General features: G+C 69.5%; 52 protein-coding genes (2 of these 52 running past the window's edge). 25 read left to right on the top strand and 27 right to left on the bottom strand.

The features are described 5' to 3' along the window. From ABS642_RS14355 to ABS642_RS14345, 3 genes are all read left to right on the top strand, one after another. Positions 1–890, top strand: the 3' portion of a protein-coding gene (locus ABS642_RS14355) for an aldo/keto reductase (protein ID WP_350350627.1). Its footprint begins 100 nt before the window's first position; the window shows 890 of its 990 coding nt (coding positions 101–990); its start codon lies off the left edge, out of view; the stop codon is at positions 888–890. Between the two features lie 93 nt (positions 891–983). Next, positions 984–2000, top strand: coding sequence for a sugar-transfer associated ATP-grasp domain-containing protein (locus ABS642_RS14350; protein ID WP_282215274.1), 1017 nt, complete (start codon positions 984–986; stop codon positions 1998–2000). 39 nt (positions 2001–2039) lie between these two features. After that, on the top strand, positions 2040–4115 hold the full coding sequence (locus ABS642_RS14345; protein ID WP_350350626.1) for a DUF2156 domain-containing protein: 2076 nt from the start codon (positions 2040–2042) through the stop codon (positions 4113–4115). 21 nt (positions 4116–4136) lie between these two features. Here ABS642_RS14345 and ABS642_RS14340 read toward each other — a convergent pair whose 3' ends face one another. The 8 genes from ABS642_RS14340 to ABS642_RS14305 all read right to left on the bottom strand — a co-directional run bounded on the left by ABS642_RS14340 (position 4137) and on the right by ABS642_RS14305 (position 13435). Next, complete coding sequence (locus ABS642_RS14340; protein WP_350350625.1) at positions 4137–5258, bottom strand: amidohydrolase family protein; 1122 nt, start codon at positions 5256–5258, stop codon at positions 4137–4139. An 86-nt stretch (positions 5259–5344) separates the two neighbouring features. Next, complete coding sequence (locus ABS642_RS14335; protein ID WP_350350624.1) at positions 5345–6580, bottom strand: cation:proton antiporter; 1236 nt, start codon at positions 6578–6580, stop codon at positions 5345–5347. 49 nt (positions 6581–6629) lie between these two features. Further along, complete coding sequence (locus ABS642_RS14330) at positions 6630–7583, bottom strand: sugar kinase (RefSeq protein WP_350350623.1); 954 nt, start codon at positions 7581–7583, stop codon at positions 6630–6632. Further along, positions 7580–8224 carry a bifunctional 4-hydroxy-2-oxoglutarate aldolase/2-dehydro-3-deoxy-phosphogluconate aldolase gene (locus ABS642_RS14325; RefSeq protein WP_350350622.1) on the bottom strand — a complete coding sequence of 215 codons (645 nt, stop codon included), beginning with the start codon at positions 8222–8224 and terminating at the stop codon, positions 7580–7582. The genes ABS642_RS14330 and ABS642_RS14325 overlap by 4 nt, the downstream gene beginning before the upstream one ends. Next, complete coding sequence (gene manD / locus ABS642_RS14320; protein WP_282215261.1) at positions 8214–9440, bottom strand: D-mannonate dehydratase ManD; 1227 nt, start codon at positions 9438–9440, stop codon at positions 8214–8216. The genes ABS642_RS14325 and manD overlap by 11 nt, the downstream gene beginning before the upstream one ends. A 59-nt stretch (positions 9441–9499) precedes the next feature. Beyond that, complete coding sequence (locus ABS642_RS14315; RefSeq protein ID WP_282215260.1) at positions 9500–10894, bottom strand: MFS transporter; 1395 nt, start codon at positions 10892–10894, stop codon at positions 9500–9502. 43 nt (positions 10895–10937) lie between these two features. Further along, the gene (locus ABS642_RS14310; RefSeq protein ID WP_350350621.1) at positions 10938–11942 is read right to left on the bottom strand and encodes an L-idonate 5-dehydrogenase; all 1005 of its coding nucleotides are present in this window, start codon (positions 11940–11942) and stop codon (positions 10938–10940) included. Then, on the bottom strand, positions 11939–13435 hold the full coding sequence (locus ABS642_RS14305) for a mannitol dehydrogenase family protein (protein ID WP_350350620.1): 1497 nt from the start codon (positions 13433–13435) through the stop codon (positions 11939–11941). Before ABS642_RS14305 ends, ABS642_RS14310 begins: the two co-directional genes overlap by 4 nt. Before the next feature lie 92 nt (positions 13436–13527). Here ABS642_RS14305 and ABS642_RS14300 point away from each other — a divergent pair, with 92 nt between their 5' ends. From ABS642_RS14300 to ABS642_RS14290, 3 genes are all read left to right on the top strand, one after another. Beyond that, entirely contained in the window at positions 13528–14490 is a 963-nt protein-coding gene (locus tag ABS642_RS14300) for a LacI family DNA-binding transcriptional regulator (RefSeq protein ID WP_350350619.1), read from the top strand. Positions 14491–14706: 216 nt separating this feature from the next. Beyond that, positions 14707–14913, top strand: coding sequence for a hypothetical protein (locus tag ABS642_RS14295; RefSeq protein WP_282215256.1), 207 nt, complete (start codon positions 14707–14709; stop codon positions 14911–14913). Further along, on the top strand, positions 14910–15182 hold the full coding sequence (locus ABS642_RS14290; RefSeq protein WP_350350618.1) for a hypothetical protein: 273 nt from the start codon (positions 14910–14912) through the stop codon (positions 15180–15182). The genes ABS642_RS14295 and ABS642_RS14290 overlap by 4 nt, the downstream gene beginning before the upstream one ends. Positions 15183–15260: 78 nt before the next feature. Here the strand turns inward: ABS642_RS14290 and ABS642_RS14285 are convergent, their stop codons facing one another. Next, positions 15261–16445, bottom strand: a complete 1185-nt coding sequence (locus tag ABS642_RS14285; RefSeq protein ID WP_350353442.1) for a zinc-dependent alcohol dehydrogenase — start codon at positions 16443–16445, stop codon at positions 15261–15263. A 168-nt stretch (positions 16446–16613) separates the two neighbouring features. Here ABS642_RS14285 and ABS642_RS14280 point away from each other — a divergent pair, with 168 nt between their 5' ends. Next, positions 16614–17051, top strand: a complete 438-nt coding sequence (locus ABS642_RS14280; protein ID WP_350350617.1) for an SRPBCC family protein — start codon at positions 16614–16616, stop codon at positions 17049–17051. Between the two features lie 6 nt (positions 17052–17057). On the opposite strand, the gene ABS642_RS14275 is transcribed toward ABS642_RS14280, so the two are convergent. The 3 genes from ABS642_RS14275 to ABS642_RS14265 form a co-directional block, all read right to left on the bottom strand. Continuing rightward, complete coding sequence (locus tag ABS642_RS14275; RefSeq protein ID WP_350350616.1) at positions 17058–18062, bottom strand: hypothetical protein; 1005 nt, start codon at positions 18060–18062, stop codon at positions 17058–17060. Positions 18063–18069: 7 nt separating this feature from the next. Then, positions 18070–19911, bottom strand: coding sequence for a substrate-binding and VWA domain-containing protein (locus tag ABS642_RS14270; protein WP_350350615.1), 1842 nt, complete (start codon positions 19909–19911; stop codon positions 18070–18072). A 62-nt stretch (positions 19912–19973) separates the two neighbouring features. After that, complete coding sequence (locus ABS642_RS14265; protein ID WP_350353441.1) at positions 19974–20774, bottom strand: shikimate 5-dehydrogenase; 801 nt, start codon at positions 20772–20774, stop codon at positions 19974–19976. Positions 20775–21323: 549 nt separating this feature from the next. Here ABS642_RS14265 and ABS642_RS14260 point away from each other — a divergent pair. Then, entirely contained in the window at positions 21324–21530 is a 207-nt protein-coding gene (locus tag ABS642_RS14260; protein WP_046014597.1) for a cold-shock protein, read from the top strand. Between the two features lie 93 nt (positions 21531–21623). Here the strand turns inward: ABS642_RS14260 and ABS642_RS14255 are convergent, their stop codons facing one another. Beyond that, positions 21624–22289, bottom strand: coding sequence for an HAD hydrolase-like protein (locus ABS642_RS14255; protein ID WP_350350614.1), 666 nt, complete (start codon positions 22287–22289; stop codon positions 21624–21626). Between the two features lie 144 nt (positions 22290–22433). On the opposite strand from ABS642_RS14255, the gene ABS642_RS14250 reads away from it, so the two are divergent. Next, a complete protein-coding gene (locus tag ABS642_RS14250; protein ID WP_350350613.1) occupies positions 22434–22712 on the top strand; it encodes a response regulator in 279 nt (92 codons plus the stop codon). Positions 22713–22716: 4 nt separating this feature from the next. Here ABS642_RS14250 and nucS read toward each other — a convergent pair whose 3' ends face one another. After that, positions 22717–23412, bottom strand: coding sequence for an endonuclease NucS (gene nucS, locus ABS642_RS14245; RefSeq protein ID WP_282215247.1), 696 nt, complete (start codon positions 23410–23412; stop codon positions 22717–22719). Between the two features lie 61 nt (positions 23413–23473). Continuing rightward, positions 23474–24301 carry a GAP family protein gene (locus ABS642_RS14240; RefSeq protein WP_350350612.1) on the bottom strand — a complete coding sequence of 276 codons (828 nt, stop codon included), beginning with the start codon at positions 24299–24301 and terminating at the stop codon, positions 23474–23476. A 108-nt stretch (positions 24302–24409) separates the two neighbouring features. Here ABS642_RS14240 and ABS642_RS14235 point away from each other — a divergent pair, with 108 nt between their 5' ends. Both ABS642_RS14235 and ABS642_RS14230 read left to right on the top strand, forming a co-directional pair. Further along, a complete protein-coding gene (locus ABS642_RS14235) occupies positions 24410–25615 on the top strand; it encodes a histidine kinase (protein ID WP_350350611.1) in 1206 nt (401 codons plus the stop codon). Continuing rightward, positions 25612–26262 (top strand): response regulator transcription factor, encoded by a 651-nt coding sequence (locus ABS642_RS14230; protein WP_350350610.1) that lies wholly within the window; start codon positions 25612–25614, stop codon positions 26260–26262. The genes ABS642_RS14235 and ABS642_RS14230 overlap by 4 nt, the downstream gene beginning before the upstream one ends. 3 nt (positions 26263–26265) lie before the next feature. Here ABS642_RS14230 and ABS642_RS14225 read toward each other — a convergent pair whose 3' ends face one another. Then, positions 26266–27501: an MFS transporter gene (locus tag ABS642_RS14225; protein WP_350350609.1), complete on the bottom strand. Its 1236-nt coding sequence runs from the start codon at positions 27499–27501 to the stop codon at positions 26266–26268. Between the two features lie 60 nt (positions 27502–27561). Between ABS642_RS14225 and ABS642_RS14220 the strand changes: the two genes are divergently transcribed. After that, positions 27562–28626, top strand: a complete 1065-nt coding sequence (locus ABS642_RS14220; protein ID WP_350350608.1) for a LacI family DNA-binding transcriptional regulator — start codon at positions 27562–27564, stop codon at positions 28624–28626. A gap of 203 nt (positions 28627–28829) precedes the next feature. Here ABS642_RS14220 and ABS642_RS14215 read toward each other — a convergent pair whose 3' ends face one another. Then, positions 28830–30329 carry a hypothetical protein gene (locus tag ABS642_RS14215; protein ID WP_350350607.1) on the bottom strand — a complete coding sequence of 500 codons (1500 nt, stop codon included), beginning with the start codon at positions 30327–30329 and terminating at the stop codon, positions 28830–28832. A gap of 127 nt (positions 30330–30456) precedes the next feature. On the opposite strand from ABS642_RS14215, the gene ABS642_RS14210 reads away from it, so the two are divergent. The 8 genes from ABS642_RS14210 to ABS642_RS14175 all read left to right on the top strand — a co-directional run bounded on the left by ABS642_RS14210 (position 30457) and on the right by ABS642_RS14175 (position 38191). Beyond that, the gene (locus ABS642_RS14210) at positions 30457–33414 is read left to right on the top strand and encodes a Na+/H+ antiporter subunit A (protein ID WP_282215240.1); all 2958 of its coding nucleotides are present in this window, start codon (positions 30457–30459) and stop codon (positions 33412–33414) included. Further along, positions 33414–33956 carry a Na(+)/H(+) antiporter subunit C gene (locus tag ABS642_RS14205; RefSeq protein WP_350350606.1) on the top strand — a complete coding sequence of 181 codons (543 nt, stop codon included), beginning with the start codon at positions 33414–33416 and terminating at the stop codon, positions 33954–33956. Before ABS642_RS14210 ends, ABS642_RS14205 begins: the two co-directional genes overlap by 1 nt. Beyond that, complete coding sequence (locus tag ABS642_RS14200) at positions 33953–35503, top strand: Na+/H+ antiporter subunit D (RefSeq protein WP_350350605.1); 1551 nt, start codon at positions 33953–33955, stop codon at positions 35501–35503. Before ABS642_RS14205 ends, ABS642_RS14200 begins: the two co-directional genes overlap by 4 nt. Beyond that, entirely contained in the window at positions 35503–36099 is a 597-nt protein-coding gene (locus tag ABS642_RS14195; protein ID WP_282215237.1) for a Na+/H+ antiporter subunit E, read from the top strand. The genes ABS642_RS14200 and ABS642_RS14195 overlap by 1 nt, the downstream gene beginning before the upstream one ends. Beyond that, a complete protein-coding gene (locus ABS642_RS14190; protein WP_282215236.1) occupies positions 36096–36365 on the top strand; it encodes a monovalent cation/H+ antiporter complex subunit F in 270 nt (89 codons plus the stop codon). The genes ABS642_RS14195 and ABS642_RS14190 overlap by 4 nt, the downstream gene beginning before the upstream one ends. Then, positions 36362–36751, top strand: a complete 390-nt coding sequence (gene mnhG / locus ABS642_RS14185; protein ID WP_282215235.1) for a monovalent cation/H(+) antiporter subunit G — start codon at positions 36362–36364, stop codon at positions 36749–36751. Before ABS642_RS14190 ends, mnhG begins: the two co-directional genes overlap by 4 nt. Positions 36752–36991: 240 nt before the next feature. Beyond that, the gene (locus ABS642_RS14180) at positions 36992–37897 is read left to right on the top strand and encodes a hypothetical protein (RefSeq protein WP_350350604.1); all 906 of its coding nucleotides are present in this window, start codon (positions 36992–36994) and stop codon (positions 37895–37897) included. Positions 37898–38014: 117 nt separating this feature from the next. Continuing rightward, positions 38015–38191 carry a hypothetical protein gene (locus tag ABS642_RS14175; protein WP_350350603.1) on the top strand — a complete coding sequence of 59 codons (177 nt, stop codon included), beginning with the start codon at positions 38015–38017 and terminating at the stop codon, positions 38189–38191. Position 38192: 1 nt separating this feature from the next. Here ABS642_RS14175 and ABS642_RS14170 read toward each other — a convergent pair whose 3' ends face one another. The 7 genes from ABS642_RS14170 to ABS642_RS14140 form a co-directional block, all read right to left on the bottom strand. Continuing rightward, a complete protein-coding gene (locus ABS642_RS14170; RefSeq protein ID WP_350350602.1) occupies positions 38193–38954 on the bottom strand; it encodes an alpha/beta hydrolase in 762 nt (253 codons plus the stop codon). Between the two features lie 35 nt (positions 38955–38989). Beyond that, positions 38990–41683: a penicillin acylase family protein gene (locus tag ABS642_RS14165; protein WP_350350601.1), complete on the bottom strand. Its 2694-nt coding sequence runs from the start codon at positions 41681–41683 to the stop codon at positions 38990–38992. Between the two features lie 129 nt (positions 41684–41812). Beyond that, positions 41813–43639, bottom strand: coding sequence for a YhgE/Pip family protein (locus tag ABS642_RS14160; RefSeq protein WP_350350600.1), 1827 nt, complete (start codon positions 43637–43639; stop codon positions 41813–41815). Continuing rightward, positions 43636–44385, bottom strand: coding sequence for a hypothetical protein (locus tag ABS642_RS14155; RefSeq protein WP_350350599.1), 750 nt, complete (start codon positions 44383–44385; stop codon positions 43636–43638). The genes ABS642_RS14160 and ABS642_RS14155 overlap by 4 nt, the downstream gene beginning before the upstream one ends. Next, the gene (locus ABS642_RS14150) at positions 44382–45014 is read right to left on the bottom strand and encodes a helix-turn-helix domain-containing protein (protein WP_350350598.1); all 633 of its coding nucleotides are present in this window, start codon (positions 45012–45014) and stop codon (positions 44382–44384) included. Before ABS642_RS14150 ends, ABS642_RS14155 begins: the two co-directional genes overlap by 4 nt. A gap of 229 nt (positions 45015–45243) precedes the next feature. After that, positions 45244–46677 carry an argininosuccinate synthase gene (gene argG, locus ABS642_RS14145; protein WP_350350597.1) on the bottom strand — a complete coding sequence of 478 codons (1434 nt, stop codon included), beginning with the start codon at positions 46675–46677 and terminating at the stop codon, positions 45244–45246. A 72-nt stretch (positions 46678–46749) separates the two neighbouring features. Continuing rightward, a complete protein-coding gene (locus tag ABS642_RS14140; RefSeq protein ID WP_282215226.1) occupies positions 46750–47160 on the bottom strand; it encodes a helix-turn-helix domain-containing protein in 411 nt (136 codons plus the stop codon). A 97-nt stretch (positions 47161–47257) separates the two neighbouring features. Between ABS642_RS14140 and ABS642_RS14135 the strand changes: the two genes are divergently transcribed. Together ABS642_RS14135 and ABS642_RS14130 are read left to right on the top strand one after the other, a co-directional pair. Then, positions 47258–48613 (top strand): MFS transporter, encoded by a 1356-nt coding sequence (locus tag ABS642_RS14135; protein ID WP_350350596.1) that lies wholly within the window; start codon positions 47258–47260, stop codon positions 48611–48613. Continuing rightward, positions 48610–49410 (top strand): NAD(P)H-dependent oxidoreductase, encoded by an 801-nt coding sequence (locus ABS642_RS14130; RefSeq protein ID WP_350350595.1) that lies wholly within the window; start codon positions 48610–48612, stop codon positions 49408–49410. The genes ABS642_RS14135 and ABS642_RS14130 overlap by 4 nt, the downstream gene beginning before the upstream one ends. Before the next feature lie 13 nt (positions 49411–49423). On the opposite strand, the gene ABS642_RS14125 is transcribed toward ABS642_RS14130, so the two are convergent. Beyond that, positions 49424–50686 carry an MFS transporter gene (locus ABS642_RS14125; RefSeq protein ID WP_350350594.1) on the bottom strand — a complete coding sequence of 421 codons (1263 nt, stop codon included), beginning with the start codon at positions 50684–50686 and terminating at the stop codon, positions 49424–49426. A 154-nt stretch (positions 50687–50840) separates the two neighbouring features. Between ABS642_RS14125 and ABS642_RS14120 the strand changes: the two genes are divergently transcribed. From ABS642_RS14120 to ABS642_RS14110, 3 genes are all read left to right on the top strand, one after another. Further along, positions 50841–51548 (top strand): hypothetical protein, encoded by a 708-nt coding sequence (locus tag ABS642_RS14120; protein WP_350350593.1) that lies wholly within the window; start codon positions 50841–50843, stop codon positions 51546–51548. Positions 51549–51733: 185 nt separating this feature from the next. After that, entirely contained in the window at positions 51734–52702 is a 969-nt protein-coding gene (locus tag ABS642_RS14115) for an alpha/beta hydrolase (RefSeq protein ID WP_350350592.1), read from the top strand. 65 nt (positions 52703–52767) lie between these two features. After that, on the top strand, positions 52768–53763 hold the full coding sequence (locus ABS642_RS14110; protein ID WP_350350591.1) for a LysR family transcriptional regulator: 996 nt from the start codon (positions 52768–52770) through the stop codon (positions 53761–53763). Positions 53764–53897: 134 nt separating this feature from the next. On the opposite strand, the gene ABS642_RS14105 is transcribed toward ABS642_RS14110, so the two are convergent. Both ABS642_RS14105 and ABS642_RS14100 read right to left on the bottom strand, forming a co-directional pair. After that, positions 53898–55013 carry a hypothetical protein gene (locus ABS642_RS14105; protein ID WP_350350590.1) on the bottom strand — a complete coding sequence of 372 codons (1116 nt, stop codon included), beginning with the start codon at positions 55011–55013 and terminating at the stop codon, positions 53898–53900. After that, positions 55007–55507: the 3' portion of a hypothetical protein gene (locus tag ABS642_RS14100; protein ID WP_350350589.1), read on the bottom strand. The gene runs 249 nt beyond the window's last position; only the last 501 of its 750 coding nucleotides appear in the window; its start codon lies beyond the right edge, outside the window; its stop codon occupies positions 55007–55009. The genes ABS642_RS14105 and ABS642_RS14100 overlap by 7 nt, the downstream gene beginning before the upstream one ends.

The raw sequence follows: 55507 nt of genomic DNA, 5'->3' as shown, positions 1-55507 counted from the left end.
CCCACCGCTGGTCGCTCGACGAGGAGACCAGTCGTCCGCTCATCCGTCAGGCGCTCGAAGCAGGGATCACCACGTTCGACACGGCCGACGTGTACTCCGACGGCACGAGCGAGGAGTTCGTCGGCCGCGCGCTCGCCGACTTCGCGCAGCGCGACCAGGTCGTGATCGCCACGAAGGTCCACGGCCGCATGGGGCCTGGCGCGAACCAGGCCGGGCTCAGCCGCGCGCACATCCTGTCGGGCATCGACGCGAGCCTCCGCCGCCTCGGCACCGACTTCGTCGATCTCTACCAGATCCATCGCTGGGACCCGGAGACGCCGATCGAGGAGACCATGGAGGCACTCCACGACGTCGTGCGCTCAGGGAAGGCGCGCTACATCGGCGCCTCGTCGATGTGGACCTGGCAGTTCGCGAAGGCGCAGCACGTCGCCCGCCTGAACGGGTGGACGCCCTTCGCCTCGATGCAGGACCAGTACAACCTGCTCCAGCGCGAGGAGGAGCGCGAGATGCACCCGTACTGCCTCGACTCCGGCGTCGGCGTGCTGCCGTGGTCGCCGCTCGCGCGCGGACGCGTCACCCGCGACTGGGACGAGACGACCGCCCGCACGGCGACCGACGAGTTCGGCGCGACCCTGTACCGCAGGGAAGAGGAGTCGAACCGGGCCATCGTGGATGCCGTCGGGCGCGTCGCCTCGGAGCGCGGTGTCTCGCGCGCGCAGATCGCCCTCGCCTGGGTCGCGCAGCAGTCGGCCGTCACCGCGCCGATCGTCGGCGCCACCCGCGCGGAGCACATCGAGGATGCCGTCGCCTCGGCCGGCATCCGCCTGGAATCCGCCGAGCTGGTCCAGCTCGAGAGCGCCTACACGCCGCGGGAGCCGGAAGGCTTCTGAGCCGCAGCCGCCCCGACCCCAGCGCCCGTGGGGTCCCAGGGTCGCTCATCGTGCCCCCCGTAGACTGGTCGGGACCCCTACCCTCGGAGCCTCATGTCACGTCTTTCCCTCGGGACCCGCATCCACTATCTGCTGGGACGCGCGCGTCGCATCGACATCGGATCGGTGATGGAGCGGGCCAAAGAGGCCTCGAAGCAGCACCACAAGGCGGTTCCGGGCATCGTCGTCGACATGCTGTGGTCGGCCGCCCGGCACAACGTCGGGTTCCAGGACTACATCGACTACGACTTCGCCATGCTGACCAAGGCGGAGCGCGAGACGTTCATGACCCACCCGGTCTCCAACCTGCTGTCGCACCGGTACGACCACCCGGACTTCCGCTGGATCTTCCAGGACAAGGTCGAGTTCGACCGGCATTTCGCGCAGCACCTGCACCGTGAATGGCTGGTCGTCGAAGAGGGCAACGCGGATGCCGTGCGCGAGCTCACCCAGCGCCTCGGCACGATCGTCACCAAGGAGCCGGTCGGCCAGGCGGGCACGGGCGTGCACCGGTACCACGCCGCCGACGTCACGGACTGGGACGACTTCCACCGCGGTCTGCTCGCCCGCGGCGAGCTGCTGATCGAAGAGGTCATCCGCCAGCACGACGACCTCGCGGCCGTCTGCCCCGGCACCGTCAACACCACGCGGGTCACCGCGTTCTTCGACGGTGAGAAGGCGCACATCCTCGCGATGGCCCAGAAGTTCGGTCGCGGCGCGGTGAGCGACCAGATGACGTTCGGCGGCTTCTACACGATGCTCGACGAGAACGGCCACGCCGTCAGCGCCGGCTACGACTCGCACGGTCACGTGCACGAGAACCACCCCGACAGCGGCTTCCGCATCGCCGACTTCCAGCTGCCGTACATGGACGAGGTCCGGGCTTTCATCGACGAGGTCGCCCGCGTCGTGCCGCAGGTGCAGTACGTCGGATGGGACATCGTGGTGTCTCCCGACGGTCCCGTCCTCGTCGAGGGCAACTGGGGCGCAGGCGTCTACGAGAACAAGCCCAGCGTCACCGGCATCCGCACCGGTCACAAGCCGCGCTACCGCGAGGTCATCGGCTTCTGACCCTGCGGGACGCGTGCCGGCTACCGATACGCTGAGCGCATGAGCGAGGCCCCCGCGCGCAAGCCCCACCCTGCCCTCTCCGTCGTGCGGCGGATACCCGCGACCCTGACGATGGTGCTGCTGATCCTCGTCGTGGGAGTCGTCTGGCGAGGGCTGTGGACGTCGTTCGAGGACACCGACCTGTTCCGGAACGTGGCCTACGGGTTGCCGAACCTCGCCGAGGGCAAGTGGTGGACGCCGCTGACCGGCACCTTCTTCGTGAACCAGCCCTGGGTGTACATCTTCACCATCACGGGCTTCTGGGGCATGGCGTACGTGGAGTTCCGGCGCGGATCGCGCGTCGCCCTCGCCTACTACTGGATCGGCCAGCTGTTCGCGATCTTCGCCACCGCGCTGCTGCTGTTCGCGCTCTCGCAGTTCCCCTGGGCATGGGCCACCACCCAGGCGCAGGCGCTCGACGTCGGAGCATCCGGCGGCACCATGGCCTGCATCGCCGCTGCCGTCGGCCTGTTCCGGCCGCCGTGGCGCGTGCGCGGGTGGTTGATCCTGCTCGGCTTCGTGTTCGTCGCGATGCTGTTCTGGGGCAAGGTCGCCGACCTCGAGCATCTGCTCGCCGTGCTGCTGATCCTGGTCGTCGACCGGTCGATGCGCGTGCGGCGCACGACCGTGCGCGAGCAGCGGCTGATCGCCGTGGTCGCACTGCTCGTGCTCGGTGCGGTCGAGATCATCACGACCTTCGTTCCGACCGACGGCCCGTTCGGACAGACGGAGCCGGCCTCCGGAGGATTCATCGACCTGGCCATCGACGTCGTCGTGATCCTCGTGATCGTGAACGGCCTTCGCCGCGGACGACGGTTCGCCTGGGTGCTCGCGCTGCTGCTGGGCATCTTCAACGTGCTGGTCGCTGCTCTCGTGCTCACCCTGATCACCGTGTTCAGCCAGGCGCAGCTCGACCTGCGCTGGGACGGAGAGACCGAACTCGCCCTCGCGAGCGGATTCCTCTGGCTCATCACGCTCATCTACCTGGTGTGGGTGCGACGCGCGTTCCGCGCGAAGCGCCGCTCGACCCTGGGCGCTCAGCCCGCCCCGACCGTCGACGACGTGAAGAAGGAGCTGCGCGCGCACGGCGGCGGAACTCTGTCGTGGATGACGACCTGGGACGGCAACAGCTATGCGCGGGTGCCCGGCGGAGTGGTCGCCTACCAGCGCCGCAACGGCGTCGCCCTCGCCCTCGCCGATCCGATCGGGCCTGCAGCGCAACGAGCGGATGCCGTCGCCGGCTTCATCAGCGCCGCCGAGCACGCGGGCCTCGTTCCGTGCTTCTTCAGCGCCGATGCGGCGACGCTCGCCGCGGTGCCGTCGACGTGGCGGAGCATCGTCGTGGCCGATGACACCATCGTCGACCTCGCCGGCCTCGAGTTCACCGGCAAGCGCTGGAACTCGGTGCGGTCCTCGCTCAACCGGGCCGGCCGCGAGGAGATGACGTTCAAGATGACGCAGCTCAAGGCCGAGCCGTGGGGCGTGCAGCAGCAGCTGCGTGCGATCTCGGAGGCGTGGGTGGGTGACAAGGACCTGCCGGAGATGCGTTTCACCCTCGGCACCCTCGACGAGGCGGAGGATCCGGAGGTGCGGCTGGCGCTGGCTCTCGCACCCAACGGCGACGTGGACGGATTCCTGTCGTGGCTCCCGGTGTATGGCGACGAGGGAGTGGTGCGCGGCTGGACCCTCGACCTCATGCGACGACGGGACGGCGGCTTCGCCCCGGTGATGGAGTACCTCATCGGATCCTCCGCCCGGCAGTTCTCGGAGGAGGGTGCCGAGATCATGTCGCTCTCGGGCGCGCCGCTCGCGCACGAGTATCCGCCGGACGCCGGAGTGATCGCGGCGCTGAGCGACAAGCTCGCGGAGGCGCTGGAGCCGGTTTACGGCTTCGGATCCCTGCACCGGTTCAAGCAGAAGTTCCACCCGCGCTACGAGACCATGTACCTGCTGTTCCGCGACGAGAGCGACCTCACCCGCATCGGCGGCGCACTCACGCGGGCCTTCCTGCCCGATGCGACGCTGCGGCAGTTCGCCGGGGCCGGGCTCGAGCTCGTGCGCGGAAGCAAGGACTGACGAACCGACGACCGGCCCGCGTCACCGTCGAGGAACGGACTCTCCGACGGATGCGGCGCTGTCGTCGTTCGCCGAGTCCGCGAGCTCGAACACCCGGACGGCGTTGCCGTAGTAGATCTTGTCGATGACGTCGCGCGGCAGCGCCAGGCCCGGCACGTCGGCGTCCAGCGCGTTGACCCGCTGGCTCTCGTCGGTCGCCAGGTAGCGCCAATCCGACGTCCAGATGCCGTGCGCGGCTCGGCAGAACTTCACCGGGTCGGCGCTCGGGTGGAAGGACAGGTCGGTGCCGTACAGCACCCGATCCTGGTACCGGATGAAGAAGTCGCGCACGCGCTCACGGTCCTGCAGCGACTGGAACTGCAGCTGGCTCATGCGCGATGACATGTCGACCGTGGCGTCCGGGAAGCGGTCGAGGAACGCGCCCAGCTGGTCGACGTCGTGCTCAAGGCTGCCCAGGTGCGCGCCGACGAAGCGCAGTCCCGGCAGCGCGGTGAGGAACCGATCGCGCATGGCGATCAGGTCGTCGTGCCCGGGCAGTTCGGGGTGCAGGTACATGTGGTACTGCGGCCGACGGCTGAAGTACCGGCGATCGTTCTCGGTCGTCATCTCCTCCAGAGGCAGCCAGCAGTTGTGCGGCTCGCCCTGATGACCGATCAGCGCCAAGCCGAGCGCACGCGCCTCTTCGGCGACCGCCATCAGCTCCGGGTGATCCAGCATGACCAGGTGCCCCTCGGGGTCTTCGGCACCCATGCCGATGTCCTTCCAGAACTTCACCGCGCGCGCGCCCTCGGCATCCGCCGTGGCCATATCCTCGGTGACGCGCTCGGTCCACCCGGGCTGCCCGAAGCCGCTCATCGAGAACGACGTCGACCAGTGCACTTCGCCCGGGTAGGCGTCGGCCATCGCGATCGCGATCGCGCGCTGACCGGCGATGGGGGTGAAGTCGGGGGCGTCGACGTTGATCGTCATCAGCTCGAAGCCGTCTTCGAGCGCCAGCTGGACGAGGGCCGGGTCGTCGACGTTGAGGTGCACGTGGGCATCGAACTTGCGGACGCGGGCGAAGTCCGACATCCCATAGTGCGTCGAGGCCGGGGTGGTGAGACCCTCGCCCTGATCGGACGGGGGAGTGCTGGGAGAGTTCACGCTCCTCATACTGGCAGGAAGCTGCCCGGTCGCGGCGGAGGCGAAGACCGAGAATATCGGGTTCGGCGGGCAGCGAACCGGAGCCGCTAGTGAGCCGCTGTCGGGTGCGGCTCGGAGCCCGACGCATGAGTGCTCCTCGCGCGCACGGCCATCGCCACACCGTGCAGGAGCAGGCTTGCGAGCACGACGACCACCATGACGTAGACCGCGATGTCGCCGTCGTCGTCGTTCATCGCGTTGTAGGCGAGCAGGCCGAACACGATCGACGAGGTGCCGCGAGGGCCGAGCACCCCCAGGCCGATGCGCTCCCGCCAGGGGAGGTGGCTGCCGAGCATGGATGCCAGCACGGGCACGAGGCGCACCACGGTGAGGGCGAGCAGCGCGTAGAGGATCCACGTCCACTGGAATCCGATCTCCAGCACCAGGACTCCGACGGCTCCGAAGACGAACCACATGATCATCGAGGTGGTCGTGGCCAGGTCTTCGACCGCGCTCAGCTCGGCAGCGGGGATGTCGGTCTGCCCGTCCGCTCGAGCGTTGCGGCACAGCTTGTACGCGATGCCGGCGAGGAAGGCTGCGACGAAGCCGTTGCCACCCAGGGGAGTGGCGATGGCGTAGACGATCAGCGGGACGAGCACCATGACGATGCGGACGCCGCTGGTGCGAGTCCAGCCTCGTCGTACAGACACCCAGACCAGGGCTCCGGACGCAGCCCCGACGACCACGCCGACCAGGAGGGCGATTCCGGCGGCCTGCAGTGCGGCGCCGACCGCGGTTCCGAGGTCCTCGGTGTGGGCCTGCGAGAGGTAGAGCAGCGCGAAGGCGAACACCGGAGAGAAGATGCCGTCGTTGTATCCGCTCTCGACGGCCACGGTGTGCCGCACTCGTCGGGGCCATCGCCCGTCTCGCAGCAGACCTGCCGCCGGAGCGAAGTCGATCGGCATCACCACGCAGGCCACGGCCAGCAGGACCGCCCACGACGAACCCCCGAGGAGCAGACCGCCCAGACCGAATGCCAGGAGGATGGTCAGGGGCAGCGCGATCCCCAACAGGCGTCCGACGAGGCCGCGCTCACCGGCGAGGAATCCGCCGCGTACTTCCGTCGCGTCGACGAAGAGCAGCACGGCGAGGATGAGCTCAGCCGTCTTCTCGGCGATGTCGGTGTTCAGGTCGGTCCCGATGCCGGGTCCGACCACCAGGCCGGTGACGATCCCGGCGCACGCCATCGCCACAGGTCCGGACACATGCCATCGCTCGAGCCTGGCCGCCAGCACCGCCCAGATGACGATCGCGACGAGGCTCGCGACGATCACCATCAGCATGGCTCTGACCATACCGGACCCGAGGAAGCGCGCGACACCTCGCGTCGCCTCAGCGCCGAACCGGGTCCGCGTCGCCGTCGAGGAAGCGAGCCAGATCGCGCCGCGTCGGAGCTGCCTCCCAATCCCCGGGAGTGAGGCAGGCCATCGCGCCGCAGGCGTTCGCGCGATGCAGCGCCGCGGCGATGTCGAGACCCTCGAGCAGGGCGCTCAGGTAGCCGGCGACGAACGCGTCCCCGGCGCCGACCGTGTCGATCGCGTCGATCAGGAAGCCGGATGCCTCGACCACCGCGTCGCCGACGAATACCGCCGCGCCGGCCGGGCCCTGCTTCAGGACGGTCATCGCGCAGCCGGCATCCCGCAGCAGCGCAGCGGCCTCGGCGGCCGACGTGTCGGGGTAGAGGATCGTGAACTCGTCCTCGCCGCCGAACACGATGTCGGCGCGCTCGGCGATCTCGCTCAGCACCGGCCCGGCGACGGCCGCAGGAGCCAGCGCCGAGCGGTAGTTGATGTCGAAGCTCACCGTCACCCCGGCCGTGCGAGCGCGTTCAACGGCGGCGAGCACCGCATCACGCGCCATCGTGGAGAGCAGCGGCGTGATCCCGGTGACGTGCAGCAGTGACGCCTCCTCGATCCACCTGGCGGGAAGATCCGAGACCGAGACGCGGGACCCCGCCGACCCCGCCCGGTAGTAGTGCACGGCGGTGGATGCGGCGGACGGCCGCTCCTTCACCATGAGGCCGGTCGGAGCATCCGCATCCACCACGGCGCGCACGTCCACGCCCTCGGCGCGGATCTCGCGCGCGACCCGTGCGCCGAGTGAATCGTCGCCGACGCGTCCGAGCCACGACACGGCGACACCGAGGCGGGCCAGACCGATCGCGACGTTCGTCTCCGCACCGCCGACGCCGAGCGCCATCCCGTGGGCGTGTCGCAGCGATCCGATCTCGGTCGTGCGCACGAGCGCCATGGTCTCGCCGAGCGTGACGACGGCGGGAGCACTCACCGCGCGCACACCTCGACGAACGCCTGGGCCCGGTCACGCAGCGCCACCAGGTCGCCGCCCGCGAAGGCGTCGCCGAGCAGCGGTCCACCGACGCTCACCGCGAGCGCGCCGGCGGCCAGCCATGCAGACGCGCCGGCGAGGTCGACGCCACCCGAGGGCACCGCGACCAGATCCGGGAACGGCCCGCGCAGGTCCTTCAGGTATCCGGGTCCGACCTGTCCGGCGGGGAAGATCTTCACGGCGGATGCTCCCGCCGACCACGAGGCGTACAGCTCGGTCGGGGTCAGGCCGCCGGGAACGATCGGCACGCCGGCATCCGTCGCCTGCGCCACGAACGCGGGCGAGGTGATCGGGGTCACGAGGTAGCTCGCGCCGGCGTCGGCCGCTCTGGCGAGATCGCTCGCGCTCGTCACCGTGCCGATGCCGAGGTCGGCGACGGCGCCGTACTGCGCGAGCAGATGCGGCATCCGGTCGAACGTGCCCGGAGTGGTGAGCGTCAACTCGACGCTGCGGATGCCGGCATCGATCAGCACGTCGAGAACGGCGTCGTAGTCCTCGGCGCGCTGAGCCCGGGCGACGACGACGAGCCGCGAGTCGACCGTGTGCTGCGGCAGGGCGACCCGGCCGACCTCACCAGTCATGGACCGTGCCGTCGAGCAGACGGTTCACCGGCAGATACGCCTTGGTGTAATCGTGTCCGGCGGCGGCATCCTCGTCGAGGTCGACGCCCAGCCCCGGCTTGTCGCCCGGGTGCAGGAAGCCCCTGTCGAACGTGAACGAGGTCTGGAACACCTCGAGGGTCTGCTCGTTGTGCGGCATGTACTCCTGGATGCCGAAGTTGTGGATCGCGAGGTCGAGGTGCAGGGCCGCGGCCATGCCGACCGGCGAGATGTCGGTCGGTCCGTGGATGCCGGACTTGATGCCGTAGATCGCGGCGAAGTCGAGCAGCTTCTTCATGGCCGTGATGCCACCGGTGTGGGTGACGGCCGAGCGCACGTAGTCGATCAGGCGCTCGGTGATGAGCGTCTGGTAGTCGTACACCGAGTTGAACACCTCGCCGATCGCGAGTGGCGTCGTGGAGTGCTGGCGCACCAGTCGCAGCGCGGTCTGGTCCTCGCCGGGCGTGCAGTCCTCGAGCCAGAAGAGGTCGTAGGGCTCGATGTCCTTCGCGAATCGGGCGGCCTCGATCGGCGACATGCGGTGATGGCCGTCGTGCAGGATCCGCAGGTCGGTGCCGAAGTCCTCGCGGATCTGCGAGAAGATCCCCGGCATGTGGTGCAGGTAGTTGCGGGTATCCCAGGTCTCTTCACTCGGACGATCGCCGGATCGCTTGGCGGGCTCGTAGTCGTAGCGCACGCCGGGGCCCGTCGACGAGACGCCGTAGATCTGGCCGAGACCGGGCACACCGGTCTGCACGCGCACGGCGGTGTAGCCGAGCTCCTCGTAGCCGGTGATCGCGTTCTTCAGCGCGGCGTAGTCGGTGCCGGAGGCGTGGGCGTACACGCGCACGCCCTCACGGCTCGCGCCGCCGAGCAGCTGGTAAAGCGGCATCCCGGCCTTCTTGGCCTTGATGTCCCACAGCGCCATGTCGACGGCGGCGATCGCGGCCATCGTGACAGGACCGCGGCGCCAATACGGTCCGCGGTAGAGGTACTGCCAGGTGTCTTCGATGCGGTCCTCGTCGCGACCGATCAGCATCGAGGCGACGTGGTCGGAGAGGTAGGAGGCGACAGCGAGCTCGCGGCCGTTCAGGGTGGCATCCCCCAGGCCCACGATGCCGTCGGCGGTCGTGATCTTCAGCGTCACGAAGTTGCGGCCGGGGCTGGTGATGTTGACGTCGACGAGCTCGATGGTCATGTCGGTTCCTCAAGAGAAGGGGGTGCGGCTGTTCGGGCAGCCGCACCCCGGGTCGGTGGTCAGATCGCGTCGCGCGGATCGGTGAGATCGCGACCGGCAACCTCGGGCATCCAGATCGACGCGATGAGAGCGCTCAGCGTGAAGATGAAGAGCATGATGATGATCGGGATGAACGAGCCGGTGACGGCCGAGACCCAGGCGGCGGCGATGACCGGGCCTGCACCGGTGGCGATGATGGCGGCGATCTCGCGAGCCATGGCCGTGAAGGTGTAGCGGTTGCGGGAGCCGAAGAGCTCGGGCAGCGTGAGGTTCTCGAGCGACGCGAAGCTCATGACCGCGAGGTTGTGCAGCACGACGTAGCCGATGAAGACCTGCACCGTGACGCCGCTGCTGATCATGAGCATCGTCGGGATGATGATGATGAGCGCGATGACCGCCCAGATCATGTACATGCGCTTGCGGCCGAACTTGTCACCGAGCCAGCCCGAGAGCGGAACGGTGATGAAGGCGACGAGCGACGAGACGATGACGGCGTTGACGCCGATCGAGCGGTCGAGCAGCAGCACGACGGTGATGTAGCTGATCAGGTAGGTCTGGATCATGCCGGAGTTGCCGGCCTGGCCGAAGCGCAGCAGCAGCGCGATCGAGAACGCCTTCCAGGGTTTGCGCTCCATCGCCTCGAGCGTGCGCACGTCGCCGGTCTCGGTGGCGAGCTGGATGGTCTCCGCCTTGGAGAGGGCCTTGCCGTCGACGACGTCGTCGCGTTCCTCGAAGACCGGGGTCTCCTTGAGGTTGAAGCGCACCCAGATCGCGAAGAGCATGATGATCGCGCTGCCGATGAAGGGGATGCGCCATGCCCAGGCGATGACTTCCTGCTCGCTGTACGCGACGAGGAGGATCGCCCAGATGCCGGAGGCGAGCAGGGTTCCGCAGTTGGTGCCGAGCGCGACGAGAGAGGCGATGATGCCGCGGCGCTTCGCCGGTGCGTACTCGGCGAGCATGACGCCGGCGCCCGAGATCTCCGCACCGGCACCGAAGCCCTGCGCGATGCGGAGCAGGACGAGCAGGATCGGCGCGAGGACGCCCACCTGGTTGTACGTCGGCAGGAAGCCGATGAGAGTGGTCGCGAGTCCCATCAGGAGGATCGTGTAGAACAGCACCTTCGTGCGGCCGGTCTTGTCACCGAGGCGGGCGAAGAAGAACGCGCCGACCGGGCGGGCGACGTAGCCGACGCCGTAGGTCGCCATGGCGGCGACGACGGCGATGGCCGGGTCCTCCGCCGAGAAGAACAGATCGGCGAAGACGAGTGCGGCGGCCAGCGAGTAGAGCTGGTAGTCCATGAACTCGAGGGCGGTGCCGAGCCATCCGGAGATGGCGGCGCGCACGAGGTCGCGGACCGACCTCTTCGCGGCGGGATCGTCGACGGCCTGAGCCGTCGTCTGCGGTTCGGACATGGGAGGTACTCCTTCGGACCAGGAACAGGGTGGGGGGGTATCGCTAGAGGGAGAGCAGGACCTTCGCCGAGGCGGACGAGTCGCGAGCGAGCTCGAATGCCTGGACGGCGTCGGATGCCGGGATGACGTGTGAGACGACGGAGTCGAGCGCATCCGATTCGGCCAGCATGCGGACCGCGTCGTCGATCTCGGTGGAGAAGCGGAAGGCGCCGCGGATCGTCAGCTCCTTCGCGAGCATCGGCGCGAGGTTCACTCCGATGTCGGCGTTCGGGAGCATGCCGACCTGGACGATCGTCCCGGCGCGACGCGCGGCCCGCACGGCCTGCGTCAGCGCGACGCCCACTCCGGAGCACTCGAACACGACGTCGTACGACTCGTCGTCGATCGTGTCGCGGCCGACGAGGGAGACCTCGGTCGCGCCGAGCGCCTGAGCGCGCTCGAGCGGTTCGGTGCGCACGTCGCTCGCGCCGACGACCCCGGCTCCCGCGTGCACGGCGGCCGCGACGACCAGGAGGCCGATGGGCCCGGCGCCGATCACGAGCACGCGCTTCCCCGTGACGCCATCCGCCAGGCTCACGGCGTGGATCGCGACGGCCAGCGGCTCGGCGAGGGCTGCGCGCTCGAGGGGCAGGTTCTCCGGGAGCACACGGACCATCTGCTCCTCGACGATCAGGAACTCGGATGCTCCGCCCTGACGGTGCGGGTTCGCCGCCGCGCTGCCGAAGTAGTCGCCGCCGGGGCGCAGGTGCGGGCGGTCCTCGAGTCCGGGGATGCTGGGGCCGTAGCGAGCGGGGTGCACGGTCACCGGGGTGCCGGACGCCAGGCGGCCGGAGGGGTCGAGGTCGACCACGCCCGACAGCTCGTGCCCGGGGGTCAGCGGCTCGCGGATCGTGTACTCGCCGTTCGCGCCGTGGAAGTAGTAGTGCAGGTCGGATCCGCAGATGCCGACGTAGTTCACCCGGAGGCGCACCTCGCCGTCACCGGGCGTCGGGACCTCGCGGTCCTCCCAGCGGATGTCTTCCTTGCCGTGGATGGCGAGAGCCTTCATGGCTGCATCTCCTTCGCGATGGTGGGTGATGATGCGCTGGTCCGGGATGCCGAGACGGCATCGGCGATGGCCGAGCCGACGCCCTGACGCTGGATCGTATCGATCAGCTCGCCGACGCGGGCGATGAAGGCGTCCTGCTCGGCGAGCCCGTCGCCGAAGAGCTGGAGTTCGGAGATCACGCGCTCGGCGAGTTCGCGACCGGTGCGGGCGGTGGCCGCGAGTGCACCGAGGCGCTCGCGCGCGGCATCCGTCATCGCCGCCGCATGCACTCCGGGGTCGAAGCCCGGGAGCGGAGCGATGCAGGAGAGGTAGCCGGCGACCGTGAGGGCGATCAGATGGGGCATCTCGCCGCGATCGAGGGCCTGCAGGGCCGGCTCGGGGATGCGCTGGCGCAGCTTGACCGAGCCGTCGGTCCCGACCTGGGTGGTGCGGTGGCCGAGCGCGCTGTTGCCCCAGCGCTCGAAGAGCTCGGTCTCGTAGGCGCGGATGTCGACCCCGGACGGTACCTCGATCGACGGCTCGTACTCGCTGCGGAGAATGGAGAGCGCGGCGCGCGTGATGTCGTCGAGACCGATCGCCTCGGGGATCGTCGCGACCCCGTGAAGGGCTCCGAGATAGGCGATGAGTGAGTGCGTGCCGTTGAGCAGCCGCACCTTCATCTGCTCGTACCGACCGACCTCGGTCGTGAACACGGCTCCGCCGGCTTCCCAGGCTGGGCGTCCGCCGGCGAAGCGGTCTTCGATCGCCCACATCGTGAACGGCTCGGCCGGCACCGGGATCTCGTCGTGCGCACCGAGGAGGGCGCTGACGCGGGCCCGCAGCTCGGGCGTCGTCGACGGCACGATGCGGTCGACCATGCTGGAGGGGAAGGCGACCGCCTGGTCGAGGTAGGTGAGCGCGTCCGCGCCTTCGCCCTGCGGGAGCGCCTGCAGGAACTCGCGGACGAGCTTCTCGGTGTGGGCGCCGTTCGCGGAGAGGTTGTCGCAGCTGAGCACGGAGATCGGGGCGCCGCCGGCCGATGCGCGCGCCTGCAGGCCGCGAGCAAGCTGTCCGATCGTGGAGCGCGGGGCTCCGCCGCCGAGGTCGGCGCGCACGGTGGTGTCATCGAGGTCGAGGTGCTGGGTCGCGGCGGAGTAGCTGTAGCCGTTCTCGGTCACCGTGAGGGTGACGATGCGGATGCCGGAGTCGGCGATCTGCGACACGACGCGCTCGGGCTGCTCGGCGCCGACGAAGGCGTCGGTGTGCACGCCGGGGATGGTCAACGAGGTGCTGTCGGGCGAGATGGTGGCGACCGAGTACAGAAGGTTCTGCGCGTGCATCGCGTCGACGACCGTGCGAGAACGCGAGGCGACGCCGACGATGCCCCAGTCCCCGCCGGCGGCCGGAAGAGCGGCGGCGGTGTAGACGGCCTGGTGCGCCCGGTGGAAGCTGCCGAGACCGAGGTGCAGGATCCCTGCGCGCTCGGGCCGGGGGTGATCGGCGATGATCGTCATGTAAAACAGTGTGAATGGTTTGTACAAACTTGTCAACCCGTTTCACCTGGGGATGCATGATCATAGGATGACGGGACGAGGGAAAGGCGATCGTGGCAGCGACGTTGACGGATGTGGCCAAGCACGCGGGAGTGTCGATCGCGACGGCATCTCGCGCCTTCGGTGAACCCGATCGACTGGCGCACGGCACGTTGGAGCGGGTGCTTCGCGCGGCGACCGATCTCGGGTATGCGACACCGCAGTCGGCCACGGCCACCCGCTCTCTCGGCGTGGTCGTGCCCGACGTCGCCAACCCCGTCTACGCCACACTTCTCAAGGCGATCCAGGGGCAGGCCTGGCATGGGCGGCACCGTATCGTGCTCTTCGACGCGGATGAGGATCTGCGCCGGGAGCGTGAGCAGATCGAGCAGGCCCGCAAGCTCGACGGCATGCTGCTGTGCTCGCCCCGCCTTCCGGATGCCGATGTTCTCTCACTGGTCGGGACCACTCCCTACGTGGTCATCAACCGGCAGATCGACGGCGCCTCCTGCGTGCTCATGGACACGGAGCACGGCCCGACGCAGGCGATCGAGCACCTCGTGGCGCTCGGTCACACGCACATCGCCTACGCCGCGGGTCCGCGCGGATCCTGGGCCGACGTGCGCCGAGCAGACACCATCGCGAGGGCGTGCGAGCGGCACGGCATCCGGCTCACCCCGCTGAGTCATCACGCCGCGTCCATCCAGGGTGGGCGTGCCGCCGCAGCACCGGCCGCGGCGAGCGGCGCCACGGCCGTCGTCGCGTATAACGACCTCGTCGCGCTCGGCCTCGAGGCGGGGATGATCGAGCTCGGTCGCCGGTGCCCCGCCGACATCAGCATCGTCGGCATCGACGACATCGACCTCGCCGGTGCGGTGACGCCGGGCCTCACCACCGTGCGGATGCCGATCGCTCGCAGCGGCGAGCTGGCCGTCGATCTCCTCCTCCAGGCGATGTCGGGTACCGCGATCAGCGACGTCGTCACGCTCGGCTCGCAGCTCATCGTTCGCGCGTCGACGGCGGCCCCGCGCGCCTAGCGAGGCTTTTCTCCGCGCTCTGCCCCGTCCCAGAGCCATCTGCAGGCGACAAAGACGGATGCAGGTCGAATCGGCCCGATCGGACCTGCATGTGTGATCTGAGCCTGCACAGTGGCCGCGACCCCGCTCGCTACCCCCGGCGCCGCCCCGTGTCAACGGACCTCCCTCGGAGCGGCATCCGTTCGATGCTGGAGTTCCCAACCAGAGGAGAGCACGATGTCGAATCCCGAAGGACTCATCAACAGCATGGACCCGGTCGACGGTGCCTTCGTCTTCCCGACCGACGTCGAGCAGCCGGAGACGCAGGGCGACGAACCCCTCGAGGCCGAGCTCGGCGAAGACGGTCAGGGCGATCTCGCCGCCGAGGACGAGGGCGGTCCGCACAGCGGCGACGCTCCCACCGACCTGCGGACGTCCGAATGAGCGGCTCGAACGCCGCGTCGCCCGCAGAGTCCGACGCGCAGGCGCGCATCACGGAACATCTCCAGGCGCGCGAGGGCGAAGGCTCCGGTGAACTCCTCTACGTCGGTGAGACCCCGGCCGGAGGCGGCGGGGCCGATTCGGGTGCCGCGGATGCCGTGGGCGTCGACGACGCCACGAAGGAAACGGCTACGAAGGAGGCCCGGTCCTACGACTCCGAGCACAACGACGAGCCCGGCGTGGGCAACCGCCCGGGGGAGTCGAGCGACTGAACTGCTGCGAGGCCGGGGAGGAGCCCGTCACACCCTCCGTGGCGCGTCTCCCCGACCTCGCATGTCTGTGGGCGTCGACTACGCGGTCGACGGATGCAGGACGACCTTGATGCAGCCGTCCTCCTTCTTCTGGAAGGCGCTGTAGAGCGCGGGAGCATCTTCGAGCGGCGCATGATGCGTCGTGAGATCCATCACCCCGAGCGGATCGGAGACGTCCTCGACGAGCGGCAGCAGGTCGTCGACCCAGTGCTTCACGTTGCACTGGCCCATGCGCAGGGTGATCTGCTTGTCGAAGAGGGTCTTCATGGGCATGATGTCGGCATCACCGGCGTAGACGCCGCTGAGCGACACGGTTCCTCCACGCCGCACGGCGTCGATCGAGGCGTAGACGGCGGCGAGCCGGTCGATCCCGGCCTTGTCGAGCACCTGGCGCGCCGCCGCGTCGGGGAGCAGCCCGACCGCCCTCTGCATGAAGGCCACCCCGCCGTTGCCATGCGCCTCGAGGCCCACGGCATCCACCACCGAATCCGCGCCGCGCCCCTCCGTGAGGTCTCGCAGCTCCTCCACGATCGTGTCGGTCAGGTCGAAGGTCTCGATGCCGTGCCGCTCCGCCATCTCGCGTCGCTCGAGGACCGGATCGACCGCGAGCACGCGGTACCCGCGGAGGCGCCCGATGCGGGAGACGAACTGACCGACCGGCCCCAGCCCCATCACGGCGAGCGTCCCGCCCTCAGGGACCTGGGCGTACTCGACGCCCTGCCACGCCGTCGGAAGGATGTCGCTGAGGAAGAGATACCGCTCGTCCGGCAGATCCGGCCCCACCGGAATGTGGTTGTAGTCGGCAAGCGGGACCCGCAGGTACTCCGCCTGCCCACCGGGAACCTGGCCGTAGAGCTTCGTGTATCCGAACAGGGCCGCGCCGCTGCCGTACTCGCGCACCTGCGTCGTCTCGCACTGCGACTGCAGGCCCCGGCGGCACATGAAGCACTCGCCGCAGGAGATGTTGAAGGGGATGACCACCCGGTCGCCGACGCGGAGCTTCGTCACCGCCGAGCCGACCTCGACGACGACGCCCATCGGCTCATGGCCGAGGATGTCGCCACGGTCGATGAACGGTCCGAGCAGTTCGTACAGGTGCAGGTCGGAGCCGCAGATCGCCGAAGACGTCACCCGGATGATCGCGTCCTCCGGCTCACGGATCACGGGGTCGGGGACCTCCTCGACCGTCACCGTGCGCTTCTTCTGCCACGTCAACGCCTTCATCGTGTCCTCCATCTCGTCCCGCCCTGCCACATTCCCCGCTGATGGCGGAATCGAACAGCGGGTTGACAAGACGGCCGGCGCCCGACGCGGGAGACCGTCCGCCTGCTTGTCAAGCACCTCGCCGCACGTGCTCGCAGGGCCGCACGATGAGGGCGGAACGGAGACAGGATGGCGACCAACACTCGCGCGATGGACTGCACACCCGACGACGTGTTCCGCGTGCTCGGAAACGGCTGGCTCTACCCGGCATGGGTGGTCGGCGCCTCTCGCATGCGGGATGTCGATGAGTCATGGCCGAGCCCTGGGGCCGAGCTCCATCACTCGTTCGGGGTCTGGCCCGCCCTGCTCGACGACACCACGCAGATGAAGGAGTGGGATCCGCCCCACCGCGCGGTGCTCCGCGCCCGCGGCTGGCCGGTCGGGGAGGCGAAGGTCACGATCCGCGTACGGACCCTCAGCTCCGGCTGCCTGGTGCGCATCGACGAGGACCCGGTGAAGGGCCCGGCCACGGTCGTCCCGCGCTTCCTCACGACGCCGATGCTCCGCTGGCGCAACGCCGAGACGCTGCAGCGACTCGCGTACCTGGCCGAGGGGAAGGCCGGCTGACCCCGGTTACTCGCCGGCGCTCTTCTTGAACTGCCGCTCCCAGTCGCGCAGCTCGGAGCGTCCGATCAACGAATCCAGCGACACCTGGAAGAGCAGACCCTTGCGGGCGTTCACCTGCTTGATGTTGTCGACGATCTGCGTCGTGACGGCCGAGAGCGCCTCGCGCACCTCGCCGACGCGCTCGTCCGGCGCATCCCAGAGATCGGGACGCGTGAGCAGATCGAGCAGGTAGTCGCGGTCGAGCGCGGCCACCAGTCGGGCGAGCTTGTCGGAGTACTCCGCCTCGGCCAGCACGCTCTGGTCCTCGCCGGCCTTCGCGTCGAGGCGCACGAACAGCTGCTCGACGTGCGAGGCGAGGGAGTCGATCCCGACGGCCGTCTCCGCCGCGACCGGGTTGCCGGGAAGCGCGGCATAGTCCGCGCGCAGCTCCCGCAGACGGTTCACCCGCAGACGGATGTCGGCCGGCACCGGGTCCGCGCTCGCCGCGGGCTTCCTGCGGCGCCGGGCGATCAGGCCGATCGCGGTGCCGATGCCCGCGACGATCACCACGCCGCCGATCACGGCCGGCAGGAGGAAGTCCGCGCCTCCGCCGCCCGAACCCCCGGGAGATGACGGGGTCTCTGCGGCGATCTGCTGCACCGTCTCGACGAGTGCCGCCTGGGTGTCGCCGCCCGCCGCGCTCTCGCTCTCGTTGGCGATGCGCAAGGCCTCGGTGCTGTCGATCACCGACGAGATCGCCTGTACGTCGTCGCCGATGGCGAGAACGAGGGTCGGCTGATCAGAACCCTTCGCGATGTCTGTGCGAACCTGGCCGGCATACTCGTCGCTGTCGTCAGCCTGCGCTGGCAGGACGACGATCGCGATCGAGCCGTCGCTCGGCACGACCTCCAGCAGCTGCGCTTTCAGTGACTCGGCTCCGGGAACGCTCGGATCGACGTAGACATTCTCGGCGTCGAGCCCCGCGACGGCGTCGTCCACCCAGGGGTTGCCGGACGCGGAAGCGATGTACATCTCCACCTCAGAAGTTGTTGATCACGGAGGCGAAGACGAGGTCGATGCGCTCGGCGTCGGAGGCGTCGAACATCTGGCCGCCGGTGGCGTCCGCGATCCGCTGCAGCGCCGTGGGGTCGGCTCCTTCGCCGTATGCGATGGTGAAGATGCGCACCGGGGCGTCGTCGCCGCCCTCCTTCGAGCTCTTGCCGATCTTCGCGATGAGCGAGTCGAGAGAGGTCGTGGAGTCGGTGTCCTCTCCGTCGGAGAGCACGACGATCGCGTTGATGCGGCCGGGCTCGGCGCGCTCGCTCATCGCCTCGTATGCTGTGAGGACCGCGTCGTAGAGGGGCGTGCCGTTGCGCTGCGCGTACCGAAGGTCGTCGAGCGACGAGTCGAGCTTCTCGCCGTCCGACCCGAGCGCCGTGACGTCACGCAGCACCTGGATGCCGTCGCCCTCGTCCGAGGAGATGCCGGTCGTGAAGGCCCAGACGCCGACCTCGTCGGAAGAGCGGAAGTGACCGAGCGTCGTCTGCGCGCCCTCGATCGCGCCGTCGAGCCGGGAGCGGCCATCGCCGATCGGGTCGTCCATGGAACCGGAGATGTCGATGAGCTCGAGCACCGACGAGGGCTTGCGCACCTGCGTCCACTGGTCGATCGCGGTGGAGATGACATCGACCTCGGGCTTCGGCAGCGTGACGGCGGGCTGCGCCGGATCCACGCCGAACTTCGCGCTGAACAGGTCGCCGAGCGGCACAGACTCGTCGAGCGGGCGGAACCCGTACTCGGGCAAGAGCTTCTGCGCGGGCGTGGACTGCAGGAACTCCGCGAACGCCTCGCCGGCCGTGCGCTGCTCGGCCGTGACCCAGTCGGCCCCGAGGACCGTGACCGGGTTGTCCGACCACATCGACCCACCGGAGGGATACACCGCGACGAGCTTGGTCTTGGGCGGGGTCAGCGTCTCGCCCGGCTGCACCGTGTGCGAGTCGGGGTTGCCCTGGTTGTAGTTCAGCAGCGACGTCTCCTCGAGGGCCACCGCCGAGACGTAGGCGGAGCCGTTGGCACCGTTCTGCGTCTCGTCGTACAGGGTGGAGAGTACGTTGCCCGTCGTGTCGCCGTAGTGGATCACGCACTCCTCGAACACGCGCGAGAAGTCGGCCGCGGCATCCACGTCTGCGGAGGTGAGGCCTTCGGCCTTGCCCGAGGCCTCGTACGACTGCATGAGGATGGTGGAGAGGCCCGTCGTCGAGGTGTTCGGGTTCGTCTTCGAGATCTTGAAGGCTCCCCAGATGTCCTTGCCGACGCTGCCCCACCCGTTCGGGTCCTGGCAGAGGCCCTCGAGGTCGGTGATGCTGATCGGCTTCTCGGGGTAGCCGAGCGCCTTCGCCATCGGCTCCGGCATCCCGAACACGACGGGCGTGCGCGTGAACGAGGCGGGCTCCCCGACCAGGTTCGGCGACGCGGCGGCCGCCACGCGGTCGGTCCAGACGGTGGAGGCGGGGGACCAGAGGGTGGGCCAGAGTGCGCGGTCGTCGCTCGGCCAGTCGTCTCCGGCGGTGAGGTAGCGGGCCGCGTTGCCCGACGAGACGTTCGTCGGGCGCACGGTGGCGCAGGTGTCGAGTCCCTTGTGCTCGGGCGAGTCCTTGAAGGCGGCGGCCAGCTCGTCGAGCATGTTCACCTTCTCCGACGAGGTCGCGATGGTGATGTGCGTGCACCCGTCGTCGGGGAAGCCCTGGCTCCCGTCCGTCGTCGTGCCCTCTTCGCCGCCGCCGGTGCACGCCGCCAGCACGAGTGCCGCGATCGCCGTGGCGGCGAGGGCGGCGGTCGTCCGCCGGGCGATGGACCGTGGGGCGATGCGAGGCGCGCTCATGCGCCTAGGCTACCCAGGTATCGCGCTCCCGATCACGAACTTCCGCGTATCCGACGGATCGTTCACGGCGCAGCGCGCACGAACTCCTCGGCGGCCCGCACCTGCTCGTCGGACGGACGGATGCCGGTGTAGAGCACGAACTGCTCCAGCGCCTGCAGCGTCGCCACCTCGGCGCCGGTGATCACGGTCTTGCCGGCCGCGCGGCCCGCGGCCACGAAGGGCGTCTCGGCGGGGAGCGCCACGACGTCGAACACGACGGATGCCGCGGCGATCGCGTCCGCGCTGAACGCGAGCGCGTGCTCCTCGGCTCCTCCCGCCATGCCGATCGGCGTGACGTTCACCAGGACATCGGCGGTGGCGTCGTCGGCATCCGGCAACCACGCGAATCCGTAGAGTCCGGCCAGCGCGCGTCCGTTCGCCTCGTTGCGCGCGACGATCGTCACGTCGGTGAACCCCGCGTCGCGGAAGGCGGCAGCGGTGGCCTTCGCCATGCCGCCGGAACCGCGCAGCAGGACGGACGAGCCGGCATCGAGCCGGTTGCGCTCGATGAGCTGCGCGATCGCGGAGTAGTCGGTGTTGTAGGCGGTGAGCACGCCGTCGTCGTTCACGATCGTGTTGACCGAGTCGATCGCGGTCGCCGAGGGATCCATCCGGTCGACCAGCGCGATGACGTCCTCTTTATAGGGCATCGAGATCGCGCAGCCGCGGATGCCGAGCCCGCGCACCCCGGCGATCGCCTGGCCGAGGTCGGTCGGGGCGAAGGCCTTGTAGATCCAGTTGAGCTCGAGCGCCTCGTAGAGGAAGTTGTGGAAGCGGGTGCCGTTGTTGCTCGGCCGCGCCGACAGCGAGATGCACAGCGTCATGTCCTTGTTCAGCATCGTCACCGCATCAGCGTAGTCGTTCGCGTCCGTGGCGCGGATCGCGTGACCTCCCCTATGGTGAAGGTGCGTGCACAAGGGGATCGATCGTCTCCGTCTCTCCCCAGAGGACGGGCTGCCTTCCCCAGAGGCAAGACGATCCGTGCGCGTGATTGGGCCCCCTCGAGTAGTTCAGTCCCCAATGGACTATTCGAGGGGGCCGCTATCCCATCGTCCTGCCGATTTTCGGTTTTGTCCCCCAAAAGGGGGACAAGGACCTGGAAAAAGGGCTAGGCTGTTTCTGACGCACCCTCCGGTCGTCTTCGGCCCTCATCGCTCCCCCCGCGGTGAGGGCCACACCATTTTCCGGGCGCCTTCGCCGTGCCCGATGTCGCCGGTTCCCGATCCCGCGGTGTGACGACCGGATGCCGCTCATGCAACATTTGGGTTACCTTCTTGCCCGCGCTCTTCCCCTCCGGGCCGCCTCCACTACCGTTAGCGATGTCGGGGCATACCTGCGTCGGCTTCTTCATCAGTAGAACGAACAGGCAGTACATGAGCACTCAGGGCACGGTCAAGTGGTTCAACTCGGAGAAGGGCTTCGGCTTCATCTCCCCCGACGACGGCGGCGCTGACGTTTTCGCGCACTACTCCGCCATCGAATCATCCGGCTACCGGTCTCTCGATGAGAACCAGCGAGTCGAGTTCGACGTCGCGCAGGGCCCCAAGGGCCTGCAGGCAGAGAACATCCGTCCGCTCTAAGAGCGGGCGTTTCACAGAACTCCCCGTCCGGATTCGCCTCGTGCGACATCCGGCGGGGAGTTCTGTGCTTTTCGGGCCGATTCGCGGCCGCGCTCAGGCGAGGAGCAGCGCCCGAAGCTCGTCGACGGATGCCGCGCGGAACGCCGCCTCGTCGCCTTCGTGATGGTCGCTGAAGCCCCATTCGACGAAGATCACGGGCACGCCGTTGGCGTTGCCGCCCTCGACGTCGTGGTGGCGGTCGCCGACGAGCACGGGACGCGAGGTGTCGGCGCCGAGGTCGCGCAGACGGCGCAGCGCTTCTGCGACGATGTCGGTCTTGGAAGCCAGGGTGGACTCGTCGGGCGTCGCCCCGACGGTGGTGAGGAACGACGGACGCAGACCGAAGTGGTCGACCAGGGCGTCGACCTGGTTCTCCGGCTTCGAGCTCGCCGTCGCCTGCGGAATCCCCGCGGCGTGCAGGTCGTGGATGAGCTCGACGACGCCGGGATAGGTGGCGGCATCGGTCGTGTACCCGTCGGCCTTGCCGAGCGTGCGGTAGAAGGTGACGGCTTCCGCGGACTCCGCAGGGGTCATGCCCGCCTGGTCCTGGAACGACTGGAACATCGGCGGACCGATCCAGTGCGTCAGCTCCTCGCGCGTCGGCGCCGGCCGGCCGAAGTGGGTGAGGGCGACGTTCAGACGTCGCAGGATGCCGACGGAGGCATCGACGATGGTGCCGTCGACGTCCCACAGCACGCAGGAGTAAGGGGAGGAGGCCATGCCTCCAGCCTATGGGGAGGTGGATGGACGTCAGCTCTCCCTGCACAGGTGTGCAGCGGATGGTGTTCTCCACAATGCTCGGCTGGGCCGAATTCGTCGTCCTAGAGTGGTGACAGTGGGGGATCCGCGGGTGAGAATGGGGGCATGTTCGTGTCGGTGGAAGCCATAACGACGATCGCGGCAGCGGTGTCCATCGTCGTCGCGTTCGCGGGCCTCTTCGGATGGTTCATCCGCCGGCTGGATGCGCGGTTCGACAAAGTGGATGAGCGGTTCGACAAAGTGGATGAGCGGTTCGACAAAGTGGATGCGCGGTTCGAGCGTATGGAAGATCGGCTGAGCAGCGTCGCGCACGAGCTGACCGAGGTGAAGGTCGCCGTCGCCCGGCTGGAGGGCCCGCCGCCACGGCTCGTGACGGCGCGCTGACCGCTCAGAAGAGCCGGGGGATGCCGGACTCGATGCCCTTCATGTCGTCGTAGTCGAGCACGAGGCAGCGGATGCCGCGGTCCTCGGCGAGCACGCGCGCCTGCGGCTTGATCTCCTGCGCGGCGAAGACGCCCTGCACGGGGGACAAGTGCGGGTCGCGCCCGAGAAGCTCGAGGTAGCGCGTGAGCTGCTCGACGCCGTCGATGTCGCCGCGGCGCTTGATCTCGACCGCGATCGCGACGCCGTCGGCATCCCGCACGAGCAGGTCGACCGGCCCGATCGCCGTCGGGTACTCGCGACGCACGAGGGTCGCGCCCTCGGAGATGCGCTCGACCTGCTCGGCCAGCAGTCGTTGCAGGTCGGCCTCGACGCCGTCCTTCTGCAGGCCGGGGTCGATGCCCAGTTCGTGCGAGGTGTCGTGGATGATCTCGTAGATCTGCACCCGCAGCGCGTCGCCGGTCTTCTTGTGCGTGACGCGCCAGACCTCGACGACGCCGGCGCTCGCCTCCTCCTCGCCGGGCTCCTCGCTGGAGAGCGAGCACGGCGGGCTCATCCAGTTCAGCGGCTTGTAGCTGCCGCCGTCCGAGTGCACGAGCAGACTCCCGTCTCCCTTGTGCACGAGCAGACGCGTGGCGAGGGGGAGATGGGCATTGAGCCGACCGGTGTAGTCGACCGAGCAGCGGGCGATGACGAGGCGCACCCGTCGAGCCTAACGGCATCCGACCCGGCAGACCGACGCGTGCCGGAGCGGCGCGCGGTGCTCAGCCGCCGAGTCGGGACAGGGCGTCGAAGATCCCGAGCTCGGTGGCCGCGGAACGCGCGATGAGGAAGCCGATGATGCCGATGATCCACGCCGTGTTCTCGGCTCCCGTCCGCTCCATCCAGGCGGCGAAGCGTTCGAGCGGTCGTTGGACGAGAGGAGCTGCGACGAGCCGGAGCACCAGGAGCACGACGGCCGGAAGGACCATCAGGGCGCAGTAGCCGACCAGTGAGAGCACGCGAAGGGGAGTGCTCACTCCGGCATCCGCCAGCATGGTCATCGCGACGATGTAGGGGAGCATCGTCGCGACCTCGACCAGCCCGGCGGCGATCGCGACGGCCATCACCGCCGTGCCGCGCGTGCGCGGATCCAGCAGGCGCTCGCGCCAGCGGGTGATGCGCCCGGGAGACGGAGTCGTGGCGTCGCCTGCAGGCGGAGCGGCCGAGACGCTTCCGGGCGCGGTTGCCGGCGCAGCCACGGCTCCGGCCGTTGCCACGGCGGGTGCCTCTGCTTTCGAGCCGGTGGGCATCACGAAGGCGGTGATGAGCAGTGCCGCCCCCACGACCAGGCGTGTGATCAGTCCCGCGGGCGACGCGAGGAAGTCCGCGGCCACATCGACCAGATTCACCAGGCCCCACAGGAACAGGAGCCCGACCACGAGATAGAACCCCGCGATGGTCGCCAGGTAGAGGAGGATGCGTCCCGCCCTGACCCGCCCCGGGTTCAGCAGGAGGAACACCGGGATGAGCAGGGTGCCGACGCTGAGACCGTCGATGAGCGCCAGCACGGCCAGGGAGAGAGGAAGCGGGAGTCCGCCGAAGAGTTCCATGACTCCACGCTCGACGACGCGCGCGCGACACGGATCGGGTGAAAGTCCCGTTCCGCCCGACCGCCCTCATCCCTTCGTCGGATGCGCCGCCGCCGTCGTCGTGGTTGCATGAGGACCATGCAGGAGGCGACGGCGGAGCGGATCCGCACCTGGTCCCGGGCTCGCCGTCCCCTGATCGATGCGGTCCTCATCGGACTGTTCTGCGTGCTGAGCGCGGCGCTCGGATTCAGTGGGATCTGGAGCATCTTCTCGCTCCTGGACGCCGACATCTCGCCCTGGTGGACGCTGGCGACAGCCCTTCCCGGGTGCGTAGCCGTGCTCATGAAGCGGCGCTTCCCGATGCTCTCTCTGGTCGCCGCCGCCATCCTGTTCACGGTCGACCTGCTGACGATCGGCGGCCTCGGGCCCGTGATCATCCTGCTGGATGTGCTGTGGACGGCCGCCTTCCTCGCCTCACCGCGCGCACGCACCGGTCTGCTCATCGCCAGTGCGATCGCCGTGGTCGTGATGTTCTTCGGCGCCCTCGCGCTGTCCGACGCCGCCGTACCGGTGGCCTTCCTCGTGGCCGCGCAGTTCGGCGCGTTCGTCGGCACCGACTACTGGTGGGCGGTCGCGGTCTCGCAGGCGAACGAGCTCGCGGAGCTCCACCGCCAGCGCGCCGACGACGCGGCCGCGGTCGCGGAGCGGGAGCAGGCGGAGGCCGTCCGGCGCGAGCGCGAGACCATGGCGCGGGAGCTGCACGATGTCGTCGCCGGGCATGTGATGGCGATGGCCATCCGGGCCGAGGCGGCGCTGACGAGCCCTCCGGATCCGGTCACCGACCGCGATGCACTGCAGGCCGTGCGCGACGCCGGGCTCGACGCCCACGGGGCGCTGCGCTCGATGATCTCGGTGCTCCGCCGGGGCGACGGCACGCTCGCACCCACCCCCGGGTGGTCCGACCTCGAGGGCATCGTCGATGAGGCGCGGCGCGCGGGTCTCGGCATCCGCTTCTCCTCCGTAGACGTCTCGGGCGTCGGCGGTGCCGCAGAGCAGGCAGTGGTGCGGGTGGTGCGGGAGGCCCTGGCCAACGGCATCCGGCACGCGAGCGGCGCAGACGTGGACGTCGTGATCGACGTCGCGGGCTCGGACGTGCAGGTGGCCGTGCGGTCGCGCGGCGGAGTCGCCCGCGCCTCCGCCACCCACGGCGGACAGGGATGGGGGCTGCAGATGCTCCGGGAGCGCGTGGAAGCGCTGGGAGGCACCTTCGCCGCCGGACCCGAGTCCGACGGATGGTCGGTCGCCGCCCGCGTTCCGGTCGGGGTGCGCGCATGACCGCGCCCACGGTGCTCCTGGCCGACGATCACGGTGCGATCCGGACGGGCCTGCGCATCATGCTGGAGGCGCACGGCATCGTCGTGGTCGGCGAGGCGGTCGACGGAGACGTCGCGGTGCGCAACGCATCGGCCCTGCGGCCGGACGTGGTGCTGATGGACCTGCGGATGCCGGGACGGGACGGCATCTCCGCCACTCGGGAGATCGTCGAGCGCGGTCTGAGCGACGTCCTGGTGCTGACGAGCTTCGACGAGGACGATCTCGTGCTCGGGGCGATCAGGGCGGGTGCCGCGGGATTCCTCCTGAAGACGGTCGATGCGCCGGCGCTCGCCGCAGCGGTGCGTGCGGTGGCCGCCGGCGAGGGCGCCCTGGATCCGCGAGTGACCCGCAGGGCGCTCGCCGCTGTCGCGCAGAGCGTTCCCGCCTCGACCGCGCCGACTCCGGATCGGGGCGACCAGGCGGAACTCACCGTTCGAGAGCAGGAGATCCTCGACGGCATCCTGCAGGGCTGGTCGAACGCCCAACTCGCAGAACGTCTGCACATCTCCGTCGCCACGGTGAAGACGCACGTGTCGAACGTGCTGGCCAAGCTCGGTGCACGCAGTCGCTCGCATGCGGCGGCGCTCGTCCGGCGCCGAGGCGCCTGAGACTCAGCCCTCCTGCACGGGGGTCGGGATCTTCTCGTCTTCGCGCAGCGGTCGCGCGGCGCCCGAGAACAGTCCGGAGGCCACGACCAGGCCCACCAGGATGAAGAGCGTGTTCAGCAGTCCGATGTGCTCGCTGATGATCCCCAGCACCGGAGGGCCGCCGAGGAACGCGACGTAGCCGATCGTCGCGGCGGCGCTCACCCGGGCGGCGGCCTTGGCAGGGTCGTCGGCCGCGGCCGACATGCCCAGCGGGAATCCGAGCGAGGCCCCGACGCCCCAGAGCGCTGCGCCGACGAGCACGAGCGGCAGACTCGGCGCGAGGATGAACAGCACGATGCCGGATGCCGCGGCGACGGCGAGGATGCGCAGCACCAGCACGCGGCCGAAGCGATCGACGAGCGGTCCGCCGAAGAGGCGCACCACGGTCATGCCGACCGAGAACACCGCGAGCGATACCGCGCCGGTCCCTTCGGCGAAGCCGTGTCCCTGCTCGGTGCCGAGAGCGATCCAGTCGTTGGCGCCGCCCTCGGCGAACGACATGCCGAGCATCACCACGCCGAGCAGATAGGTGCGCGGCTCGCGCCACGCCTCGAGGGCCGTGTGCATGCGCTGGCGGAAGGGGGGCTTCTCGTGATCCTCGGGGTCGAGCGCCGCCTCACGTGACGGCACCTGGAAGAAGCAGACCACGGCGACCACCAGGATCAGGGCGCCGACGGCGCCCGCATGGGTCGCGACGTCGACGGAGAGGCCGGCGGCGAGAGCGCCGATGCCGGCGCCGATCACGGTGCCGAAGCTGAACAGCGCGTGGAAGACCGGCAGGATCGTCTTGCCCATCTGCTGCTCGATCGCCGTCGCCTCGACGTTCATCATCACGTCGACGCATCCGTTGCCGAAGCCGAACAGAACCATCCCGAGCAGCACGATCGGCACCGAGCCGAAGACGTTCGCACCCAGGCCCACGAGAGCGATGCCGACCGCGAACATCAGCATGGCGAGCAGCATCCCGCGCCGAGCTCCGGTGCGCGCCATCACGGCGGGACTCGTCGAGATGCCGATGATCGACGCCAGGCCCATGCCGAGCAGGATCATGCCGACCTGCGCGTTGTCGAGGTCGAGGGCCTGCTTGATGCCGGGCACACGAGACGCCCACGTGGCGATCGAGAGTCCGCTGGCGAAGAAGATGGCGAAGATCGCTGCGCGCCAGCGCACGAACTGCGAACGGGTGAGGGCGGTGTCCATGCCGGACAGCCTATCGAATCGATTCGACTCACCGCGACCGAATCGGGTTATCCTCGGAGTATGAGCACTCAGGAGACTCCGCGTCGAGCGACCATCGCCGACGTCGCGCGCGCCGCCGGAGTGGCGACGTCCACGGCATCCGTCGTGTTCAGCGGCAAGGCCAAGGTCGCTGCCGCGACGCGCGAGCGCGTGCTCGCCGCAGCTGCGGAGCTCGGTTACGCCGGACCCGATCCGCGGGCGGCTTCGCTGCGACGCGGACGCAGCGGCATCGTGGCGGTCGTGCTCGAGGGTCATCTGCGCGCGGCCTTCCTCGACCCGGTGACCACCGCCATGATGGACGGACTCACCGACGGCCTGGCCGAGCTCAGCGCCGGCATCCTCCTGCTGCGCGACGAGCCGGGGGAGGAAGGATCCGCCCTCGCCAACGCCCCCGTCGACGCGTTCGTGCTGATCGGATGCTCGGGTCGCACGCGCGCCTCGCTCGAGGTGGTGCGCGGCCGCGGCCTCCCGGTGGTCGTGATCGAAGGGGATGCCGGCGACGGGATTCCGCGCATCACGCTCGACAACACCGAGGCCTCCGCCGACGTCGCGCGCCACCTCCATGAACTCGGGCATCGCGACGTCGCGCTCGTCACGCTCCCGCTGGACACCGAGCGGGAGCGCGTGGCGGTGACCCCCGACCGCGTCGCGACGGCGACGGTCGACGTCACGGTCGACCGGCTCGCCGGCCTGCGCGAGGTCTTCCCCGATGCACCGGCGATCTCGGCATCCGGCAGCCTCATCGACGAGGGCGTCCTCGTCGGCCGGATGCTGCTCGCGGATGCCGCCGCGCGGCCCACAGCCGTCATCGCCCAGAGTGATCTGCTCGCGGTCGGCGTGATCCGCGCCGCCGAGGAGCTCGGCCTCCGCGTGCCGGAGGACCTCTCGGTCGCCGGCTTCGACGGGATCGCCGTCGACGGGCTCGCCGACCTGACGCTCACCACGAGCGTGCAGCCCGCGGTCGACAAGGGGCGCGCGGCGGGGGAGCAGGTCGCACGGATGCTGCGCGGCGAGCCCGGCATCACCCAGCACCTCACCTGCCGGTTCCGGGCGGGGACGACGACGGCTGCGCCGGCGGGGCGCTGATTCGGGTTCTGGGTCGTTGAGCTTGTCGGTCTTGGGTTGCTGAGCTTGTCGGTCTTGGGTTGCTGAGCTTGTCGAAGCACCGGTGGTGGGCCCTTCGACAGGCTCAGGGACCCAGGTGGTTCGGGGCTGAGGTTCTGTTGGGTTGCTGAGCTTGTCGAAGCACCGGTGGTCGGCCCTTCGACAGGCTCAGGGAACCAGCGGCTTCAGGAGTGGGGCGGGCCGAGGGGGAGGGGCGTGTCGCCGAAGTCGAGGATGCGGTAGCGGCCGCAGTCGACGACCTCGTCGGGGACGACCGCCACGGGCAGCTGCCACCGCACGGTCTGCGCGTCCTCGATGAGGAACGACACCTCGCCGACGTCGAAGTCACGGCGGTTCACGAGCCACGCGTAGCCGTTCAACTGGTGATCGACCTGCACGAGCTGTGCGGGATCGTCGAGGTGCAGTTTCGGCAGGCGCGCGGTCCAGAACTGTCCGGCACCGGTGCGCCCGGACGCGTCCACCCAGTCGGTGACGCACAAGAGATCGGGATCCGCTGAGGCGGCGGCGGCACCGAGACGCGGCACGCTCAGCCCACCCCCGACGAGCACGAGCACGGCTGCGACGGCGGCCGCCGCGCGAGCCGCTCGACGCGGCATCCGCACGGCGCGCGGTGTCGCGACCAGGGCGAGCACCGGTGCGAACGCGACCGGCTGGAGGTACCGCGCCGCGTGCGTGCCGAGCGCGATGGCGCCCACCACGACGAGGACGGGCATGAGCCACGCGAGCGCGGCGACGAGACGGGAACCCGGGTCCTCCGCACTGGTCATGCGGAGCACTGCCCACACGAGCAGCGCGAGTGCGAGCAGGCATCCGATGAGGCCGAGCGGGGTCGACAAACGGTCGAGCAGCAGGCCGCCGTAGTACGCCGCCGACTGCGGCCACAGCGCAGGCTGCGCGTAGCCGGCCCCGGTATTGGCGATCCATGCCCCGAACGGAATGCGACCGATCAGGCCCAGGACGGTGCCGCCCACGAGCACCGCCAGCAGGATCGGCATCCGCTTCCTCCTCGTCGACATCCGCATCGCGAACAGCAGGTAGACCGCGAGCGGGACGGTCGCCCAGACCGCGTACAGCGGATTCGTCAGCGACGACACCGCCGCGACCGCGCCGAGCGCGACGAGCAGCCCTGAGCCGCCGCGATCGCGGTCGAGCACTCGACGCACCAGACCGATCGACAGCACGACGCCGATCACCGTCGCGGCGTAGTAGGTCGTCGTGAGCTGCAGCGAGGCGAGTTCGAGAGCATCGCGCGACGCCGAGACCTCGGTCGCGGCGAGGAGACCGAAGGCGAGGAGCGCGATCAGCGACCACGCGACCGGCGCCTGCCCCTCGCGCTGACGGCCGGCTACCAGGCGCAGGGATCCGTACAGCGCGAGGAGATTGAGCACCGCGTTGACGGCGAGAAGCGAAGTCGGGTCGAGGGGAAGCAGCGCGTCGAGCCCGGCGAACGCCGAAGCCTCCGGCAGGAACAGCACGCTCGACATCGCCCAGTCCTGTGGACCTCCGGCGAGCACCGACCGCGCGAACATCGCGACGATCAGCGAGTCGCCGTCGCGGAAGAGCAGCTCGGAGCGGGCGGATGCCGCGACCTGACCGGCGATGATCACGCTGACACCGAGGGCGCCCAGCCACCCCGTCAGCTCCCGCACCCACACCCGCCGCATGCGACCACTCTCGCACGCTCGCAGAAGCTGCGGTCCTCACGGAGTCCTAACGCCGGTAAACTGGACGGACACCCGCCCGCCTGAGCCGATTCACCCCCGGCCGACGAGCCCCGAGGGAGCCGCGTATATGCTGACGCTCCTCGCCGTGTTCCTCCTCGGGTCTCTGCTCATGCCCGTGCTGGTGCGCTGGCTGGGATCGCAGGCATTCATCATCGCGGCCCTCATTCCCGCCGCGGCATTCATCCACGCGCTGGTGCGGACCCCGGAGGTCCTCGACGGCTCCGCCCCCTTCGTGTCGATTCCCTGGATCCCGCAGCTCGGGCTGAACCTGTCGATGCACATGGACGTCCTGGGGTGGGTCCTGACCCTCATCGTCACCGGCGTCGGGGCCTTGGTGCTGCTCTACTGCCGCTGGTACTTCCTCGACGACTCCGCCGGGATCGGCTCCTTCGCGGGCGTGCTGCTCGGATTCGCCGGCGCCATGTACGGCCTCGTCCTCACCGACGACCTCGTGATGCTCGTGATGTTCTGGGAGGTGACGAGCATCCTCTCGTACCTCCTGATCGGGCACTACCGCCGTCGCGCGGTCAGCCGACGTGCTGCTCTGCAGGCCCTGCTGGTCACCACTCTCGGCGGTCTCGTGATGTTCGTCGGCGTCGTCCTCCTCGTGGTGAGCGCCGGCACGAGCAGCATCCGGGAGATCCTCGAGATCGCGCCGACGGGCCCGATGATCGATGCCGCGATCGTCATGCTGCTGATCGGCGCCATCAGCAAGTCCGCGCTGTTCCCCTTCCACTTCTGGCTTCCCGGCGCGATGGCTGCACCGACACCGGTGAGCGCGTATCTGCACGCCGCCGCCATGGTCAAGGCGGGCATCTACCTCATCGCCCGTTTCGCGCCGATCTTCGCGTTCAGCGGCCCATGGCGACCGATCGTCATCACCCTGGGCATCGTGACCATGCTGCTCGGCGGCATCCAAGCGCTGCGCGAGACCGACCTCAAGCGCATCCTCGCCTTCGGCACGGTCAGCCAGCTCGGGTTCTTCGCCCTCGTCGTGGGTTACGGCACGCAGGCGACGGCACTCGCCGGGCTCGCGCTGGTGATCGGTCATGCGCTGTTCAAGTCGGCCCTCTTCCTTATCGTGGGCGTGATCGACCGTCAGCTCTCCACGCGTGACATCACCGAGCTGTCCGGCGTCGGCAGGCAGGCGCCTGTCATGGCGACAGCGGCGTTCATCTCGGTCGCCTCCATGGCCGGCATCGCGCCGACCATCGGCTTCGTCGCCAAGGAGTCCACGCTGACGGCTCTGCTCGACGACGGACTGCACGGATCCCCGTGGGGTCTCGTCGCGATCATCGGCGTCAGCCTCGGATCCATGCTCACCGCGGCATATGGCATCCGCTTCCTCTGGGGCGCGTTCTGGACGAAGCGCGACGAGCAGGGACAGCGGATGCCCGACACCGCCTGGCCCGACCCGCCGGTCGGCTTCCTCTCGGCGCCGATCATCCTCGCGGGCGTCACGCTCGCCGCGGGCATCGGAGCCCCGGCGCTCGATGTGGCGCTGCAGGGCTACGCGCTCACCGCGACCCCCGGGCTCGACGCCGCAGGCGAGGCGGTGGAGGGACCGGGACACCTCGCGCTCTGGCACGGTCTCGAACCGGCGCTCGGCATCTCGATCCTGACGATCCTCCTCGGGTTCGGGATCTTCTGGCTGACGCGTCGCACCGGCTGGGACGCCAAGGCGCGGATGCTGCCCTTCACGGCTGCGGACGCGTACTACCTCGTCATGCGCGGCATCGACCGTCTCTCGGTGCTCAGCACCACGCTCACGCAGCGCGGTTCGCTGCCGGTCTACGTCGGCACGATCTTCGTCGTCTTCGTCGCCGCCGAGGTCACCGCACTGATCGCCAGCGACGTCGATCGCTACAACCTCTCGGCCTGGCACACGCCCGCGCAGATCGCGGTCGCGCCGATCATGGCCGTCGCCGGTGTCTTCGCCGTCCGCGCGCAGAAGCGCTACACGGGCGTGGTCCTGGTGTCGGTGACCGGGCTCGGCATGGTCGCGCTGTTCGCGACCAGCGGCGCACCCGACCTCGCCCTCACCCAGATCCTCGTCGAGACCGTCACGATGGTGACGTTCGCGCTCGTCCTGCGACGGCTCCCGGCGCGCATGGGCGAGCACAACGCCTCGGTGAGCCGTATCCCCCGGGCGCTGCTGGCGATCGGCGTCGGCGTGACCATGGCGTTCGTCGCCGTGGTCGCCACGCAATCGCGCGTCGCCGCCCCGATCTCCGAAGCCTTCCCCAAGCTCGCCTACGAGATCGGCCATGGCAAGAACGTCGTCAACGTCGCGCTCGTCGACCTGCGCGGCTGGGACACCATGGGCGAGCTGTCCGTGCTCGTGCTCGCTGCGACCGGCGTGGCATCCCTCGTGTTCGTCACGCACCGAGCCGATCTGCTCGCCGCGACGAAGGGCCTGCCGCGCGCGACGCGCAAGGCGGCGCGCAGCCGTCCTCTCGTCGAGACGACCGAGGGCATCCGCTTCCAGACCGCCGAGAACGAGAACAGCCCGCGCGCCTGGCTCGTCGGCGGTCAGAAGATGAAGCCGGAGAACCGGTCGATCCTGCTCGAGGTGATCGTCCGCATCCTCTTCCACACCATCATCGTGGTGTCGATCTTCCTGCTCTTCGCCGGTCACAACCTCCCCGGCGGCGGCTTCGCCGGCGGCCTGGTGGCGGGCATGGCGCTGGTCATGCGCTACATCGCCGGCGGTCGGTGGGAGCTGGGCGCCGCGGCGCCGACGGATGCCGGACGGCTCCTCGGTGCAGGCCTCATCCTCGCGGTGGGCACCGCCGTGGTCCCGCTGTTCTTCGGCCTCGCCCCGCTCACGAGCTCCTTCTGGGAGTGGGAGATCCCCGGCATCGGGCACATGGAGTTCGTCACGTCGACGATCTTCGACGTCGGCGTCTACCTCGTCGTGATCGGGCTGGTGCTCGACGTGCTGCGCAGTCTCGGCGCCGAGGTCGACCGCCAGTCCGCGCTCCGCCCGCAGGAGAGCCCCACGCAGAGCGGGGTGCGCAGCTGATGGACGTTTCGCTCACCCTGATCGTCGTGATGGCGGTGCTCTTCGCCTGCGGCGTCTACGCGATGCTCGAGCGCAGCCTCACCCGCGTGCTGATCGGATTCCTGCTGCTCGGCAACGCGACGAACCTGCTGCTGCTGATCGTGATGGGCGTGCCGGGCAATGCGCCGTTCTTCGGCACCGAGGGCGGGATGAGCGACCCGCTCCCGCAGGCCCTCACCCTCACGGCGATCGTGATCACTTTCGCCGTCTCGGCCTTCCTCCTCGCGCTCATCTACCGCTCCTGGCAGCTCGGACAGGCCGACACCGTCGAGGACGACGCGGCCGACATCGCCCTGCGCGAGCGCACCGACGCCGACGAGGACGTCCTGGAGGACGACGCCGATCTCGAGGAGGAGGCGACCACCGACTTCGTGGGCGTGCAGACCGCGCCGATCACGGTGCTGCACATGCGGGACCATCCCTCGATCCACGACGACGCCCCGTTCGATGCCGCCGACGCTCGCCCCGCTGAGCGTCCTGAGGACGGGGAGGATCGGACATGACCGCGCTCGTCCCGCTCCTCGTCGCCCTGCCGCTGCTCGGCGCGGCCGTCACGCTCGTGTTCGGACGGAACGCCCGTCTGCAGGTGTTCGTCACGGTCGCCACCCTCGCGATCGTCTCGGTCATCGCCGCCGTGCTGCTGGTGGTGGTGGATGCCGGAGCGCCGCTCGCGGTCTCCGTCGGCGGCTGGCCCGTGCCGTTCGGCATCGTGCTCTACGTCGACCGGCTCTCGGCGCTGCTCGTGCTCGTGTCGAGCATCGTGCTCCTCGCCGTCCTCCTCTTCTCGATCGGCCAGGGCGTCGCCGACGGCGCGGACGAGACCCCGATCTCGATCTTCAACCCCTCGTACCTGATCCTCGCCGCGGGCATCTTCAACGCCTTCATCGCGGGCGACCTGTTCAACCTCTACGTCGGCTTCGAGATCCTGCTCGTGGCGTCGTACGTGCTGATCACCCTCGGCAGCACCGAGTCCCGCATCCGCACCGGTGCCGTGTACATCGTGGTGTCGCTGGTGTCGTCGATCCTGTTCCTCGCCTCGATCGCGATGATCTACGGCGCGCTCGGCACCGTGAACATGGCCCAGATCGCCGAGCGCATGTCAGAGCTCCCGCAGGAGACGCAGCTGGTGCTGCACCTCATGCTGGTGATCGCGTTCGGCATCAAGGCCGCGATCTTCCCGGTGTCGTTCTGGCTGCCGGACTCCTACCCGACCGCGCCGGCCCCGGTCACCGCGGTGTTCGCCGGATTGCTGACCAAGGTCGGCGTCTACGCGTTGATCCGCACCGAGACCCAGCTCTTCGCGTCGAACAGCATCGACACGCTGCTGCTCATCATCGCCCTGGCGACCATGATCATCGGCGTGCTCGGCGCCGTCGCGCAGGCGGAGCTGAAACGAATCCTGTCGTTCACCCTCGTGAGTCACGTCGGGTACATGATCTTCGGGCTGGCGATCGCGACCCCGGCCGCGATCGGCGCGACGGTGTACTACATCGTCCACCACATCGTCGTGCAGACGACCCTGTTCCTCGCCGTCGGCCTCGTGGAGCGCCGAGCCGGCAGCACCTCGATCCTGCGGGTCAAGGGGCTGCTCAAAGTCGCCCCGGTGATCGCCGTGCTGTACTTCGTGCCGGCCATCAACCTCGGCGGCCTGCCACCCTTCTCGGGGTTCATCGGCAAATTCGCGCTGTTCGAGGCCGCGGCATCCGTCGGCACCCCGCTCATGATCGTGCTCATCATCGGCGGCATCGTCACCTCGCTGCTGACGCTGTACGCGCTGATGCGCGCCTGGAACCTGGCGTTCTGGCGCGAGGAGGAGGACTCCACCGAGACCGAGGGCCGCATCTCGTACCTCGGCAACGCGCCCGCCGCCGACGATCAGCAGGAGCGCCGCCGCATCCCGAAGATCATGACGCTCGCGACGGGCGGGATGGTCGCGGTGACCATCGCGCTGACGATCTTCGCCGGGCCCCTCTACGCCCTCTGCGACCGCATCGGCGCCGCGCTCCTGCAGCCCGTGAGCCTCGTGCAGCTGGAAGAGGAGGTGGGCTGATGGCGCGCGAGACCCGACGTCACCTCTGGCGCGACATCCGCGTGCAGCTGCCGTTCCTGGCCTGGCTCGTCGTGCTCTGGATGCTGCTGTGGGCGCAGTTCACCGTGCTGTCGTTCCTGACCGGCCTCGTCGTCGCGGTCTTCGTCACCCGCGTGTTCCGCCTGCCGACGGTCGCCCTGTCGGGGCGGATCAACGTCTGGTACGCGGCGCTGTTCGTGGTGCAGTTCCTCTTCGCGGTGCTGCGTGGGGCGCTGTCCGTGACGCGCCAGGTCTTCGACTTCCGCCGCCAGCCGGGAGCCGCGATCATCGCGGTACCGCTGCGCTACGCCGACGACCTCGTGATGACCCACGTCGCGGTCACGTCGTCGCTGATCCCCGGCTCGCTCATCGTCGAAGCCGACCGCGACCGCCGCATCCTCTACCTGCACGTGATCGGCGTGCGGGACACGGCCGACGTCGAGAAGCAGCGGGCCGGCGTGCTCCTCTGGGAGCGTCGGATCGTGCGTGCGCTGGGCGACCCGGAGCAGTACCGTGCTCTCAAGGCCGACGAGCGCGCCGGTGCCGTTGGCGGCCCGGCGAAGGGCGGTGCGCGATGAACATCCTCCTGCTGGTGATCATGGTGGTGTTCGGCCTCGCCGCGATCCTCGCCGTGATCCGGATCGTGCGCGGGCCGTCGATCCTCGACCGCGCCGTCGCCTCCGACGTGCTGCTCACCGAGGTGATGTGCGTGCTCGGAGCCGAGATGGCGATCAACGGGCACACCCGCAGCATTCCGGTGCTGCTGATCATCGCCGCGATCGGGGTGTTCGGCTCGATCGCCGTCGCCCGCTTCGTCGCGAGAAGGGACAACACGACGCAATGAACGTGCTCGGTCTCCTGATCCCCGACGCCGTCATCGATGTGGCGGTGCTCGTGCTGATCCTGCTCGGCGCCCTGCTCTGCCTCTCGGCCGCGGTCGGCCTGCTGCACTTCCGCGACGTGCCGTCCCGCCTGCATGCGGCCACGAAGCCGCAGGTGCTCGGCCTCGTGCTCATCTGCGGTGCGGTCGCACTGTCGCAGCGCTCCGTCGGCGGCATCCTGATCGGGCTCGTCCTGGTGGCTCCGATCGTGCTGATGCAGTTCGCCACGGCACCGCTGTCGGCGCACATGGTCGGCCGTCAGGCGTATCGCAACGGCACGACGGATCAGCGTGGGCTCGTGGTCGACGAGCTCGCCGAGTCGAAGCAGACCCCTCCCGGGGCGGGGTAGCGCTCTTCTCAGTCCGTGTTTGAACCTCGAGGTCGACGGACTCCGCCGAGCATAATTCAGCAAGAACTCGGTCCTGCGGCCGACTTTGGCCACTGGTAGCGGATTTCGCGAGAGTCTTGCTGAATTGTGACCGTCGACTGGCCGCGACACTGATTCTGCACCGACCAAGCACGACCGGAACCCATCCACAATCTCCCGATCCGTGGCCCACGCTGACGCGGTTTTTCACACACTTCTCTGATGACCGAAGCGAACCTGACCGTCCCGCAGCGCGCAACCGCCGCCTATTCGCGTCTCGCCTTCACTCGCGCAGACCTGCTCGACCAGGGACTGTCGCGCCGCGGGATCGCACTCGCCGTCCAGCATGGGCATCTTCAGCACGTCCGACGCGATCGCTACCTCCTGGCCGCAGTTGATCCGGACGTCGTGGAAGCCGTCCGGATCGGAGGGCGGTTGACGTGTCTGTCACTGTTCGCGGTGATGGGCGTCTTCGTCCACCGGCGCCGGGGCCTGCACGTGTTCGTCACGCGCGGCAGCTCTCGGCTGCGTCCGCCGAAGGTTCCGCAGGTCACGTATCACTGGAACCGCTCGTCGGCCCTGCCCGAGCTCCTGCACGTCGCGCCCTTGATCGACGCAGCTCGGCATGCGGTGCGGTGTCAGGAGCCGCGCGCTGCGGTCGCAACGCTGGACAGCCTCGTGCACCACGGCCTGCTGGCGAGCTCTCAGCTGGACGAGGTCTTCGCGGGGCTGCCGGCCCGGATGCGACCGACGCGTACGCTCGTCGACGGCTCCGCCGAGTCGGGCCCGGAGACGTTCGTGCGCCTGATGCTGCGGACGATCGGGGTCCGTTTCGAGACCCAGGTGTTCATCCCCGGTGTCGGCCGGGTGGACTTCGTCGTGGAGGGGTGGTTGATCATCGAATGCGACAGCAAGGAATTCCACGAGGGGTGGCAGAAGCAGCAGGAGGACCGGCGGCGCGACCTCGCGGCCGCCCGTCGCGGATATGTGACCATCCGCCCTCTGGCCACCGACGTCCTCGGCGCGTGGCAGGCCGTGCAAGCGGCGCTGCGGGAGGTCATCGAGACGCTCGGCCCGTCGTTCATCGGCAGTCGGCGCGCACAATTCAGCAAGAACTCCGGGCGGTGACTCGAAACGGCCGGATGGCGGGCGTCTAAGCCAGTTCTGGCTGAATTATGCACGTGAGCGGGGCGCACCATCCGGCGAATCCTGGACGTCATGGCCCCGCCGCGCTAGCGTGCTGCCATGGAGACCCTGCTGATCGTCCTCGGCGTGCTCGCTGTGGCATGGTTCGCGATGCTGATGCGAAAGCCTCGGTCGTCGCGCCGCGCCGATCCGGACGGGTTCGCGGTGGATCCGGCGCTGTCGAAGGCGCTCGACGACTCGGCATCCGACAGCGTCAGGTTCCGGGGTTACCCCTGACTCACCGCTTGTCGGCGAAGCGCTGGATCAGCCGGGCGGCCGGCTCCGAGTCGGTGATCAGGGTGCCGTGACCGTGGTCGGGGATGACCGCGAGATCGGCGCCGGGGATCGAGTCGATGATCGCCTGGCACCAGCTCATCGGCGCGAGCGGATCGTCCTCGCCTCGCAGCACCAGCACGGGGCAGTCGATGCGGGCGAAGGCGTCCTCGGGCTCGTGCACGATCGTGGCGCGGATCTTGCGGATCAGGTGAGGCCCGCCGCGGAGGTACTCGCGCGCACCGCGCCAGATCACGAGCGGACGCTCGCCCAGCAGGTCGATCAGCAGGTACCGCGCCTGGGATGCGACGTTGCGCGCCGCCTTGTCGACGGTCGGTCCTGCGAGGATCACCTTCGCGACGAGCGACGGATGCCGTGCGGCGAGCTCGGCCGCGATCTGACTCCCCATCGAGTGTCCGATGACGATCACCGGATCCTCGCCGGTGTGACGGAGGTAGGCCGCGACCAGGTCGGCATGCCGTTCCATCGTGAGGTTCCGGGTGGGCTCGGGCGCCTCGCCGAAGCCCGGCAGGTCGAGCGCGATGACACGCCCTTCGAGACGCTGCACCACGTCGAGGTAGACGCTGCGGCCCATCCCGATGCCGTGCAGCAGCAGGAACGTGTGCTCGCCCTCGCCGAAGGTCTCGGCGATGAGGGTCGCCCCGCCGTACTCGTATTCGAGCAGGGTGACGGGTGTTCCCTTCGGGGCGAGGTAGCTGGTCGGCACCCGTCAAAGGTAGTCGACGTGGCTGGACGCGTCCCTCAGCCGGCGGGCGTCAGGACCAGGGTGTGCGTGGCCGCCGCTTCCACAGCCTTCGCGGAGAACGCCCATGGCCGCTGGATGCCGGTGGCCCAGTCCGCGGTCTGATCGGTGTAGTGCTCGTCGAACGCGTGGCCGGAGGCGCCGGTGAGGTGGATCCACGTCGAGGCGTCGAAGTCGGACAGGTCGACCACCATGCGCATCGACGGCACCGTGGTGGTCGCGTAGGAGGTTCCGAGCTCCCACCCCGTCGCGTTCACGACCGATGCTCCACCGCCGACCCGGAAGGGCCCGCGGTTGAAGAGGGCCTCGATGGGCGCGATCCCCGAGGCGCCGAGGGTGTCGCTCCGGAGGGTGATCGCGTGCAGGTCGCCCCAGTTCCAGAGGGTGACAGCGGTGCCCTGAAGTCCGGAGAGCTCGTCGTAGGCGTCTTCCGCCGACAGCGCGAGCATCTCGTCCATCCCGTCCACATCGAGCTCGGCGTTGGTCCAGAGCGGATCGGACGGGTCCTCCAGCATGCTTGCGACGACCGTGAACAACCGGGCCTGGCCGTCGATCGGAAGCGGCTGCTCCCGTCGGCCGAAGATGTTCTGCACGAGGTTCGACCACAGGACGTTCGCGTACGCCGCAGCCGCCGAGGATGCCGTGTTCTGCGCATCCCAGGCGTGGAGCAGCTCGACCGCCTCGCGCGGGCCCGTCCCGGAGACCTCGACGTCGGCGAGAGCGGCGGCGAGCTGCTTGCCGATCCACATCTCGCTGTCCATCTGGATGTCCTGCATGTCCTGCGCCGTGAGAGGACCGGCCGCAGCGCGACGCTCGATCAGGTGAGCGATGCGGGCGGCGCGGTACCCGTAGTCCCAGTCGCGGGAGAGGAAGTACTCGTAGTCGTCGGTGACGATCGCGTTGTTCGCGGTGACGATGTAGCCCGAGGTCGGGTTGTACGACACCGGCAACTCCTCGAAGGGGATGAACCCGGTCCAGTCGTAGCTGCTGTCCCACCCGGGCTGGGGCATCCATCCGTCGCCGGCGCCGCGGATCGGCAGGCGTCCTGGTGTCTGGTAGCCGATGTTGCCGTCGGTGTCGGCGTAGGTGAGGTTCTGCGCCGGGACGTCGAAGAGCGAGGCGGCGTAGCGGAAGTCGTCGAAGTCCTGCGCGGTCGAGAGAGCGAAGATCGCGGTCGCGGCGGTGCCGGGGTCGAGCGCTGTCCAGCGCAGGCTGACCGCGTACTCGGGTTCTTCCTTCGGTTCGGGCAGGGTTCCGCCGGAGAACAGGTCTGGGCCTCCGGGGATGCCGGCCTCGACCGCGGGGAGCGGATCGTCGGCGATCGCCGTGAAGTCGTCGGTGAGCCCGGAGATGATCGGACCGTGGACCGTGGAGCGGATCGTCAGCTCGATGTCGTCGCCACCGGCGACCTTGATCGTCTCGGTGCTCTCCTCGAGGGGGACGAGGACGCCGTCGCGCCAGTACTCGTCGCCCTGCACGCGCTCGATGTACAGGTCGGTGACGTCGGTGGTCAGGTTCGTGAAGCCCCACGCGACCTTCTGGTTGTGGCCGATCACGATCCCGGGCAGGCCGGAGAAGGAGAAGCCGCCGACGTCGAACGGGCACGCCTCGTTCACGGTCGAGCACTTCAGCTGCACCTGGTACCAGACCGAGGGAAGGGATGCTCCGAGGTGCGGGTCGTTGGCGAGCAGCGGCATCCCGGTATCGGTGAGGTCGCCGGAAACGACCCAGGAGTTCGAGCCGATGCCCTCGCCGACGTCGCCCACGAGCAGGCTCGCCGCCGCGACGACGTTCGCGGTCTCCTCCCACTCCACCGTCGTGACGGCCTGCTGCACGTCGGCGTCCGTGTCGCGCGACGAGAACGCGGCCGGTTCGGCGTCGGTCTCGAGTGCGGGAACCGTCGAGATCTTCGGGACGATCACCGGGTTCTCGTCGAAGGGATAGTCGGGATAGAGCCGCTCGAGCATCGCGCTCGTGTCGTCTGCGGCATCCGTGGCGTCGGCATCCTCCGTGGCGCCGGCATCGAGCTCCGCGGCCAGCAGCGCGCGCTCGGTCTCGTCCTCGACGTTGCCGCGCAGATCCCAGGCCATCGCTTTGAGCCAGGCGACCGAGTCGGCGGGCTCCCAGGGCTCGGGCGCGTAGTCCGGGTTCTGCATGCTGAGCACGGCATATTCCAGCGACAGCTCGGCGCCGGAGCGCGAGGCGAGGTAGGCGTTGACCCCGGCGGCATAGGCCTCGTAGTAGCCCAGGGTCACGTCGTCCATCGCAGCGACCTCCGCCTCGGCGACCTTGCGCCAGCCGAGCGTGCGGAGGAAGGCGTCGGTTCCGGCCTGCGAGGCGCCGAACATCTCGGCGACGCGCCCCGCTGTCACGTGCCGGCGGAAGTCCATCTCGAAGAACCGGTCCTGCGCGTGCACGAATCCCTGCGCATAGAAGAGGTCGTCCGTCGAGTCGGCGGTGATCGTCGGGACGCCGCTGGCGTCGCGCTTCACCGTGACCTCGGACGCGAGCCCAGTCACCTCGATCGCGCCCCCGGTCTGCGGAAACGACCGCTGGATCGTCCACGTGACGAAGAAGGCCGCCGCGACGGCGATCACGACGATCACGGCGACGACGAGGAACGCGATGCGCCCGATCCGGACGCCCAGCGAACGGCGGGAGGGGACGGCAGTCTCCGGCGAATCAGTCGTCATCGTTGAGCGCTCTTCTCGGGATAGCAGGTGGGACTCAGTCCCACCGAGCCCCAGTGCGCGTGTCAGGGTCGCGCATTCGCATCATATCCGCCGGAGCGCCCGGGCGCAGGGGCGATCCGGCGGACCCGCTCAGCCGATCAGGCTCGGCTGCAGATCGCGCAGCGTGCGCCGATGCGTCATGCGGGTGACCCCGATCATCGCGAGCGCCAGGGCGGCGACGAGCCAGAGCGCCAGGACGGCCAGATCCCAGCCTGCACGGGCGAGGTTCCCGCCGTACATGAGCTGTCGCATCGCGTCCACGACATATCCCAGCGGCAGCACATGATGCAGGGCCGCAAGTGGCGCCGGCAGGGTCTGCCAGGGGAAGGTGCCTCCGGCGGTGACGAGCTGCAGCACCATCAGCACCAGGCCGAGGAATTGGCCGACCGATCCCAGCCAGACGTTGAGCGTGAGGATGATCGACGCGAACGTCGCCGAGGCGAGCACCATCACCCCGAGCGTGCCGATCGGATTGTCGAACGTGAACCCGAGCGTGATCGCGAGGATGCCCATCAGTCCGACCATCTGCACCGCGCCCAGCATGGCGGGGGTCAGCCACCCGGCGAGCGTGATGCGGATCGGCGAATGCAGGGCCGTGACCGCGCGCCGCGAGATCGGCTTGACGATGAGGAACAGCGCGTAGATGCCGATCCAGGCGGAGAGCGCCGCGAAGAACGGCGCGAGCCCTGCGCCGTAGTCCTCGGCGGAGGCGACCTTGTCACTCGAGACCTTCACCGGGTCGGCGATCGTGTCGGCCTGCAGCGTGCGCAGTTCGGGCGTCGACGCCGGGATCTGGCCGACCCCGTCGGACAGCCCGTCGCGCAGTTCCGCGGTGCCCGCCGCGAGCGTGCTCAGCCCGTCGCGCAGCTGGGCGGCTCCGGCGTTCGCGGAAGAGGCGCCGGTGGCGACGGTGCCCGCACCGGTCGCGAGCTCGGACGCCCCGGAGGCGACGGATGCTGCGCCGGCGGCGAGCTGGTCGACCTGACCGACCGCGGATTGGACCTTGCCGTTGCCGTCCTGCAGCCGCGTCGCCAGGGGGTCGAGGGCCGCGAGGACCTGATCGATCTCTTCCTGGGTCAGGCCCTGGTCGATCAGGGCGTTCGCGATGTCGGTCCGCACCTGCGGCAGCGCGTCGGCGGCCTGCTGCACGGCGGCGCCCGCACGATCCGCGACGTCGGCGAGCTGGCGGTTCCCGGCGCTCACCTGCTGCGCACCGCTCGCGAGCGTCTGCGCGCCGGCGGCGAGCTGCGCGGTTCCATCGGCGAGCTGCGCCGTGCCGTCGGCGAGGGTGGAGCTTCCGGATGCCGCGGTGTTCGCGCCATCCGTCAGCTGGGACGCTCCGTCTGCGGCAGTGATCAGGCTGTCGCGCACGTCGCTCAGGCCTGTCAGCAGGCGCTCGGCGGCCTCGCTGCCGACCATCTCGGCCACGGAGCTGCGGATCTTCTCGACCGCCTGCGTGCCCATCGAGGACGCGAGGTAGTTGTTGGCGTCGTTCGTCTCCAGGTCGATGCGCGCCTGGTGCGGGGAATCGCCCGCCGCCGAGGTGAGCGCCGAGGAGAAGTCGGCGGGGATCGTGACGGTGAAGTCGACGGTGCCTTCGCGCAACGCGTCGGCGGCCTCCTCCGCTGTCATCCGCTGCCAGTCGAACGCGTTGCCCTCGATGAGGTTGTCCGCGACGTCCGCGCCGTAGTTCACGGTGTCGGCGCCGGCCTCTTGGTCGGTCGCCGGGGCGCCCTCGTCGTCGACGACCAGCGCCACCGGGACCTCGGGGAACTTCGCGTAGGGGTCCTGGTTGGCCCACAGGTAGAGGCCGCCGTAGAGGATCGGCACGCAGATCAGCGCGACGAGGGCGATGATGCCCATCTTGCTGGCGGTGAGGCGTCGCAGCTCGGCGGCGATCATGGAAGGAACCTTCATCGCACGCCTCCGTTCTCGGTCGGGGTTTCGTTATCGGTGTCGGACGCTTCGACAGGCTCAGCGACCCAGGTGGGCGCGTCGGCCCCCGAAGTGGTGCCGGATTCCTCGAGCACGAGCGGCTCGATCGGCCCGGAGGCGTTGATCGCGTCGAACTCCTGCATCCGCTCGAGGGCGACGGCAGCCGATCCGCCGATGATCACGAGCATCGCGTAACCGCGGTCGGCGAACTCGCCGGCGATGCGCCACCAGCCGTCGGGGCTGCCGCCGTGCCGGTCGGGGGCGACGAGCACGATGCCCTCGACTCCTCCGCGCAGCACTGCGAGCTCGCACATGATCCGCACGCGGGCGGCGGGGTCTACGGTGCCGATCGGGACGGATGCCAGTTCGGCGAACCCGAGCTGAGCCAGCCAGCGGCGCGCGTGCACGGGTGTCGCGCCGACGCCGGCGAACATGAGCTCCTCGCCCACGACTCCGGCGAGCGTGATGTCGGCGTGCGGGTCACTGGCGTCGGGTGCATCGACCAGGGCCACGCGCCGCCGCAGCTCCTTCGCGTTCTCGGCGCCGTCGAGGGTGACTCGGCCGGAGTCGGGCCGCATCCGCCCGCTCGCGATCAGGCCGAGCACGGTCGGCCGCTGCTCGGTCTCGGCGAGGGCGAAGCGCACGGCCCCGGTGTGGAACTCGAGGTTCGTCAGCGGCAGGGCCTGTCCGCCGCGGCCCTTGCTCACGTCGTGCAAGGTGATCCTCATGCGTCCGCCTCCTGGTCGATCTCCGTGGCGATGATGTCGGGGTGCGCGGTGAGGAGCTCATCGGCTTCCCGCCACGACAGGCCCGCGATGCTCAGCACGGTGCGCACCGCGACGTTCGCGGCGCCCGTGCTGGCGGCATCCGTCCGCGACACGACCGTGCGCGCCATCTCCTCGATCAATCGGGCGAGGGTGGGTGCGGCGAGGTCGGTGCGGAAGCTTCCGTCCTCCTGCCCGCGACGGGCGAGCGCGGCGACTGTGCGGCGCAGCGGTGCGAGGGCCGCGGCCGTGTGCTCGACGTGCGACTCGTCGAGGGCGAGGGCGGCGGCGACCTGCACGTGCGCGGCCTCCTGCCAGAGGCGAGCTGCCAGGCGGGCGAGGGCGATGCGGCTGTCGTGGTCGTCGACGGAGGTGGCGATGGCGTTGAAGCGCTGCGCTCCGCTCGAGATGAGTTCCCGGATCAGCGCGTCGCGGTCGTCGAAGTGCCCGTACAGGGTGCGGCGCGAGAGCCCGGCCGAGCGCGCGATGACGTCGACGGAGGCGTGCGGATCGTTCGCGAGGGTCGCACGGGCGGCGTCGAGGATGCCGGCGCGGTTCTCGACGGAATCGCGACGGGGTGCACGGGTGGTCATGCCTCCATGGTACGTATAGTGCACACTACTGTGCAAGATAACTCGGAGGACTCACAGCATCCCGAATGCGCAGCGTGCACAACTCAGCACGGAACGCGCGTTCTCCCCCTGTGAGACGCTCTGCGCGGCGAACCGGCGAGTTCTTGCTGAATTGTGAACGGCGGCATTGGATGCCGGAACGCAGAAGGGGGCGGATGCCGCAGCATCCGCCCCCTCCGTGAAGAACGGGTCAGTCGGTGCCGGAGTCGAAGGCTGCGCCCTCGGAGGCGACGTCCACGGCATCCGCCAGGTTCTCGTCGACCTCTTCGACCGAACCGGTGATCTCGCCCGACTCGCCAGCGGTCACGCGACCGACGAGCTCGCCGGTCGCGCCGCCGATGAGTCCCAGACCCGCGTACTGCTCGAGGCGCGAACGCGAATCGGCGATGTCGAGGTTGCGCATCGTGAGCTGGCCGATGCGGTCGACCGGGCCGAAGGCGGCGTCGCCGACGCGCTCCATCGACAGCTTCTCCGGACCGTACGACAGGTTCGGCGAGACGGTGTCGAGGATGGTCCAGTCATCGCCGCGACGCAGACGGATCGTGATCGAGCCCGAGATCGTGAGGCCGACCCAGCGCTGGATCGACTCGCGCAGCATGAGCGACTGCGGCTCGAGCCAGCGTCCCTCGTACATGAGGCGGCCGAGACGGCGGCCCTGCTCGTGGTAGGTCGCGAGGGTGTCCTCGTTCAGGATGCCGTTGACGAGGCGCTCGTAGGCGATGAAGAGCAGCGACATGGCCGGGGCCTCGTAGATGCCGCGCGACTTCGCCTCGATGATGCGGTTCTCGATCTGGTCGCTCATGCCGAGGCCGTGGCGTCCGCCGATCGTGTTGGCCTCCATGACCAGGGCGACCGGGTCGCTGTACTCGACGCCGTTGATGGCGACCGGGCGGCCGGCCTCGAACGTGACGGTGACGTCTTCGGTCTCGATCGCGACCGACGGGTCCCAGAACTTCACGCCCATGATCGGGTCGACGGTCTCGAGGGACACGTCGAGGTGCTCGAGCGTCTTCGCTTCGTGGGTGGCGCCCCAGATGTTCGCGTCCGTCGAGTACGCCTTCTCGGCAGAGTCGCGGTACGGGAACTCGTGGGCGACGAGCCAGTCGCTCATCTCCTTACGGCCGCCGAGCTCGGTGACGAAGTCGGCGTCGAGCCACGGCTTGTAAATGCGCAGGCGCGGGTTGGCGAGCAGGCCGTAGCGGTAGAACCGCTCGATGTCGTTGCCCTTGTAGGTGGAGCCGTCGCCCCAGATGTCGACGCCGTCCTCCTTCATCGCGCGCACCAGCAGCGTGCCGGTGACCGCACGACCGAGGGGAGTCGTGTTGAAGTACGTCTTGCCGCCGGAGCGGATGTGGAAGGCGCCGCAGGAGAGGGCGACGAGGCCCTCTTCGACCAGAGCCGTCTTGCAGTCGATCAGGCGCGAGGCCTCGGCGCCGTACTCGAGCGCGCGGCCCGGGATCGACGCGATGTCGTCTTCGTCGTACTGTCCGAGGTCGCCGGTGTACGTGAAGGGAATCGCGCCCTTGTCGCGCATCCATGCGACGGCGACGGAGGTGTCGAGTCCTCCGGAGAAGGCGATGCCGACGCGCTCGCCGACGGGCAGGGACTGGAGGACCTTGGACATGCTTTCCAGTCTATCCGCGGGCGGCGTGTCGCCCTGTGCCGCATGACGACCCCGCGTGCAGGAGATGCCGGCCTACTGCGGGACCGACTCCTTCTGACGCTCGTCATCGCCGACGGATGCCGGTGCGGCCAGCATCCGTCTCTGATGCGCGGCGTACTCGCCGCCCCACCGGGTGAGGGTGTCGACCAGGGGCTGGGCGCCTCTCCCGAGGTCGCTCAGCCGGTACTCGACCTTGGGTGGCACCTGCCGGTACACCTCGCGGGTGATCAGGCCGTCGTCCTCGAGCTCCCGCAGCTGTCGCGTGAGCACGCGGGCCGTGGGTTCGAGCAGAAGGCGGCTCAGCTCGCCGAAGCGGAGCACGTCGTGCTCGCCGAGGAGGGAGAGGATGCTGGGCTTCCAGGCGCCGCCGAGCACGGCGATCGACACCTCTGCGTCGCAGGCATCCGTCCATTCCCGGACGATGCGCTCCGTCTTCTCTCTCATGGGCTCGCCTCTCGCGCTTCCATAGTATCCAAATGGTCACTATGTGACCGGAATGACAGTACTTGCCGGTTCAGTACCATCACACCAGACTGAGACGGTGACGTCCAGTACCCCCACGACCATCTCCCCGACTCGTCCCCTCCGCCACCCCTGGCTGGCGATGATCCCGCTGCAGCTCGGCATCCTGATCGGGGCGCTCGCGATCAGCAGCGTCTCGACGGCCCTGCCGGCTATCCGCGGTGACCTCGCGCTCACCGACAGCGGAGCCCTGTGGCTGGTCGACATCTACTCGCTCGCGCTCGCGGCCACGCTCATCCTCGCTGCGCGCATCGGCGATGCCTTCGGTCGCAAGCGCATCGTGCTGATCGGCCTCGCGGGATTCGCCCTCCTCAACGCCGTGGGCGGGTTCGCCGACAACGGGCTCGTGCTGATCGCCATCCGGGCTCTGCTCGGGGTCGCGGAGGCGTTCGTGGTCGCGGGTGTGGTCGCCACGATCGGCGCCCACTACCAGGCACGCGAGCGCGTGCTGGCCTACGGGCTGTGGACGGCCACGTTCGGCGCCGGGAGCGCGCTCGGCCCGGTGCTCGGCGGGATCGTCACGGAAGGGCCGGGATGGCGATGGCTGCTGCTGGGCAGCGTGCCCCTGGCCGTCCTCGCCGGTGCTCTCGCCATCTGGCTCGTCCCCGACTCCCGCAGCTCCCGCCCGGCATCGTGGGACGTGCTCAGCATCCTCTCCTCGATCGTCGCGCTCGGGGCGCTGGTCTTCGCCCTGCACGAGGTGCTCGCGGCGCCGGTTCCCGCGGCCGTGGCCGGTGTCGTCGCCGTCGCGGTCCTGATCTTCTTCATCCGCCGACAGCGCGTGCTCCGCGATCCGCTCATCGACATGCGGTTGTTCGGCGTGCCGGGCTTCAGCCCCGCGATCGTGCGGATCCTCGCGAGCAGCGGTGTGGCATCGGCATCCGTCGTCCTCGTGAGTCTTCATCTGCAGGATGCGCGCGGCCACAGTGCGGCCGAAGCGGGGATCGCGATCCTCCCGCAGGCGGTGGCCATTGCGCTGGGCGGCGTGCTGGCACCCGTCTTCCTGCGGATGCTGAGCGCGAACGCGCTGACGGTGCTGGCGCTCACGGTGCAGGGCGTCGGACTGGCCTGGCTCGCCCTCGATCCGGACCTGGTCGCGCTCCCCCTGCTGCTCGTCGGCCTGGGGTTCGGAATCGGGGCGACCCTCGCCGCGACCGCGCTGTTCGACGTCACGACGGAGGACGACGCCGGCCAGGTGGGTGCCATCCAGGAGGTCGGCTTCTCGCTCGGCGGCGGACTCGGAATCGCGGTGCTCGGCACGATCGGCTCGATCCTCGCGGCGCGCGGATTCACCGTCGCCCTGGTCATCGCCGCGGTGGTCGTCGTCGCCGCGGCCGTGCTGCCGCTCGCCCGCACCAGGAAGGCGACATCGTGACCGCCACGCGCCCGACAGCGCACTGGATCCTCGCGCACCCGCAGTCGAGCTCGTTCAACGCACGACTCTTCCATGAGGGATCCCGGAAGCTCGCGGCCGACTACGACGTGGTCACCTCCGACCTCTACGCGCAGAGCTTCGATCCGGTGCTGTCGGCGAAGGATCTCGGCGAGCCCTTCGGCCGTGCGGGCAACGTGGTCGACCTCATGGGCGAGGCCCAGGCTGCAGGGCAGCTGGCCGACGACGTGATCGAGGAGCAGCGTAAGGTCGCCGCAGCCGAACTCCTCGTGTTCCAGTTCCCCCTGTGGTGGTACGGAGTGCCCGCCATTCTGAAGGGATGGTTCGATCGCGTGCTCACGAACGGGTTCGCTTACGGCACTCTCGACCCCGAGACCGGGGTGCCGCTTCGCTACGGTGCCGGACCGCTCGCTGGCCGGCGGGCTCTGGTGATCGTCACCGCCGGTGAGGACGAGCGGTCGATCGGCCCGCGCGGCATCAGCGGAGACATCGACTCCCTGCTCTTCCCGGTGACGCACGGCACACTCTGGTACACCGGCATCGAACCGCTCGACCTGCACGTCGTGCACGACGCCGACGGACTCGACGCGACGGGTATCGATGCGGAACTCGACCGCCTCGGTCAGCGCCTCGCAGGCATCCGCACGGAGACGCAGCTCCGGCCCTACCGACGCCTGCAGGATGGCGACTATCGCGGCACGAGAGCTCTCCGCGCCGACATCCTGGCAGATCGCACCGATCTCGGCATCCATCGCACGGGCGTCGACTCGGCTCGGTGAGCCCGGCCCGGCTTCAGAGGTCTTCGTGCCGCGCGGTGCGCAGCGGTGACAAGAGCACGATGAGCGCCGCGATCACGAAGATCACCACGCTCACACCGATCGTGACGCGGAACCCGAACGCGGTGGCGAGCCCGCCGGCGATCAGCGCGCCGATGAGGAACATGACCCGGTTGACCGTGCGGATCGAGGCGTTCAACCGGCCCTGCATCTCGTCGGGCGCGACAGCTTGGCGATAGCCCATCTCGTTCGGGTCCTCGAGGCCCATGCCCAGCCCGAACAGGAACTGGCCGATGCCGAGAGGGATCGCCACGATCGCGATGTTCTCGGATGCCGGGAGGATCAGCACGGCGAGCCAGGCCAACGCCGAGAGCACGCGTCCGGCCAGGACTGCACCGCCGACCCCGAAGCGTCGGCCGGCCATCGGTGCGAGGACCGCGCCGAGGAATCCACCGACGCCACCGAGCGCAAGCACGAAGCCGAACACCAGAGCGCCGAGGTCGAGCTCGCGCAGGGCGTACGGAGCGAACGCGGTCAGCGCGATGCTGTTGCCGAGGAACCAGACGTTCACCGACGCGGCCATCGGGGCGAGGGTGCGATGCGAGTACGTCCACCGCAGACCCTCGACGATGTCGTGACCGAGGTGGCGTCCGTCGCTGCGGGGCTCGGCCTTCGGTTCGTCGACCTTGATCCGGCTGAGCATCACCGCGCTGACGAGGTAGGCGACGGCGTCGATGAGGATCGCGACCGGAGCACTGAGCCAGCTCACGAGCGCTCCGCCGAGAGCCGGGCCGGTGGTCTGCGCGACGGTGCCCGCCTGCCCGAGCCTGGCGTTCGCGGCGACGAGCTGGTTCCGCGGGACGAGTCGGGGAAGCATCGGCTGCGCGGCCGAGTCGGCGATCAGCGTGAGGGCGCCGAAGATCAGGAACAGGGCGCCGAACGTCCAGACCGTCAGGGTGCCGGTGACCCACAGCACCGGGATCGCGCCGAGGACGAGTGCGCGGCCGACGCTCGCGAGCACCATCGCGGGCTTGCGGCGCCACCGGTCCATCAGCGCCCCGACGATCAGGCCGAAGAGCAGGTAGGGCACCACGTTCGCCGCGTTCAGCAGGCCGATCTCGAAGGCGGAGGCGCCCAGTGTCGTGACGATGAGCACCTGGAATGCGACAGCGCTCACGGCTCCGGTGAACGCCCCGAGGGTCGACGACGACCAGAACAGTGCGAACGCGGAGAGGCGCAGCACCTCGCCCGGTCTGTCACCCCTCGCCGGCCTGCTCATCGTGTCGTCATCTTATGGTGGGCCGCTGCCGCGGCGGGGAAACGGAGATCGGATGCCGTGGGCGCGGCGTGTCCGGACGCGACGCGCCGACGAGCGCGGCGATCGTCTCCGTTTTCCCGCCCCGGAAGTGGGAGAGTGTGCACGGAGGCGGAACATGGGCGAAGCGGTGCTGTGGGGTGTGGTCGCGGCATCCCCGCTGTTCGTCGGCGCGGTGCTCGCGATGCTGCGTGCCTGGCCGCCCCGCTGGCTCGGCATCGTCCTCGGCTTCGGCGCGGGCGCGCTGATGGCCTCGATCGCCTTCGAGCTCTGGGAAGAAGGACTCCAGCGCGGCGGCGCGATCCCGCTCGTGGCAGGGGTCGCCGCTGGCGCCCTCGCGTACTACATCGCCGCCCGCATCCTCGACGCCAGGGCCGCGAAGAAGAAGAGCGAAGCGGGCGGCGGACAGCTCGCGGTCGGCGCTCTGCTCGACGGCATCCCCGAGCAGCTCGTGCTGGGAATCGGACTGGCATCCGGCGAACCGGTCAGCATGGCTCTCGTCGTCGCGATCCTCGTCTCGAACCTGCCGGAGTCCATCGGCTCGGCCGCCGACCTGCTCCAGGGCGGCATGGCGAAGAGTCGCGTGCTGCTGCTCTGGGCGGGGGTGGCCGTGATCTGCGCGCTCGCCACCGTCGCGGGCTTCGGTCTTGCCACGGTCACCGGTGAGGCCTTCCGCACGACGGCGAGCGGATTCGCCGCCGGAGCCCTGCTCGTGATGCTCGTCGACTCGATGGTCCCCGAAGCCCAGTCGAAGGCCAAGGAGTCCACGGGTCTTGCGACCGTGCTCGGGTTCGCGCTCGCCGCGGGTCTGTCGTTCGCCGGCTGACGCTTCGCGTGGCAGTCCGGCAGGGTCACGGGCCGGAACACTGTGCCTTTCTGCCACGGGAGCGCCCCGCCGGATGGCGGCATCCGCACGGCAGATCGGGTGCGGGCGGCGGGTTACGCTCGGGGAGGACGTGAAGGATGCTGGCGGGACGCCGCCACGCAGACGGCGAGGACAAAGGAGTTCTGATGACCGACACACTGGCTCGCCCGCCCTTCGACCCCGAGCTCGAAGCCGCTCTCGCCCTGGTCGCCGACCAGATGCCGACGACACTCACCTCGGAGATGATCCCGCTCATGCGGCAGTCGCCGGTCAGCGGAGAAGACGAGATCTTCGTGCTCCTCGACGAGCGCGGATTCACCCGCCGCGATGTGACGATCGCCGGTCACGGAGGCGATGAGATCACCGTCTCGGTGATCGAGAAGGAGGGGCGCACGGGCACGGGTCCCGGATTCTTCCACACGCACGGCGGCGGCATGATCCTCGGCAACCGGTGGCTCGGCGTCGTCGGATTCCTCGACTGGGCGGAGCGCTTCAACGGCGTGATCGTGACCGTCGAGTACCGGCTCGCGCCCGAATTCCCCGATCCGTACCCGGTCGAGGACTGCTACGCCGCGCTCGTGTGGACGGCGGACAACGCGGAAGATCTCGGCATCGACCTGTCGCGTCTGCTGATCGGCGGCGGCAGCGCCGGGGGCGGACTGGCCGCCGGCACGACCCTCCTCGCCCGCGACCGTCGGGGTCCGGCGCTCATCGGACAGCTGCTCATCTACCCCATGCTCGACGACCGCGACGAGACGGTCTCGACGCAGCAGATCGACGGCATCGGCGTGTGGGACCGCGGGTCCAACATCACCGGCTGGACCGCTCTGCTCGGCGACCGCAAGGGCGGCGCCGACGTCTCGATCTACGCCGCCCCCGCGCGTGCGACCGACCTCGCCGGTCTCCCGCCGGCGTTCATCGACTGCGGCAGCGCCGAGGTGTTCCGCGACGAGGACGTCGCCTACGCCACGCGCCTCTGGGAGGCGGGGGTCCAGGCCGAGCTGCACGTCTGGGCCGGCGGATTCCACGGATTCGACATGTTCGCGCCGCACGCGGCCGTGGCGCAGGCGATGCTCGCCGCCCGCGACAACTGGGTGAACCGCCTGCTCGCCTGACGCCATCACCCTAGGGGGTCCTCGCCGGACCCCGTAGGGTGGAACTCCCGCGCGATGGAGCCGACATGCAAGATCTGCTGGGGCGTCTCACCGCCCTCGACCCGGACGCCAGCGAGACGCTCAAAGTCGTCACGTACTTCGACGCCCTCGTCGAGCGATCCGTCGGTGTCGAGAGCATGCTCCGCGGGGCTGCGGTGCTGAGCGGCGCGACCGTCGGGCAGCGCGACGGCCGCCAGATCATGCGCGTGCGCGCCGACGGCGTCCGTATCGATCCGATCGATCCCCGAGAGGGATGGATGCGGCGCGACAGCGGACCCGATGCCGTCGTCTGGATCGAACGCGAGGGCCAGGAGCACACCAACGACGCGATGATCCTCGAACGGCTCGCTCTCGCGCTCGGCATCATCCGCGCGCGCCGATCCGTGGGCACGGCGAGCGCGGTCGAACTCGCGATCAGCTCCTACGCGGGCGTCGATGAGCGGATGACCGCGCTCTCGCGTCTCCGGCTGCCGCCCGGCCCGCTGTGCGTGGTGGCCTCGCCGCCCGACCCGGCGCCCCTGGCGCAGCATCCGTCCGCCGTCATCGCCACGCGGCACGGGCTGACCAGAGCGACGATCCTCCCGGCGGAGTGGGCAGCGGCAGAGGCCTGGGATCCGGCTGACGACGGGCGACGGGGTATCGGCACACCCGGGCTGGAGGGGCAGCTTCCCGCCTCGTGGTCGTCCGCGCTCATCGCGGTGCGACTGACCACCCCCGCAGAACCCGTGCTCGCTGCCGCCGACCTCGGCGCACTGCTGCTCGTCGCCGAGCAGGCCGACTCCGGTGCCCTCCATCCGGATGCCGCAACCCTCGCCGGCCTGGATGCCCGCAGCCTCGAACTCCTCGACGCCGTGGTCGACGAGCAGAGCGTGCGGGCTGCGGCCGTGCGCCTAGGACGGCATCATTCGAGCGTGCAGGATCGCCTCTCGGTGCTCACCGAGACGCTCGGGTACGACCCGCGCACCTCTCGGGGGCACGCACGCTTCGTCGTCGCGCGGATGCTGCTCCGCCTCGCCGACTGAGGCGTTTCGTCTCGTCGCTGCGCTCCTCGCTCAACGACCGGGCTGTGGGTGCTGACGCGTTTCGTCTCGTCGCTCGACGACCCGGGCTGTTCGTTGAGCGAGCGCAGCGAGACGAAACGCCGAACGCGGGGGACTCACCCGAATCCGGGGTACTCCTCGAGCTTCTTCTCGAACTCGGCGCGGTCGGCCTCGCTGAGCACGCCGCTGGCGATCACGACGAGCTGCAGCCCCTCGAGCGGCTCCCCGGTGCGCGCGTTCTGCGCCTGGCGGGCGGTCAGGAAACCGCCGTCGGAGTCCTTCGACAGGTCGTAGATGTTCGCGTAGAACCGCAGCGGATCGGGGTAGTTCTCCGTGTAGTACTCCCAGGTGTTCTGGGTGCGCGGATCATCGCTGCCGTACAGCTTCGCGATCATCGACGGGTCGATGCCCGAGTTGGTCGGGTCGTTGAACGAGTAGAGGTCCCACAGGCCGTGCTCGAGCACGACGTCGTCGATCGCGGCCATGACGTCGAGCTTCTGCGCATAGTCCTGGATCGGCTCGTTCGTCGCCCACCCCGTGGACGTGAACTCGACGAGCATCGACTCGCCGCCGTACCCGTTGCGCTCGGGGCGCAGGTCCTCGTCGCCGACCGGCACCCACGTGAACCCGAACTCGGCGGTCAGCCTGTCGCGGATGTCGGCGAACAGTGCGTCGGACTGGGCGCGCACCTCTTCGAGCGACTGCTGGCTCAGCGTCTGCTGCGGGTCGGTGCCCTTGATCGCCGGGTACGCCTCCTCGTGCTTCTGCTCGTCGCTCTTGACGCCCTCGTAGTTGCCGGACGCGGAGGTCTGGAGAGCGCTCATGCCGCCGACCGTCGCGACGTTGAACAGGATCGTCACGATGAGTGCGATCGCGCCCAGCATCCGTCCTCGCGCGGAGAACAGCGCGGCGATGATCACCGCGACGACCACGAGCTGCAGGGCCAGCATCGTGACGCCGTAGAGGATGTCGGTGCCGCCCGCGACGAGCGTGCCGAGCAGGATCAGTGCGAACAGGACGGATGCCGCCAGCGCGATCCAACCGAGCGCGTTGGCGGGCTTCTTCTCCACGTCGAGCGTCGCGGTGGCTCCGGGCGTCGGCGGCAGCGGAGCCCCGGCCGCCGGTGCCTGCTGGCGTCGCGCACCCCGGTAGCCTCCGGGCGGAGGCACGGGCGGCGCCCCCTCGGTGCCGGCGATGTAGCGCGCCCGCTGCTTCTCGTGATCCATCACCATGGCTTGTCCGTTCCCGAGCTGCCGGGGTCGTCGTTCTGCTGCTGGTCGCGCTCCTGCGTGCCCTGCTCGAGCTTGTCCTGCAGATCCTCCAGCTTGTCCTCGGACGGCTGCGGCTCCTCGTCCTCGGGCTGCGGCTCCTGCGGCTGCGGTTCCTGCTCCTGTTCCTGCTGCTTCTGCTTGAGCCGCTCCTCGGTGCCCTCGAGCGAGTCCGACATGTCGCGCTCCGGATCCGAGGACTGCTCCTGCGCCTCGTCGCTCTTGCACTCCTCTGGCGTCTCGACCGTGATCGTCAGCGCCTCGCCGTACAGCTGCGCCGCCGTCGCGCCGTCGCCGTCGGCCCGGGCGGCATCGCCCATGCGCTCCACGACGAGGGCGAGGTTGATCCGCACGCCGCACACCTCGAGGCCGTGCGCGAGCTCCAGGGCCTCCTCGAGCTTCGCCCGCGCCTCGGGCAGCTTCTCGGCCGCGCCGAGAGCGGTGCCGATGTTGAAGGG

It is taken from the genome of Microbacterium sp. A8/3-1, assembly GCF_040267695.1.
GTDB lineage: Bacteria > Actinomycetota > Actinomycetes > Actinomycetales > Microbacteriaceae > Microbacterium > Microbacterium luteolum.
Note: the sequence above shows the minus strand (reverse complement) of the source record. Positions and strands in the feature narration are given on the sequence as shown.

Coding starts and splice junctions, on each gene's coding strand:
- ABS642_RS14345 (WP_350350626.1), top strand. CDS start 2,040: ATGAGCGAGGCCCCCGCGCGCAAGCCCCACCCTGCCCTCTCCGTCGTG.
- ABS642_RS14310 (WP_350350621.1), bottom strand. CDS start 11,942: ATGAAGGCTCTCGCCATCCACGGCAAGGAAGACATCCGCTGGGAGGAC.
- ABS642_RS14190 (WP_282215236.1), top strand. CDS start 36,096: ATGAACATCCTCCTGCTGGTGATCATGGTGGTGTTCGGCCTCGCCGCG.
- ABS642_RS14230 (WP_350350610.1), top strand. CDS start 25,612: ATGACCGCGCCCACGGTGCTCCTGGCCGACGATCACGGTGCGATCCGG.
- ABS642_RS14120 (WP_350350593.1), top strand. CDS start 50,841: ATGGGCGAAGCGGTGCTGTGGGGTGTGGTCGCGGCATCCCCGCTGTTC.
- ABS642_RS14250 (WP_350350613.1), top strand. CDS start 22,434: ATGTTCGTGTCGGTGGAAGCCATAACGACGATCGCGGCAGCGGTGTCC.
- ABS642_RS14240 (WP_350350612.1), bottom strand. CDS start 24,301: ATGGAACTCTTCGGCGGACTCCCGCTTCCTCTCTCCCTGGCCGTGCTG.
- ABS642_RS14165 (WP_350350601.1), bottom strand. CDS start 41,683: ATGACGACTGATTCGCCGGAGACTGCCGTCCCCTCCCGCCGTTCGCTG.
- ABS642_RS14335 (WP_350350624.1), bottom strand. CDS start 6,580: ATGCTGATGGTGATCGTCGCGAGCCTCGTCGCGATCGTCATCTGGGCG.
- ABS642_RS14305 (WP_350350620.1), bottom strand. CDS start 13,435: ATGACGATCATCGCCGATCACCCCCGGCCCGAGCGCGCAGGGATCCTG.
- ABS642_RS14155 (WP_350350599.1), bottom strand. CDS start 44,385: ATGAGGATCACCTTGCACGACGTGAGCAAGGGCCGCGGCGGACAGGCC.
- ABS642_RS14105 (WP_350350590.1), bottom strand. CDS start 55,013: ATGGTGATGGATCACGAGAAGCAGCGGGCGCGCTACATCGCCGGCACC.
- ABS642_RS14210 (WP_282215240.1), top strand. CDS start 30,457: ATGCTGACGCTCCTCGCCGTGTTCCTCCTCGGGTCTCTGCTCATGCCC.
- ABS642_RS14315 (WP_282215260.1), bottom strand. CDS start 10,894: ATGTCCGAACCGCAGACGACGGCTCAGGCCGTCGACGATCCCGCCGCG.
- ABS642_RS14220 (WP_350350608.1), top strand. CDS start 27,562: ATGAGCACTCAGGAGACTCCGCGTCGAGCGACCATCGCCGACGTCGCG.
- ABS642_RS14125 (WP_350350594.1), bottom strand. CDS start 50,686: ATGAGCAGGCCGGCGAGGGGTGACAGACCGGGCGAGGTGCTGCGCCTC.
- ABS642_RS14175 (WP_350350603.1), top strand. CDS start 38,015: ATGGAGACCCTGCTGATCGTCCTCGGCGTGCTCGCTGTGGCATGGTTC.
- ABS642_RS14200 (WP_350350605.1), top strand. CDS start 33,953: ATGACCGCGCTCGTCCCGCTCCTCGTCGCCCTGCCGCTGCTCGGCGCG.
- ABS642_RS14225 (WP_350350609.1), bottom strand. CDS start 27,501: ATGGACACCGCCCTCACCCGTTCGCAGTTCGTGCGCTGGCGCGCAGCG.
- ABS642_RS14280 (WP_350350617.1), top strand. CDS start 16,614: ATGGCGACCAACACTCGCGCGATGGACTGCACACCCGACGACGTGTTC.
- ABS642_RS14255 (WP_350350614.1), bottom strand. CDS start 22,289: ATGGCCTCCTCCCCTTACTCCTGCGTGCTGTGGGACGTCGACGGCACC.
- ABS642_RS14275 (WP_350350616.1), bottom strand. CDS start 18,062: ATGTACATCGCTTCCGCGTCCGGCAACCCCTGGGTGGACGACGCCGTC.
- ABS642_RS14215 (WP_350350607.1), bottom strand. CDS start 30,329: ATGCGGCGGGTGTGGGTGCGGGAGCTGACGGGGTGGCTGGGCGCCCTC.
- manD (WP_282215261.1), bottom strand. CDS start 9,440: ATGACCATCGAGCTCGTCGACGTCAACATCACCAGCCCCGGCCGCAAC.
- ABS642_RS14115 (WP_350350592.1), top strand. CDS start 51,734: ATGACCGACACACTGGCTCGCCCGCCCTTCGACCCCGAGCTCGAAGCC.
- mnhG (WP_282215235.1), top strand. CDS start 36,362: ATGAACGTGCTCGGTCTCCTGATCCCCGACGCCGTCATCGATGTGGCG.
- ABS642_RS14195 (WP_282215237.1), top strand. CDS start 35,503: ATGGCGCGCGAGACCCGACGTCACCTCTGGCGCGACATCCGCGTGCAG.
- ABS642_RS14325 (WP_350350622.1), bottom strand. CDS start 8,224: ATGACTGGTGAGGTCGGCCGGGTCGCCCTGCCGCAGCACACGGTCGAC.
- ABS642_RS14180 (WP_350350604.1), top strand. CDS start 36,992: ATGACCGAAGCGAACCTGACCGTCCCGCAGCGCGCAACCGCCGCCTAT.
- ABS642_RS14295 (WP_282215256.1), top strand. CDS start 14,707: ATGTCGAATCCCGAAGGACTCATCAACAGCATGGACCCGGTCGACGGT.
- ABS642_RS14260 (WP_046014597.1), top strand. CDS start 21,324: ATGAGCACTCAGGGCACGGTCAAGTGGTTCAACTCGGAGAAGGGCTTC.
- ABS642_RS14350 (WP_282215274.1), top strand. CDS start 984: ATGTCACGTCTTTCCCTCGGGACCCGCATCCACTATCTGCTGGGACGC.
- ABS642_RS14150 (WP_350350598.1), bottom strand. CDS start 45,014: ATGACCACCCGTGCACCCCGTCGCGATTCCGTCGAGAACCGCGCCGGC.
- argG (WP_350350597.1), bottom strand. CDS start 46,677: ATGTCCAAGGTCCTCCAGTCCCTGCCCGTCGGCGAGCGCGTCGGCATC.
- ABS642_RS14140 (WP_282215226.1), bottom strand. CDS start 47,160: ATGAGAGAGAAGACGGAGCGCATCGTCCGGGAATGGACGGATGCCTGC.
- ABS642_RS14285 (WP_350353442.1), bottom strand. CDS start 16,445: ATGAAGGCGTTGACGTGGCAGAAGAAGCGCACGGTGACGGTCGAGGAG.
- ABS642_RS14270 (WP_350350615.1), bottom strand. CDS start 19,911: ATGAGCGCGCCTCGCATCGCCCCACGGTCCATCGCCCGGCGGACGACC.
- ABS642_RS14160 (WP_350350600.1), bottom strand. CDS start 43,639: ATGAAGGTTCCTTCCATGATCGCCGCCGAGCTGCGACGCCTCACCGCC.
- ABS642_RS14265 (WP_350353441.1), bottom strand. CDS start 20,774: ATGACGCTGTGCATCTCGCTGTCGGCGCGGCCGAGCAACAACGGCACC.
- ABS642_RS14235 (WP_350350611.1), top strand. CDS start 24,410: ATGAGGACCATGCAGGAGGCGACGGCGGAGCGGATCCGCACCTGGTCC.
- ABS642_RS14290 (WP_350350618.1), top strand. CDS start 14,910: ATGAGCGGCTCGAACGCCGCGTCGCCCGCAGAGTCCGACGCGCAGGCG.
- ABS642_RS14205 (WP_350350606.1), top strand. CDS start 33,414: ATGGACGTTTCGCTCACCCTGATCGTCGTGATGGCGGTGCTCTTCGCC.
- ABS642_RS14110 (WP_350350591.1), top strand. CDS start 52,768: ATGCAAGATCTGCTGGGGCGTCTCACCGCCCTCGACCCGGACGCCAGC.